This is a genomic window from Saccharopolyspora aridisoli, from assembly GCF_004348445.1.
GTDB lineage: Bacteria > Actinomycetota > Actinomycetes > Mycobacteriales > Pseudonocardiaceae > Saccharopolyspora > Saccharopolyspora aridisoli.
In genome coordinates, this window is the sequence record NZ_SMKV01000020.1 from 56,720 (window position 1) to 110,670 (window position 53,951).

Consider the following 53,951-nt stretch of genomic DNA (forward strand, 5'->3'; position numbering starts at 1 on the left):
CGTGCGGCGATCGGTGTCCCGGACGCCGCCGACCTGCCGGCCACCGGTGGTCACGGCTACCTCAAGCACCCCAACGGCATGGACCGCTTCCGCGCGGCCTACGTCTCCGGCCACCTGCACCAGACCAGCGGTCGTCGCCCGACGATGCTGGGCGGGGCCTCGCCGGTGACCGGCGAGAAGATGCCGCGCTACTTCATCCCGGACTTCATCGAGAAGCCACCGGAACCGGAGACGTCGGACGAGCCGGAGGTCAAGGAAGAGGCTCAGGAGCCGGAGTACACCGACTTCCAGATCATCGTCGACAAGTTCAAGAAGCTGGCCGCGCCACCGGCGCACCAGGTCTGGCTGCCGCCGCTGGACGCTCCGGCCACTCTGGACACCCTGCTGCCGCCGCTGCAGTCCACCGACGACCGCGGCTACACCGCCGCCGGGTACTCGGGCAGCTCCCGGTTGCAGATCCCGATCGGCATCATCGACGTTCCGTACCACCAGCGTCAGGACGCGATGACACTCGACCTGTCGGGTCAGGGTGGTCATGGTGCTGTGGTCGGTGGTGTGGGTTCGGGCAAGTCGAACACGATCCGGACGATCATCGCTTCGGCGGCGTTGACGCACACGCCGCAGGAGATGCAGTTCTACTGCGTTGATCTGGGTGGTGGTTCGCTGACCACGCTGCGGGGTTTGCCGCACGTGGGTGGTTACGGTTCGCGTCGTGACCCGGACACGGTTCGCCGGTCGATCGCCGAGCTCAAGGCTGTGCTGGCCGAGCGTGAGGGCCGGTTCCAGCAGCACGGCGTCGAGGGGATGAACGACTACCGCAACCGCAAGCGTCGCGGTGAGTTCGACGACGACCCCTACGGTGATCTGTTCTTGGTGATCGACGGGTGGCGGGCGTTCCGCGAGGAGTTCGAGGCCCTCGAGCAGGACGTGCTGAACCTGGCTTCCAACGGTCTGGCCTTCGGTGTGCACGTGTTCATCACGGCCACCCGGTGGGCGGAGATCCGGCCGGCGATGAAGGACCTGATCCAGACGCGCATCGAGCTGCGACTGGGTGATCCGAGCGAGTCGGAGATCGACCGCAAGGCGGCGGTGAAGGTCCCGCAGGGCCGTCCGGGACGCGGTATGCACGAGTCGAAGCTGCACTTCCTGACGGCGTTGCCTCGGGTGGACAGCGAGAAGATCGGCGACCGGATCGCGGTCGAGGCGCAGGCAGCCGAGGACGAGCGGCGTCCGGCCCGGATGGGCTGGGAGCTCTACAACGACGACGTCTCCGAGGGCGTGGCCGACCTGGTCAACCGGGTCAAGAGCTCCTGGAAGGGCCGTCCGGCCCCGCAGGTGCGCCTGCTGCCGGAACTGCTGCCCTACCAGCAGCTGCCGCGTCCGGAGCAGCAGCCGAACCCGAAGCTGGTGCCGATCGGCATCAACGAGGACGGCCTGCACCCGGTGTACCTGGACTTCCGCGCCGAGCCGAACTTCTACGCCTTCGGCGAGCGGGAATCGGGCAAGACCGCGCTGCTCAAGACGATCGTGCGGGGCATCACCGAGCGCTACACGCCCAAGGAAGCACTGATCCTGCTGGTCGACTACCGGCGCTCGATGCTGGGCTTCCTCAACTCCCACCTGCTGGAGTACTCGGTCGGCGCCGATCAGCTCAAGTCCAACGTCAAGGACGTCTGCGCCTCGCTGAAGAAGCGACTGCCCGGACCCGACGTCACGCAGGAACAGCTGCGCGACCGCTCCTGGTGGAAGGGCCCGGAACTGTTCGTCATCGTCGACGACTACGAACTGGTCGCACCGCAGGGCAACAACCCGCTGGCCCCGCTGGCGGAGTTCATCCCGCAGGCCGCCGACGTGGGACTGCACGTCATCCTGGCCCGCAACTCCGGCGGTGCGGGACGCGCGTTGTACGAACCGCTGATCGGCAAGATGCGCGAAACGTCGGCCCCCGGCCTGGCGATGAGCGCGAACAAGGACGACGGTCAGCTGGTCGCCAACATCAAGTCCCGCCAGCTGCCCCCGGGCCGAGGCACCCTCGTCAGCCGCACCCTCCGCGGCGGCCCGCAGATGATCCAAACAGCCATGATCACCGAACAACAGCAGTGATCTGACGCTGAAGGAGCCTCCCCTCGAACCCGGTTCGAGGGGAGGCTTTTTTGGTGCGCGGCTACCTGCTGCGCGGCTACCTGGTGGGCGGGTTCCCGGCGAGGTGCTTCCAGCAGTCCATGCAGGTGGGTTCGAGTATCCAGGCGATCTCGTTGAGGTCGTGGAGCGTCGCGGCCTCGACTTCGGCTCCGCAGTAGGCGGTCGCGGTCTCCTCGGGGGCGAGCTTGGTCGCGGCGACCGGGAAGGCGTGCCGCTTCCCGGGAACGGGCCGCCACACGTAGGTCAGGTATGCAGGCATCGGGACTCCCCAGTGAGTTGGTGTCGTTAAAGGCTCTCGCGATTTCTGCAAGCCTTGCAAGGTCCACGATTGGGGGTATCGAAAGTGCTGATGAACGTCCGTAAAGTGCTTGTGTGTCGAATTCCCCGCGCGCCCGTGCGCTAGCCAAGGAACTCCGGGCTGCTCGCAACGAGGTTGGTCTCTCGATGCGGCTCGTCGGAAAGCAGCTCGGCTGGTCCGAGGCGAAGGTCAGTCGCGTCGAGAACGCCAAGCAGGGCATCGCGGAGTCCGACGTCTCAGCGATCCTCGCCGTCCTGCGCGTCACCGGCACGGACCGTGATCGACTGCTCAAGATGGCCCGCGAAATCGACCAGCCCGTGTGGTGGGAACTCGGTCGCGAGTTGCCGGAACAGCTGACTGCTCTCATCGACGCCGAGCAGCGTGCGGTTCGGATCACCAATGCCTCGTTGAACACGATCCCGGGTCTGTTCCAAACCCGGGCGTACACGCGGGAAATCATGGTTGCGGGCAGCGTCCCCGACGACGAGATCGATGACCACGTCTCGATTCGTCAGGTCAGGCAGGGCGTTCTGAGCAAGCAAGATCCGGCTGAGCTGTGTTCGTTCGTCGATGAAACTGCACTGCTACGCCCTGTCGGCGGCGCTCGTGTGATGGCTGAGCAGCTCCGGAAGCTCGTTTCAGCAGCTGACGCGCCCAACATCACGCTGCGCGTCCTTCCGCTTGAGGTTGGCGCGCACGCTGGCTTGAGCGGGACCTTCGTGGTCATGGAATTCGTAAGAGCTCGCCCGATCGTCTTCTTGGAAGGTCGAAGCTCTGGTGCTTTCATCGACGAGCCTGAAGATGTGAGCTTGTTCGACGAGGCTGTGAAAAGCCTTGACGTGCAGGCTGCGGATCCGGCTTCCTCGGTGGAGATCGTGAGCACGTACCTGAAGAAGTACGAGGGTGAGGCGGCATGAAGAGCGAGTTAGCCGACTGGCACAAGTCCTCCTACAGCGGAGCGCAGGCGGACTGCGTTGAGGTTGGGAGAGCTCCGGAGGTCGTCGGAGTCAGGGATTCCAAGAACCGCGAAGGCGATGTACTGGTGTTCCCCCAGGAGCGATGGGCCGATTTCGTGGACGGGCTACGCCGATTCGGCTGAGGGTTTGGGCTGTTCGGCTGGCATGTGAGCTACCTCCCTCGAATCCGCCCCCATGCCAGACTGCCCCCTTGTACCCTCTGCGTTCGTGATCGCTCGGTTGAGTGACGTTCATGATCACGAACGTGGAGGGGGCTCTCGATGACCACCGGGATGGAAGGCTTAGCCGCCGGCGCCTCAGCGCTCGAAGGCCAGTCGGCCGGCCTGCGAGCAGCCGTCGACAACGGCCAACTCGTCATGGACCCGGAGAGGGCCGAAGCGGTCGCCAAGGTCTACGACGAGAAGGCCGACGACCTTCGGCAACAGCGATCCCGCGCCGAGCGGCTTTTCCTCAGCGAGTCGTTTGGTGATTGCTTCATCGGGCGCCAGCTTGAGCAAAAGTTCTCAGACAAGCTTCGTGCGCCGGACACTGGTCTCCAAGCGATTCTGTTCAAGATGGAGCAGACCCTGCGCGACATGGCGCAGGCATACCGGGATTCGTCTCGCGAAATGCAGAACACCGACGAAGAACACTCCCGGCGCGTAGGACGCGTCTGATCTGATGGTGGGTATGCGAAAAACACGAATTGGTGCCGTGCTGCTTGCAGGGTTCGCGGTGACTGTTGGTGGCTGCGGCTCCGCTGGCGGAGGCGCGCAGCAAGGGGCACCAGAGTCAGCGCCGAACGTGCTGGCATCGGTGGACCCGTGCCAGGTGTTCGGGGAACAGGACCTGCGGGCTTTGGGCGTGAGCGCGCCTGGTGAGCCCCTAGACCAGGGCATTGGTGAGAAGGCGTGCGAGTTCAGCGGCGACGCTCTTGATCTGTCCGTCGTGAAGGGTGAGCAGAGCTCCTTGGCTTATTGGGAAAGTCGTCGTTCGAACATGGCTGTCTTCGAGACGAACAAGGTCGGGCAGCGCGACGGCGCAAAGATGGTCTCGACTGCATCGGTCGGGAACGGGGTATGCAGCCAGGCCGTCTTTGTTGGGCAGGGTTCTGTGTCCATCCAGGTGACAACATCTTCGGCGAGCTACCAGAACGACGACGCCACCTGTGCCAAGGCGATGGAGATCGCGCAGGTCGTCGAGCCGAAGCTGCCGAAGTAGGAACTGTCGAGGGGGAACGACATGGGGAACGGGTTCACCGACTTCGTCGGCGGCGTCGCCTCGTCTGCTGGTGATGCGTTCGTCGGCGCTGTCGGTGGTGAGACCTCCGCGCAGGAGGAAGCTCGGCTGGCACGCGAAGCTGCGGCCAAGGACGGGCGCCATGACCTCAAGGCGCTCACCCAGCAGCAGCAGAACCTCCAGCTCGATGGACACGACCCCGCGTCGATCACCCAGCAGGACAACTGGGAGAACTGGGACCAGGCCCGGCTCGCCAACCAGCTCAAGCCGTCGCTGAATCCCGAGGAGATCGCGAAATTCGGTCGGGCGTGGGAGAAGATCGGCGCCGACATCGCCGAGATCTTCGGTAACTTGGATCAGAGGGCTCGCGCCGCAGCTGGTGACGGGATGCGCGGTCAGGCGGCCGAGGCCGGGTTCAACGCGTCGAAGCCGCTGCAGGAGTGGGGTCGTGCCTTCGGTGACTCGGTGCGCGGAACGGGCCTGAAGATCCAAGAAGCCGGGGTCGCAGCCGAGCAGACCAAAGCATCCCTGCAGCCGCCCGCCGGGTACGACACGACCCGCGGGATGATCGCGACAGCGATGGGGCCGATGGGCGGTCTCATGGACGGCGCCGCGCAGATGCGCGAGCAGCGAGAAGCCGATCAGCAGGCGCGGCAGGTCGCGGAGAACGTCTACGGCAAGGGCTACCAGGCCGTCGACACGAGCACTCCGACGTTCCCGCCGCCGGTGAACCCGCTGGCTCCTCCGCCGCCACCGCCTGGTTCCGGTGACCCCGGCGGTGCGGATCCCGGCGGGTCCGGTTCGGGTTCGGGGTCCGGTGGCGGCGGCTATTCCGGCTCGTCGCTCGGCGGTGGTTCTGCCGGGGGCTCCTCGGGTGGTTCGTCGCCTGCTCAGAGCAGTTCGCAGTGGGCTTCGCCGTCGCCGACGGGTCCTGGTGCCGGTGGCGGCACGCCGCCCGGGATGAGTCCCGGTCCGGGCGGGCCGTCTGCCGGGTTCGTCGGCGGGATGCCGCCGGGAGCCGGTGCGGGCGCGGGCGCGGGCGGTCGTGGTGCCGGCGGCATGGGCGGTGCTCGCCGTGCGGGCGCAGGCATGGGTGCCGGAGGCAAGGTCGGTGGCGGCATGGGCGCTGGTGGCCGAGCCGGGATGGGCGGTCTCGGCGCGGGTGCCGGTGCGGGCGCTGCGGGTGCGGGTGCCGCTGGTCGTGGTGCCGCGGGCGCCCCCGGAGCCGGTGCCGGTGCGGGTCAGCGCGGCGAAGGTTCCGAGGACAACGAGCACGAGCGTCCCTCGTGGCTCGAAGAGCAAGAAGACATCTGGATGGACGACATGCCGAAGACCGCGCCTCCCGTTTTCGGCGAGTGACGAGCGGTTCGGCGTAGCTGGGGGAGGAAGCTTGTCCGAGCGTTGGCTGCTGCCACCGCTGTGGTTCGACCTGTGCTGGGAGATCGGCGGGTTCGACGAGTACCCGTTCCCGATCTCCGTCCGCTCGCACGGTGAGACGCTCGAAGAGCGTGCCGTGCTGCGTCAGCGCAGCCTTCCCGAGCTGCAGAAAGCCGGTCTGCTCGGGCAGAACGGCCTGACCCAGCGCTTCGCCGAAGTCCTCGGGCAGCTGGCGAAACCGGGCTTGTGGATCGAAGGGCTCTGGATGCCCGACGACACCGCCGAATCCCCGTTCAGGTTGCTGTCGGTGGCCACCGAGCAGGGCGCGCTGCTGCTCGTCCAGCAGTCCGGAGACACCGAGAAATACGGCGGTGACCTGCGGATCTCGGTGCTGCCGCGAACCTCGGTGGGCGCCGCCGCGGTGCAGGGCATGCCGCCCGCGCCCGTCGGCACACGTCCCCGCCTGGCGGTCCCGTCGGCCGACCTGGCTGCTCAGAAGCCGTCGGACGACTTCGAGGGCATCGACCACATGCAGTCCGCGGGTCCGCGCAAAGCACCGGCCGCCGAAACCCTCCTAGCCTTCGTCGAAGCCGAGCACCACCGCGACGGCCAGTTCACGGCCAACCTCCGCGACCGCCTGGGCCGAACGCACCGCTCCGCGGTCCTCAAGTGGTTCGACGCCCCGGAACCGGACGGCCGCTACGGCCTCACCCAACAGCATCGCCCAGGCGTGGGTCCGGAGATCGTCCTAGCAGGCCTGGGCCCCGCAGAACTGACCGCAGCCCTCGAGAACCGGGTAGCAGAAGTCCGCACCCGAGCCAAGAACTGATCCACCCCCACCCCACCCAGGACAGCGGTTCCCATGAGATCCCGGATTTCAGTGGAACTCAGGTACCGGATCTCAGTGGAAATCGGGCATCGGGTTTCAGTGGAAATCGGGGTCCTGATTTCCACTGAACCCGAGACTCCACCCACTCAGGTGGGCTTGGGTGGTGTGTCGGGGACGTTGGGAACACCCGGTGTTGGTGGTGGGCGGTCGTTGGTGGCGGGAGCTGAGTCGGTCCGCATCAGGTCGGGTCTGCATTCGCAGGTGTGGTGGGTCGTCTCTCACCGGGGCGATCACCCAAAGTCGTCGGCGGGTCGCGTGTGGATGTTGGTGCGGGGTGGCGGGTGGCTCTAGGGTGCTCCCCCGGGGGACGGTGCCGCCGGTACGGCGGGCCGGATGACGACGTCGCCGCCGACGAGCGCTTCGGCGACGGTGAATGGAGTTCTGGGTGTCCCTGCACGTCTCGATCGACTTCGGCACATCGAGCACATGCACGGTGGTCTCGGTCGGCGGTGCCGAGCCACAGGTGGTCGTCATCGACGGGCAGCCGTTGGTGCCCTCCGCGGTGTTCGCGGCAGCCGACGGCACGCTGTTCGTAGGTCATGAGGCCGAACGCCAGGCCGCGGTCGACCCCGCTCGCTTCGAACCGCACCCCAAACGTCGCATCGACGAGGGTGAGCTGCTGCTCGGCAGCGCCGTGCTCAAGGTCGGCGACGTCATCAGGGCCGTCCTGCACCGCGCGGTCGGCGAGGCCCGCCGCGTCGCGGGCGGGATCGCCGTCGACCTCCTCGTCCTGACCCACCCCGCAGACTGGGGTTCCGTGCGCGCCGCTGAGCTCCGGCAGGCCGCTGCCGGCCTGGGCAAGGAGATCGTCCTGGTGCCCGAACCGGTCGCCGCAGCCGTCTTCCACTCGGCTGGCAACGGCCTGCCCGACGGAGGTGCGCTGGCGGTCCTCGACCTCGGCGGCGGCACCATCGACGCCTCCGTGGTGCGCAAGCAGGGCGCGTCCTTCCAGGTCCTGGCCACCAAGGGCGAACCGAACTTCGGCGGCGCGGACATCGACCAGCTGCTGCTGGAACACGTCGGCGAGCTCGTCGGCACTGCTGATCCGGACGCGTGGCGCAAGCTCGTCGAGGGCCGCGAGATGCCTGACCGGCGACGTCGTCGCGTGCTGCGGCAGGACGTGCGCGGCGCGAAGGAGACGCTGTCCCGCCACGCCTACACCGACGTCCCCATGCCGCCGCCGTTCGCCGACGCCCACGTCACCCGGGCCGACCTCGAGAAGCTCATCGCGGCCCCGCTGGCGAAGGCCGCGGAGCTGGTGCTGGCGACACTGCGCGACGGGCAGGTCCCGCGCGGGCAGCTCGCCGGGGTTTTCCTCGTCGGCGGTTCCAGCCGGATCCCGATGGTGGCGCGACTGATCCACGAGCGCACCGGCGTCGTCCCGGCGACCCTCGACCAGCCCGAAACCGTGGTCGCCCGAGGCGCTTTGCGCGCGGTCCGGCTCGACCCCGGGCGCAGCGGCGGTCTGGCTCCCACCGGAGCGTGGGCGGGCGGCACGACCGTCCGCGACTACCCGCTGCCGGGGCACCAGCCCACCAGGGGTGAGGCGCCGAGCCGCCCCAGACCGGCGGTCATGACCGGCGACGAACCGACCCGCCCGGTGACCAGACCAGCGAAGCTCAAGCGCAAGCGGAAGGCCCCGTGGCTGGTCGGCGTCGGCGTCGGCGCCGGGGCCGTGGCGCTGGTCGCGGCGGCCGGAGCGGCCGCGCTGCTGCTCACCGGCAACCGGCCGCAGGCCGATCCGCTCGTGCCCGCGCAGCAGATGGCCGCCTACGACTACCACTTCTCCTACCCCGGCGACTGGCGTCCGCTGGGCGGCGATGCGACGAAGTTCCAGACGCTTCTCGCGCCCGGCGACGGACCGCAGGGATCGCTGGTCGCCGTCGAGGAGGGGCGGCTGACCTTCGACACCGACGGCGACCGCAACCGGGCGGTGCAGCTGTTGCGCGGCGAGTACGAGGAGAGCGTTGCGGCGGGCGAGAAGTTCTCGCTGTTCACGCCGTCCACCAGCTTCGCCGGCCGGGACGTCGTGTACTACCGGGAAACGCTGCCGGAGGCGACCGTCGAGTGGTACACGCTGTACAAAGGTCAATTCAAAGTGAGCGTGGGATGCAAGTACGGACCGCAGGGGAAGGACGACGTCGTTCGCGCTTGCGAACAGGTCGTGGGTTCACTCGGGATCGGCTGATGCATTCGCGAACGGGCTTCGTTCGGCCGAACCACGTTTGAGGTTTTCGCAACCGCAAAACCGGTGTTGACCGGCGGGTTCCAGTTTTCGCGTTCACAACAGCAACGGCTTGCCGAGAAATCCAGGACAACGGGGAACCGGACATGGCAATGTCTGCGTCGCAGGTTCATCAGAGCTTGATACCGAGTTTGAAGGGGGTCATCCAGAGATGGCTGGAATTGGTGCGGACACCGAGGCGATCCAGCAGGCGTCGGTTGACATCGACGAGGCGCGCAACGCGGTCGAGCAGGCGCTGCAGCAGCTGCAGGGCCAGCTCGAGGGCCCGGTGCAGAACTGGAAGGGTGCCGCCGCCGACGTCTTCCGCAAGCTGATGGAGCAGTACGAGCAGAGCGGCAAGACGATCATCCAGAAGCTGGACGAGCTGGGGCAGAACGTGCAGTCCTCGGGTCAGGACTACGCGCAGGTCCAGGAGGAGCAGGCGCAGGAGATCTCCAAGATCACCAGCATGCTCGACGGCTGATTTCGCTTCCGCATTCTTCGCAGATTCCACATTTGATGATCTAGACGCATTCGAGGGGACAGGTAATGAGCGAGATCAACGTCAACTTCGCGGAGCTGCAGCAGGCTTCCGACGACCTGCAGGCCGCTGCCCAGAAGATCCAGGGTGAGCTGGACGACCTGGAGGGCAAGATCCAGAAGCTCGTCTCCACCTGGGAGGGCGAGGCCGTGGCCGCTTACCAGGAGGCTCAGGCGTCCTGGGACGCGGAGGCCGCCAAGATGCAGGAGACCGCTGCCAAGATGGGCATGGCCGTGGGTGCGGCCAACGAGTCCTTCCAGGCCGGCGAGAAGAAGAACGCCGGCCGTTTCGGTGGCTGAGCTCACCTCGCACTGATTCCCGCGTTGATGGCTCCGGTGCTTTCGCCGGGGCCATCAACGCGTCCGGCGGTGGATCTCCGTTTGCGGAGGTCCGGTCGGCTTTGCCGGGGCCCCCGCCGGGCACCAGCGGGCATTGGCTATGCTGGTTTCGGCAATCTGCCAGGTCAGAACCTCGAATTAGCAACCGAGGACCCGTTTTGACCGGGCCAGAAGCCACCAAGTACCCTCATTCTTTGTTGTGCGGTGCGCGGCTGCAGTTCGCGCCAGCGGAACGGACTCGCGAAAGCGTGTCACGGTCCCGGCGGCGGTACTGGCGGACGTGCCGGTTCCACGAGAAGACCTCGTGCGAACTGTCCGACGTGATCGAGACGGGCTCCGCACTGAGATTCCGACGCGAACGACGACGAGGTAGACCCGTGCGCACGTACAGCCCGAAGCCCGGCGAGGTGACCCGCGCCTGGCATGTGATCGACGCCGAGGATGTGGTGCTCGGCCGGTTGGCAACTCAGGCCGCGACGCTGCTGCGCGGCAAGCACAAGCCCACCTACGCGCCGCACGTCGACACCGGTGACTTCGTCGTCATCATCAACGCCGAGAAGGTGGCCCTCACCGGTAACAAGCGCGAGCAGGCGTTCCACTACCGGCACTCCGGGTACCCGGGTGGTCTGCGCAAGCAGTCCTTCGGCCAGGTGCTCGACTCGCACCCCGAGCGGCTGCTGGAGAAGGCGATCAAGGGCATGCTCCCGAAGAACAAGCTCGGCCGGGCCATGGGCAAGAAGCTCAAGGTCTACGCCGGTCCGGAGCACCCGCACCAGGCCCAGAACCCGCAGGCGTTCGAGATTAAGGCGAAGGTCGAGAAGTGACTGACGAACTGCAGCAGGAAGAGGCAGTGACCGCTGCCGCGGAGGAGACGGTCGAGGCCGTCGCCGCTGACGAGACCCCGGCCCCCGCTCCCGTTCCGGTTCCGACCGGTGGCGCGGTTCAGACCGTTGGTCGCCGCAAGGAAGCCGTGGTCCGCGTCCGGCTGGTGCCGGGCAACGGCGGCTTCAAGCTCAACGGCAAGACCCTCGAGGACTACTTCCCGAACAAGGTCCACCAGCAGCTCATCAAGGAGCCGCTGGTCACCGTCGAGCGCCTCGAGAACTTCGACGTGCTCGCGACCCTGAGCGGTGGCGGCCCGTCGGGCCAGGCCGGTGCGCTGCGCATGGCGATCGCCCGCGCGCTGACCGCCTTCGACTCGGAGGACCGCCCGGCGCTGAAGAAGGCCGGCATGCTCACCCGTGACTCGCGGGAGAAGGAGCGCAAGAAGTACGGCCTCAAGAAGGCGCGCAAGGCGCCGCAGTACAGCAAGCGCTGACGCGTACCCCAGCATCACCTGCGGGAGCAGGTTCACCCCACTCGGGCGAACCTGCTCCCGCAGTCGTTTCCGGGCCTTGGGTGGTCGTGCTCGGAAGTGACCGGGCTGAAGCGACTTCGATCATGGTGGTTCGGGGCCGCGAAACCACCCGCGCACGGGGGACGCTGTGGAGTGCCGGATGACCGGTTGTGCGACGCTAGACCAACCGGTCGCAGACACGAGGAGGACTTGCTGCTGATGGCTCGGTTGTTCGGCACCGACGGTGTGCGCGGTTTGGCCAACGGCGATCTCACGCCGGAACTGGCGATGTCTGTGAGCTCGGCCGCCGCGCGCGTGCTCTACGACCGGGACGACTCGCGGCGCCGGGTGGCGCTGGTCGGTCGTGACCCGCGGGCCAGCGGCGAGATGCTCGAAGCAGCCGTCGTGGCGGGTCTGACCTCGGCGGGCGCCGACGTCCTGCGCATCGGCGTCCTGCCGACCCCGGCGGTGGCCTACCTGGTCAAGGAGCTGGGCGCCGATCTCGGCGTGATGATCTCAGCCTCGCACAACCCGATGCCCGACAACGGCATCAAGTTGTTCAGCGCGGGCGGCAACAAGCTCCCGGACGCGATCGAAGACGAGATCGAAGCCCGCCTCCACGAGCGCGTCGAGCGCCCCACGGGCGTGCACGTCGGGCGTGTCCGCGACGTCCCGGACGCCCTGCGCCGCTACACCGACCACCTGCTGATCGCCGCTCCGTCCCGGCTCGACGGCATCAAGATGGTCGTCGACTGCGCCAACGGCGCCGCCTCCGAAGCGGCACCCGACGCTTACCGCCGCGCCGGTGCGGAGGTCGTGGCCATCAACGCCGAGCCCGACGGCCTCAACATCAATGACGGCGTCGGGTCCACCCACCTCGACGTGCTGCAGGCCGCGGTGCTCGAGCACGGCGCCGACCTGGGCATCGCCCACGACGGTGACGCCGACCGCTGCCTCGCCGTGGACGCCGCGGGCGACGTCGTCGACGGCGACCAGATCATGGCGATCCTCGCGGTCGCGATGTGCGAATCCGGCGAGCTGGCGGACAACACGCTGGTCGCGACGGTCATGAGCAACCTCGGGCTGCACCTGGCGATGCGCGAGCAGGGCGTGTCCCTGCGCACCACGGCCGTCGGCGACCGCTACGTGCTGGAGGAACTGCGCTCGGGCGGTTACTCGCTGGGCGGCGAGCAGTCCGGTCACGTCGTGCTGCCCGGCCACGCCACCACCGGTGACGGCCTGCTGACGGCGTTGCGCCTGATGGGCCGCGTCTCGGCGACCGGCACCCCGCTGGCCACGCTGGGGAAGGTCATGCGCCGGCTGCCGCAGGTCCTGGTGAACGTCCGCGTCGCCGACAAGGCGGCGGTCGTGGTCGCCCCCGAGGTGACCGCCGCGGTCGCCGACGCGGAGGTCGAGCTGGGCGAGACCGGGCGGGTCCTGCTCCGCCAATCAGGCACCGAACAGCTGGTCCGGGTCATGGTCGAGGCGTCCAGCGAGCAGAACGCGCAGGACATCGCGGACAGACTGGCAAAGATCGTTTCCGCTATTCGGTGATCTTTGTGATTTGAGTCTCCACAGGGCCTCGATCTGTGAGACCCTGCTCACATGGGTGCCATCGTCGTCGCCATAGTTGTCGGTCTCATCGCCGTCGGACTCGTTGTCGGGATCCTCGCGCTGGGTGCGCTGATGCTCGGAGCTCTCAAGGCTGTCAACGCAGCCCACGAGAGCCGTTCCTGGTACGTCAACCGACGCCATCACAAGGTGTGAGAATCCGATGCGCCTCCTCGGCGACCTCTGGACGGTCCTGATCGTCCCGCTCGTATGCATGCTCCTGGGCGCGCTGGTCTTCGCGGTCATCCTCGCCCAGAGCTGGGGCCTGCCGACGCTGTTGCACTGAGTGCCGTCGCGTCCGCCGCTCCCGTTCGGTAGGTTCGCGGTGCGATCACGGCTGGACGGAGGCGGAGTGCGATGAATCTGACGATGACGCTGGTTGGGCTCCTCCTCGGTGTCGGGCTGGGCTTCCTCGTCGGATTCCTGGTGTTCCACGACAAGGGGCGGACCGGTCACGGCCGGCATCCGCAGTTCGCCCAGCCCCCGCAGTGGCAGGCCACTCCGCCGCAGCAGCAGTGGCAGCAGGCGACGCCACAGCAGTTCCCCCCTTAGCAGGCGACGCCACAGCAGTTCCCCTTTCAGCAGGCGACGCCACAGCAGTTCCCCCCTCAGCAGGGCTTCGGCCAGCCGCCCCATCCGCCCCAGTGACCTGCGCGGTCGTCAGCGTCGTCGCCACCGGAGGAACGCCTTGGTCTCAGCTGTCATCTTCCTACCCGTCGGATTCGGGATCGGGTTCCTCATCGCATTCCTGATCTTCCGCACACGGCCAGGACAGCAGGGCTACCCGCAGCAGCCGCAGCCCTGGGGCCAGCAGCAGTGGCCGCAACAATCGCAGCAGTGGGGGCAGACGCCGCAGCAGCAGTACCCGCCGCAACAGGGCTACGGGCAGTACCCGCAGCAGTGATGTGCGGGGAAGGCACCCGCTGATCCGCAGCCGGTGGGCGATGGTGGCCTGCTGCTGATCGTGGCGCGATCGCGCTCGTGACGTGCTGGTCAAGGGGAATCCCGAGCAGTCACCGCCGTCCAACGGCCACCCACAGCAATATCGGGCCCGCGGCCTCCGCAGCAGTGGGGCCCAGATGCCCACATGCCGCAACGGCAGTGGGGACAGGCGCCGCCGCAGCAGCAGCCTCCCCAGCAGCAGTACCCAACGCAACAGGGCTACGGCCAGCCGCACCAGTGACCCCTTCGCGGATGCAAGTACCTCCTCCGTTTCAGCCTCTCAGCCGCGCAATCCTGCGAAGATGAGGAACCAGGCAGTCTTGGTTCACGTCGGAACCTGTGCTTGAGCGCCGCATGAGCGACGGAGGGTTCCTTTGACGGAGGGGGAAGGGTGACCGGGTTCGGGGCAAACGCCGGTGAGTTCTCATCGGCAGGTGGAAGCATTCGCGCTGCGGCGGATCCTGTCCGCGATCAGCACAGCAAGAACATCGCCGACATGGGGATGGGGCAGGCCGACTTCGGCAAGGCCCATGGCGAGAACTTCCAGCCCTACGACCAGGCGATGAAGAAGATCTCCAAGTGCGTCGCGAGTCTCGCCGACGGCATGGACGACTTCGCCGGGAAGCTGGAGAAGACCGGCTCCGGCTACACCTGGTCCGACGCCGACGCGGCTAGCACCGTCGGAAAATCCGGGGGTAACTGATGTCGGACGAGAGCCCGAAGTGGGAAGACGTCAAGAAGCTACTCGACGACCCCAACGTCTCTGACGATAAGAAGCGTGAGCTGACACTCGCCTACGCCCAGAACTCCGACGAGATCTGGGGCAACGGCATCAATGATGAAGTTGAGCCCTACCTCGACAAGTACGACGACGGCATGTGGCGCGTCGGAGGGGAGGGTTTCCTCGAAAACCCCGTCGACAACCTCAATGAGTCTTACAAAGACGCCAAGGGCGAGTCTGACAAGGCCGCGAAGGCGGAACAGCAGCACGACCAGGCCGTCAAGGACGGCAAGGGCAAGCTCGACGACGTCCAGCGCAAGTCCGAGAACGGCGAGAACGGCGGGGCCGGCGCCAGATCAGGCGACGAGCTGCTCGACGCGGGCAAGCCGGGGCTGAGGTTCTTCGAGCGGTGGGTGCCGCTCTACGAGAAGATCGAGAACGACTACGGCGACAAGAGCAAGGTTCCGAAGCTCGACAAGCTCAATGAGCACTACGACGAGCAGCGGCAGCTCAACTTCGACAAGTTCGCCAAGAACATCGAAGACCTCAAGAGCGCCGAGAAGGGCATGCGCGAGTCCGTGCAGACCATGTCCGACAAGCTCGGAGGCTTGTGGAAGGGCTGGACCGGTGGCGCGTCGGACGCCTCGCAGGACTTCTTCTCGTCGAAGTTCACTCCGACAGCGCAGGAACGTGTGATCCAGACGGTCAGCGACGCCGCTTCGACCACGCAGGACACCGTGAAGGCCGTGTCGAAGATGATTCGCGAGAAGGCCAACGCCGCGCTGGAGCTCGACAAGTTCTCCGAGCGCATCGGTGAGAAGGCGGAGCAGGACTGGGACACCACCATCACGGTGGCGAACGACACCGAGGACGACACCACGCTGCGCAAGGCCTGTCAGATCTGGGGAATCCCGATCGAGGAAGAGTGCGGTGACTTGTCCGACGCAGCTCGGGACAAGATCAAGCAGGAGTGTCACAAGGTCGTCCGCCACACCTTCGCGAAGCAGGTCGAGGACACCTGCGCGGGCTTCGTGAAGATGTGCGAGGACACCAAGAAGAACATCAACGACGCGTGGAAGAAGCTCAACGACGAGTTGGGCAAGGCCGAGGAGAACCCCTTCCAGAACCCGGGGCCGGCCGACAAGGGCGGCGACCAGGAACCCGGTGGCCAGCAGCAGCCCGGAGGCCAGCAAGGCGCTGGTGGCGCCGGCAGTGGCGGCGGGGCCGGTGCGGGAGCCGGCGGTGGTGCCGGAGCCGGCGGCGGTGCGATGCCTCCCACTCCGGAGATGCCCAAGCCTCCGGAAATGCCGGAGATGCCGCAGGTTCCGGGCATGCCGGGCCACGGCGGACCGGGCGGGCCCGAGGGAGAGAAGGTGACGCTCGGCGAGGGTCAGAACGCCGTGACCGTCCAGGAGCCGGGCGCGGACGGCAAGACCCAGGTCCAGCTGACCGGGCCGGACGGCCAGCCCAAGACCTACGCGGTCGACTTCGGGCAAGGCCAGCCAGGTCAGATGCCCGGCCAGCCAGGAGCGGCGCCCGGCGGTGCGCAGGCGATGCCCGCTCCCGCGCCGGGGGCACCCGCTCCGGGTGGCCCGCAGCCGATCCCTGTCCAGGCGGGACCGGACGGACGCGCCGTCATCCACGAGGGCGACCGCACCATCACCCTGGAACAGGGACCCGGGGGTGAGATGAAGGTCAGCGTCGACAACGGCGGTGGTCAGCCCCCGCTGAACCAGACGATCGACTTCGGTGACGAGCCGCAGCCGCCGAACCTCGGTGCGCCAGGTTCTCCGGCAGGCGGCGGGATCATCGGTGGTCCGTACCCGGCCGAGCCGCCGCAGCCCGGAGTACCGCCGGTGGAGCCGGGTGTTCTCCCGGCTGAGCCCGTCGCTCCGGCCGCTGCCGTGCCACCCCCCGCGCCCGATCTCGCGGCGCCCGGTGCGGTAGGTGGTTTCACGACGATGCCTGCGCCGGACACCAGCGGTCTTGGCACGATGCCCGCGGCGGACACCAGCGGTTTCACCACCATGCCTGCGGCGGACACGACCGCTGAGCCGGTTCCGGGCTCCCCGGCCGCGACCACCGCGCAGGCCGCGGGCGTCGCTTCGTCGGCGCCTTCCGACGATGGCGTGCACAACTCCTTCGGGAGCATGGCGGGCAACCTCTTCGGTGATGCCTCGGACGCGGCGTCTCCCGCGAACTCGGGTTCCAGCGGTCTTTCCTCGCTGGCCGGCGGCGATCCAGCCGGAGGTGCGGCACACGGCGCGGGTTCGACAGGTCTTTCCTCGCTCGGCGGTGATCCAGGTGCGGGTGGTCAGTCAGCTGGCTCGCAGAGCGGTCAGGGCGGTTCCTCCGCGATGGGCGGCGGAATGATGGGCGGCATGATGGGTGGTGGTCAGGGTGGCCAGCAGGGCGGCGACCAGGAGCGCACCAATGCCAGCCCGTGGCGGACCGAGGGCCAGCTCTTCGACGACGGGGTGGATGCGTCGAACGTGCGCTTCCGCTCGGTGCTGGGTGAGGACCGGGATAAGTGAGCCTGGTGGATACCGGTGAAGGAGTGCAACGGTGACCGCGATCAGTGAGAACGCCAAGGCGTTCCGCAACGCGATGGAGGGTCTGGCACGGGAGAACTCGGCGAGCGTCCGCGCCGTCGAGCAGAACTGGGCCGACTCCGCGAAGGCCGCCGACAAGTCCGCGCAGGAGACCACGGAGAAGGGCCAGAAGCTCGTGGAGCGCATCCGCGAGCGGGCCGAGAACCTCCGTCGCGCGGACGAGAAGTCGGGCGTGCAGGAGATCTCGGTGGGCGAAGAGCCGGCGACCGTCGACGCGGATCCGGAAGTGGAGCGGTTCTCGCAGGAGCTCTACGCAACTCAGAAGAGCAAGGTGGAGGAGGCCGCCGCGACGACCGCGCAGTCGGCGGAAGTCGCGGTGCAGCAGGAGAATTCCGGGTCGCAGCAAGGCAACTACGGCCAACCGGCACCGCAGGCTCCTGCGCCGGAGAGCAGGTGGAACGTGCAGGCAGGCCGTTTTGGCCGCCGGAACGAGCAGCAGCCGGCCCCGCCACCTGCCGCGCCGAAACCGCCTGCTCCGCCCAAGCCCGCCCCGCGACGGCAGCCCGCGTTCGACGACGACGATGACTACGAGAACCGGAGCTGGTTGCGCTGAGCGCGTTTTCGGGCCGTGATTCGCTGGATCACGGCCCGAGGTGTCACTGCTGCGGATAGCCGCCCGGCGGTTGTTGCGGATATCCGGGCACCTGTGGGTACCCGGGCTGCGGGTAGCCCTGTTGCGGATAACCCTGCTGGTGCGGGTAGTTCTGCTGGAACTGCGCGGGTGCGGCCATGGCCGTCGCTCCGGGCCTGGGCTTGAACGAGTTGCGCACCGCCGGCACGAAGGCGAGACCGGTGACGATCGCGCCGGGCAGGAAGGTCGCCCAACCGGCGAACGGCGTGAGCGCTTCGAGGACCGAGTCTCCGTGTTCCGGATCCATGGTCATGAACAGGAAGACGATACTCCGCACCAGGTTCGCCAGCAGCAGGATGGTGCCGCCGAGCAGGACGAACGACGAGATCCAGAGCCGAAGGATCAGCAGAACACCACCGGCAATCAACGCCAGACCACCGGTCGCGCACAGCAGGATGTTGAGCAGGTTGTCGATGCCGTCGAAGAAGATGTAGATGCCGGCGATGATCGCGATGGCAGCGGCGATGATGCCGATGATGCGTCCGGCGTTGGCGCTCTGCGGCTGTTGTGGATAGCCCTGCTGCGGCGGGTAGGGCTGCTGTGGATAACCCTGTGGATACCCGACCTGCGGTTGCGGATGGGCAGGTTGCTGGGGGTATGCCTGCTGCTGCGGATAGCCCTGCTGGGCGAATCCAGGCTGCTGGGGCTGGCCGTACGGGGGCTGCGGGGGCGTCATGGTGCCCGATTGTCGCGCACCTTCTGACCGCTGTGGGCGAGATCCGCACCGAGAGCTCGCCGCGGCGAAAGGGTTCCGGCCAGCTCTAGGCGGCGAGTTTTCCGTGGGTGTTGACCTGGTCGATGGTGGCGCCCTTGATGTTCTCGTTGAGCAGGAGGTCGCCTCGGCGGTCGTTGGCGAGGGCGCGGAGGAAGAACGCCGTGAGCAGGCCCTTGGCGATGCGCTGGGTGTGGTACTCCGGCTTGCCGTGCAGCAGGAGCTGGGTCCAGTGCACACCTTCGGTGAAACCCAGGTGGGTGGCCTTCTTGATGGTGCGCATCTGCACCGGTCCGCCCCAGGCGCGCGAGATCGGTTCGGCGTTGGCCACCGGGGGCGTCAGCAGGTCGTCTCCCGCGGCGAGGTGCAGGGCGGGGGCCTTGACCTTCGCGGCCGCCTCGAGCGCCGACGGGAGGGTTTCGGCCGCGGCCAGCGTCGCCACGGCCTTGATGCGCGGGTCTTCGGCCGCGGCCAGGACCGCGCAGCCGCCGCCCATGGCGTGACCGGCGGCGCCGAGCTTGTTCGGGTCGACGCTGATCTGACCGTCGCCGAGCCGGACTCCGGCGGCGATGTCCAGCGCCGTGCGCATGTCCTCGGCGTAGAGCCGGTGGGAGGCCAGCGGGCCGCGTTGGGTCGCCGGGGAGGCCACGACGATCCCCCAGCTGGCCAGGTGCCTCATCAGGGCCAGGTAGCGGCGCGGCGGTTGCAGCAAGCCGTGCCCGAACACGACCGCGGGCAGGCTCGTCCCCGTGCGCGGGGTGCAGACGATGCCGGGCAGACCGACCAGCGCCAGGTCGCCGTGCATGACGTCGTGCGGGCCACGACGGGACAGCTCGACGAACGCGTGCTTCGCGGAGGGCAGCTTCTTGGCTTTGCGCGCCATGGTCGACAACGGTAGCGGATCTACGCCGCCGCGCGCGTTGAGAGCTCGTGCCGTGATCCAATCGCTCCGCGGTGCCCGGAGGGTGGAGCTCCCGCGGCTCCGCGACCCGCCGGAGCGATGTGGGTCACCAGGGCTCCACCATGTTCCGTTCGGCCGGAATGACTACCCTGACTCGCGTGTGCGGCATCGTGGGTTACGTAGGACATCGCCAGGCGCTGGAAGTCGTGCTGGGCGGACTTCGGCGACTTGAGTACCGGGGTTACGACTCAGCAGGCGTGGCGCTGCTCGACGGTGAGGGCGGCCTCGCGGTGGAGCGGGCAGCCGGAGCGCTGTCGAACCTGGAGAAGAAGCTCGCCGAGAGCGACGGCTCCCAGTTCGAGGGCAACGGCGGCATGGGACACACCCGGTGGGCGACCCACGGTGCGCCTACCGACCGCAACGCCCACCCGCACCAGGACTCGGCCGGCCGCGTCGCAGTGGTGCACAACGGCATCATCGAGAACTTCGCGCAGCTGCGGGCCGAGCTGGAGGCCGACGGCGTCGAGATGGCCAGCGAGACCGACACCGAGACCGCCGCGCACCTGGTGTCCGCCGCCTACGCGGTTGGACCGACCGCCGGTGACCTCACCGGCAGCGTCTGCGCCGTGGCGCGACGCCTCGAAGGCGCGTTCACGCTGGTCGTGACGCACGCCGACGAGCCGGGCACGATCGTCGCCGCCCGCCGTTCCTCCCCGCTGGTGGTGGGCGTCGGCGAGGGCGAGCACTTCGTGGCCTCCGACGTGGCGGCGTTCATCGAGCACACCCGCGACGCGGTGGAGCTCGGCCAGGACCAGGTCGTCACCATCACCCGCGACGGCTACCGGGTCAGCGACTTCGACAACACCGACGTCGAGGCCAAGCCGTTCCGCGTGGACTGGGACCTCTCGGCCGCCGAGAAGGGCGGCCACGACTACTTCATGCTCAAGGAGATCGAGGAGCAGCCGGAGGCGCTCGCCGACACCTTGCGCGGTCACTTCGCGGGCGGCCAGATCGTCCTCGACGAGCAGCGGCTCACCGAGCAGGACCTGCGCGACATCACCAAGGTGTTCATCGTCGCCTGCGGCACGGCCTACCACTCGGGTCTGCTGGCCAAGTACGCCATCGAGCACTGGTGCCGCATCCCGGTCGAGGTCGAGCTGGCCAGCGAGTTCCGCTACCGCGACCCGGTCCTGGGCCGCGACACCCTGGTGGTGGCGATCTCGCAGTCCGGTGAGACCGCCGACACCCTGGAGGCCGTGCGGCACGCGCGGACCCAGCGGGCGCGGGTGCTGGCCATCTGCAACACCAACGGCGCGCAGATCCCTCGCGAGTCCGACGCGGTCCTCTACACCCACGCGGGCCCGGAGATCGGCGTGGCCGCCACCAAGACGTTCCTCGCGCAGATCGCGGCGAACTACCTGGTCGGGCTGGCCCTGGCGCAGGCTCGCGGCACCAAGTACTCCGACGAGGTGGCGCGCGAGTTCGACGAGCTCGCCGCGATGTCCGAGGCCGTGCGCGAGACGCTGTCCACCGTTGTCCAGGTCCGCAAGCTCGGCCAGGAGCTGGCGGACTCGAAGGCGGTGCTGTTCCTCGGCCGTCACGTGGGCTACCCGGTGGCGCTGGAGGGCGCGCTCAAGCTCAAGGAACTCGCCTACATGCACGCCGAGGGCTTCGCGGCCGGCGAGCTCAAGCACGGCCCGATCGCGCTGATCGAGGACAAGCTCCCGGTCGTGATCGTGATGCCCTCACCGACCGGCCGGGCGCTGCTGCACTCCAAGATGGTGTCCAACATCCGCGAGATCCAGGCGCGTGGCGCCCGCACGATCGTCATCGCGGAGGAGGGCGACGAGGAGATCAAGCCCTTCGCCGACGAGCTCATCACCACCCCGGCCGTGCCGACGCTGCTGCAGCCGCTGGTGTCCACGATCCCGCTCCAGGTCCTGGCGGCGGAGATCGCCCGGGCTCGCGGTTACGACGTCGACAAGCCGCGCAACCTCGCCAAGTCCGTCACCGTCGAATGACACCATCCGGGAACGGTTGACGTTCGGCGAGAGGGCTCGTGATGCAGGGTGTGTGGACTCCTGACCAGATCCGGAGTGCCGAGCAGCGGTTGTTCGCGCGGACACCCGAGCCCGCCGTGATGCGCCGGGCCGCCTACGCGGTCGCGGGGCAGTGCGCCCGGATGCTGGCCGACCAGACCGGTGGCGTTGCCGGCCGGCGGGTCGCGTTGCTGGTCGGGGCCGGGAACAACGGCGGCGACGCCCTGTGGGCGGGCGCGTTCCTGCGGCGGCGCGGGGTCGGGGTGACGGCCGTGCTGCTGGCGCCGGACAAGACCCACGAGGCCGGGCTCGCAGGGCTTCGCCGCGCGGGAGGCCGGGCGGTCGCCGCCGAGGGCGCGAACGCCGACACCTCCGGGATCGGGGCCGAGGCCGCCGACGCGCTGGAACGGGCGGACTTGGTCATCGACGGGATCGTGGGCCTCTCGGCGCGCGGCCCGTTGCGCCCCACCGCCGCCGAGCTGGTGCGACGGGTGCTGGTGCCGATCGTGTCCGTGGACCTGCCCAGCGGCGTCGATCCGGTGAGCGGAGCCGTGGAAGGGCCTGCGGTGCCGGCGGATCTGACAGTGACGTTCGGCGGGCTCAAGCCCTGCCACGTGCTCGGGACCGGGGCGGTGCGCTCCGGCGAGGTCACCGTCGTCGGCATCGGCATCACCGAGGAACTGCCCGAACCGGAGATCGCGCTGCTCGACGCCGCTGAGGTCGGTGAGGAGTGGCCGATCCCGGGCCCGGCGGACGACAAGTACAGCACCGGAGTCGTCGGCATCGCCGCCGGTTCGGCGACCTACCCGGGCGCCGCGGTGCTCGCGACCGGCGCCGCGGTGCAGGCCACCGCTGGGATGGTGCGCTACGCCGGTCCCGCCGCCGACGAGGTGCGCAACCGCTGGCCGGAGGTCGTGGCCACCGGTTCGGTCGGGGACGCCGGCCGGGTGCAGGCCTGGGCGGTCGGACCGGGCATTGGGCTCGGCGCGAGCGGTCGTGAGGTGCTGCGGTTCGTCCTGGAGTCCGGGCGCCCGGTGTGCGCCGACGCCGACTCGATCACGATCCTGGCCGACGACGAGACCGCTTGGGATTCCCGTGATCCCGATGCTCCGCTGGTGCTGACCCCGCACGCCGGTGAGTTCGCGCGGCTGGCCGGCGAAGGCCCGGGCGTCGACCGGGTCTCCGCTGCCCGCGAGGTCGCCGCCCGCTACGACGCGTTCCTGCTGCTCAAGGGCAACACGACGGTCATCGCCGCACCCGATGGGCGGGTCGTGGTCAACGACGCTCGCCAGGCGTGGCCCGCCACGGCGGGTTCCGGGGATGTTCTCACCGGGCTGATCGGGGCCTTGCTCGCCGCAGGCGTCGAGCCGTTGCGGGCCTGCGGTCATGCCGCCCACGTTCACTCGTTGGCGGCTGAACTCGCCGCGCACGGCGCCATCGGCGGTGGACCCCGCTCCGAGGCCGGAGCGCCCATCGGCGCCTCCGCGCTGCTGGCCGCGGTTCCCCACGCCATCCGCGCGGTTCGGGACGCCGCGCTGCCTTCCTGACACCTCGTCGATCACCTGATGGTGGGAAGTCGCGCGGGTGTCCGGTCGCCTGCGTCTCGTTAGCGCGTTGAGCTGCGCAAAGGCGACGTGGGGCGAAGGGTGGGATGCCGGATGTGAGACCATGGACCAGCCATGAGTGACCAGCACGCGTACCGCGCCGACCTGCGGATCGACGTCGACGCGATCCGCCACAACGTTCGGGTGCTGGCGGGTCGTGCCGAAGCTTCCGGTGCTCGGACGATGGTGATCGTGAAGTCCGACGGCTACGGCCACGGGGCGCTCACCGTCAGCAGGGCGGCTCTGCAGGCAGGGGCAGACCGGCTCGGCGTCGCCGCGATCGGGGAAGCGCTCCAGCTGCGCGCGGGCGGGATCACCGCGCCGGTGCTGTGCTGGTTGTTCACCGAGGCCGACGACTTCGGTCCCGCCATCGCCGCCGACATCGAGCTGTCCGCGTCGTCGCAGGCCACGCTGGCCCGCATCGTCGCAGCGGCCGCCGCGCAGGACCGCGTCGCGCGAGTCCACCTCAAGATCGACACGGGTCTGGCGCGCAGCGGGTGCCCAGCCGAGCTGTGGCCCGCGCTGGTCGAGGCCGCCGCGAAGGCCGAGGCCGACGGGCACGTCCACGTCGAGGCCGTGTGGTCGCACCTGGCCTGCGCCGACGAGCCCGGCCACCCGTCCATCGACATGCAGGCCGAGCGGTTCCACCGCGCCTACGAGCAGGCGCGGGCCGCCGGGCTCGACCCGATCCGGCACCTGGCCAACTCCGCCGCCGTGCTCACCCGGCCGGACCTGCACTTCGAGCTGGTCCGCCCGGGCATCGCCGCCTACGGCCTCGACCCTGTTCCGCAGGCCGGTGACCACGACCTGCGCCCGGCCATGACCTTCCGCTCCTCGGTGTCCCTGACCAAGCGCGTTCCCGCGGGCGAGAGCGTTTCCTACGGGCACTCGTGGACGGCCGATGCGCCCACCAACCTGGCACTGGTCCCGGTCGGCTACGCCGACGGCGTGCCGCGCAGCCTGTCCGGCCGCATGCAGGTGTGGCTGGCGGGAAGGCGGCGGCCGGTGCGCGGCCGGGTGTGCATGGACCAGCTGGTGGTGGACTGCGGCGACGACGAGGTCTCCGAAGGGGACGAGGTCATCGTCTTCGGCCCGGGCGATCGGGGAGAACCGACCGCCGCCGAGTGGGCTGACGAGCTCGGCACGATCCACTACGAGATCGTCACCGGCATGTACCGGCCGCGGGTGACCAGAACGGTCGTGGACTCCGGACTGGAGGCGCCATGACCGAGGTGGGCCTCTTCGCGCAGATCGGCGTCCGGGAAGTGGGGCGCAGCGCACAGAGCGCTGGGCAACCGGGGCTGCGTTCTGTAACGATCTTCACGTTCTTCCGCCGCCGGAGCCGAGTGGAGGCGACGTGAAACCGGTGTGGCAGGCATTGGCCTGGACGAGCGGGGTGATCGGGGCAGCGGTCACCGGCGCCGCCGTGGGTGTGGCCGCGCACAGCACCCGTGCCGCGGTGCAGCGCAAGGGTGAGGACGCCTTCGTGGAAGAACCCCTCGGCAGGCTCCGCCCCGACCGGCACTCCACCGTCGCCGCCGACGACGGCGTCCCGCTGTCGGTGCAGGAGATCGGCCCCGCGGCAGGCGGCGATCCCGCGCTGACCGTGGTGTTCGTGCACGGCTTCGCGCTGGACTCCCGCTGCTGGCACTTCCAGCGCCGCGACCTGCCCGAGCTGCTCGGGCCCAAGGTGCGGTTGGTGCTGTTCGACCACCGCAGCCACGGCCGTTCCGGCCACTCCAGCAAGACGAACAGCACCATCGACCAGCTCGGCCGCGACCTCGACGCCGTCCTGCGCGCCGCCGCCCCGCGCGGCCCGATCGCGCTGGTCGGCCACTCGATGGGCGGCATGACGATCATGGCGCTGGCCGAGCAGAACCCCCGGTTGTTCGCCGACCGGGTCCGCGCGGTGGCGCTCGTCGGTACCTCCGCCGGTCAGCTCGGCGAAGCCGGACTGCCGCGCACCTGGCTCTCACGCGCCAACCCCGTCCCGCGCGGACTCGCGCTGCTGTCCGGGCTCAACCCGGGCCTGGTCGAGCGCACCCGCAGGATGGGCGACCGGTTGGCGTGGAGCATCATCCGCGCGCTGTCGTTCGGGGACCGCAAGGTGTCCCCGGCGGTGGTTGACCTGATGGCCGAGATGATCGGCGCCACCACGGTGGAGGTCGTCACCGACTTCCTCGAGACGATCAGCCTGCACGACCGCAAGAAAGCCCTCGCAGCGCTCAACACCTGCGAGGTGCTGGTGCTCAGCGGCGATCTCGACAAGCTCACGCCGTTCACCCCGCACGCCGAGGTGCTCGCCGGCGAGCTGCCGAACGCGACGCTGGTGAAGGTCGAAGGCGCCGGGCATCCGGTGATGCTCGAACGCCCCGAGCTGGTCACCGATCAGATCGTGGCGATGCTGCGGCGCGCCACCGGGAAGAAGTTCAAGAAGGGGACCGGGAGTTGAGCGCCGCGCTGAAGACCGTGGAACTGCCGCAGGAATCCGACACCCTGGAGTTCGGCCGCCGTCTCGGCGCCGCGCTGCGGGCGGGCGACCTGCTGCTCCTCGACGGGCCGCTGGGCGCCGGCAAGACCGTGCTGACCCGCGGCGTCGCGGCAGGCATGGGGGTGACCGGCAGGATCACCTCGCCGACGTTCGTCATCGCCCGCGTGCACCGGCCCGACGGCGACGGGCCCGCGCTGGTGCACGTCGACGCCTACCGGCTGGGAGGGCTCGACGAGATCGACGACCTCGACCTGGACACCGACCTCACCGACGCCGCCGTGGTCGTCGAGTGGGGCGAAGGCCTGGCCGACCAGCTCTCCGACACCCACTTGATGGTGCGGCTGCGGCGTCGCGAGGACGACGTGCGCGAACTCACCCTGGAGCCGCACGGCGAGGGCTGGGCGGAGCGGCTGGGCGAGCTCACCGGGTGACGGAATTGCTGGCCGGGTTCCCCGGTCTGCTCGCGCTCGCGATCGCCGCTGCCGTGCTGTTCGCCGAATCCGGTTTGCTGATCGGTGTTCTCCTGCCCGGGTCGGGGACGGTGCTGGCGCTGGGCTGGCTCGCCGGGCAGGGCGCGCTGCCCGTCTGGGCGGCAGCGCTGACCGCGTCGCTGGCCACCATCGCCGGCTGCCAGCACGGCTTCCTCCGCGGTGCCCACCGCGGTGCGCTGAACCGGCGCCTGGTCGACCGGGTCGGCGAGCAGCGCATGGAGCGCATCGAGACCGCGATGGGCGGACGCGCCAAACCCACCACCGCGATCTCCCAGTGCTTCGCGGTGGTCCGGACCCTCGTCCCACGGCTGGCGGCCCGCTCCGGCATGCCTCACCTGCACTTCAGTGCTTGCAACGTCCCGATGGGCGCGCTCTGGGGCATCGGTCTCACCCTCCTCGGCGCTTGGTCCGGTGAGGCGTACACCCGCGTCCGCACCGCTGTGGGACTCCTCGGCCTTCCCCTCGTAGCCCTCGCCGCGGTGGTCCTCGGCCTGGTCTGGTGGTTCCGTCGTCGCCGCGACTTCAGTGGAAATCGGGGGACGGATTCGGAATCAGGGTCCGACTTCCACTGAAATCCGAAACACCCCTCGACGAGGTGATTTCGCGTCGGCAAGTGCGGGAGGAGGACCTCGGTCAGGCTGTGGCGCTGAGTTCCGTGGAGAGGTCCTTGGCGAGGCGTTGCATGAGCGGGATGACCTCGTCGGTGGTGATCCGGGTCATGCGGCCTTCGGGGCCTGAGATGGAGATGCCCGCGCCCGCCGGGGCGCCCGGGACCGCCACCGCGTAGCAGCGGACGCCGACCTCCTGCTCGCCGTCGTCGATCGCGTAGCCCTGCTTGCGGATGCGGTCGAGCTCCTCGTGCATCGTCTCGACTTCGGTGATGGTGCGCTCGGTCTGCGGGTTCATCGCCGTGCGGGACAGCAGCTGGGTGACCTCGTCGCTGGGCATCGTGGCCATGACCGCCTTGCCCACGGCCGTGGCGTGGGCGTCGACCCGGCGTCCGACCTCGGTGAACATCCGCATCGAGTGCGGCGAGGGGACCTGGGCGACGTAGACGATCTGCGCGCCGTCGAGCACGGCCATGTTCGCGGACTCGCCGGTGGCCTCGGTCAGCTCCGCGAGGTACGGGCGCGCCCATGAGCCCAGCGCGCGGCTGGCGGTCTCGCCGAACCGGATCAGCCGCGGTCCCAGCGCGTACCGCCGCGAGGGCTGCTGCCGGGCATAACCGCTGTTCACCAAGGTCCTGATGATGCGGTGGATGGTCGGCAAGGGCAGTCCGGACCGCTCCGCGAGTTCGGACAGCGCGACCTCACCGCCAGCATCGGCCATCAGTTCCAGGAGCTCGAAGGTGCGCTCGACCGACTGCACCCCGCCGCCCTGGTTCGCCCGCCGTGGGCCAGTGGTCATCGCAGAACTCCCTCTCCCGGATCCAGTCGAAGTCTAGTTCGTGGTGCGTGCGCCAGCTCATGTTGCTTTCGACGCTATGTGGAAACTAACATCCACGATGCAGAATTTCATTGAGGATGTTCTTCGCTTGTGACGAACCTGCTCGCGAGTGCGCGCCGGCTCGTCACGCGGCAAGGTGAGCCATCAGCCACCGTCTGAAATCCGGCAGCAGAAAGAGGTGGACGATTCATGTCCGAAACGGCAGGGGTGAAGGTCCTCGGCGGCGCCGTCGAGCGCGGCGATGAGATCCTCACCGCCGAGGCGCTGCAGTTCGTGGCGGGCCTGCAGCGCGCTTTCGGCGCGCGGCGCGATGAGCTGCTCGAACGCCGCAAGCAGCGTCGCGCGGAGGCCGCTGAGAAGGGCCGCCTGGACTTCCTCGAGGAGACCAAGCACATCCGCGAGGGCGACTGGCAGGTCGCCGCGCCGCCGGCCGACATCGCCGACCGCCGCGTGGAGATCACCGGCCCGACCGACCGCAAGATGGCCATCAACGCGCTGAACTCGGGCGCGAAGATCTGGCTGGCCGACCTCGAGGACGCCAACACCCCGCACTGGGAGAACGTCGTCTCCGGTCAGGTCAACCTCCACGACCTCGTCCGCAAGCAGATCGAGCTGCACATCCCGGGCGGCAAGTCCTACACGCTGCGCGACGACGTCACCCACGCTGTGCCGCTGGTGCGCCCGCGCGGCTGGCACTTCGACGAGAAGCACATCGAGGTCGACGGCAAGCCGGTCGTGGCCGCGCTGGTCGACTTCGGCCTGCACTTCTTCCACAACGCCCGTGAGCTCATCAACCGCGGCAGCGGCCCGTACTTCTACCTGCCGAAGATGGAGAGCCACCTCGAAGCGCGGCTGTGGAACGACGTGTTCACCCACGCGCAGCAGGAGCTGGGCATCCCGCACGGCTCGGTGCGGGCCACGGTGCTGATCGAGACCTACCCGGCGGCGTTCGAGATGGAGGAGATCCTCTACGAGCTGCGCGACCACTCCGCGGGGCTCAACGCCGGTCGCTGGGACTACCTGTTCAGCGTCATCAAGACCTTCCGCGACTCCGACAAGTACATCCTGCCGGACCGCAACGCGGTGACCATGACCGCGCCGTTCATGCGCGCCTACACCGAGCTGCTGGTGAGCACCTGCCACAAGCGCGGTGCCTTCGCCATCGGCGGAATGGCCGCGTTCATCCCGACCAAGGACGACTCCAACGCGGCGGCGATGGACAAGGTCCACGCCGACAAGAAGCGCGAGGCGGGCGACGGTTTCGACGGTTCGTGGGTCGCGCACCCGGGCCTGGTGCCGATCTGCTTCGAGGAGTTCGACGCGGTCCTCGGCGACAAGCCGAACCAGATCGAGCGCAAGCGCGAGGACGTCAGCGTCACCGCCGACCAGCTGCTCGCCGTCTCGGAGACTCCCGGTGACAAGACCATCCAGGGTCTGCGCGGCGCGGTGGACGTCGGCGTGCGCTACATCGTGTCCTGGCTCGGCGGCAACGGCGCGGCGGCGATCCACAACCTGATGGAGGACGCCGCGACCGCCGAGATCTCGCGTTCGCAGATCTGGCAGTGGCTGCACAACAACGTGCAGCTGGCCGACGGCCAGACGGTGACCCTGGAACTGGTCCGGGAGGTCCTGGCCGACACGGAGAAAGCGCTGCGCGGGGAATCCGGTTTCCCGACCGAGAACCTCTCCCGCGCGGTTGAGCTGTTCGAGCAGGTGGCGGTGGCCGACGACTTCGTCGACTTCCTGACGCTGCCCGCCTACGAGCAGATCGACTGATCCGTCATCGCGGGGGTGCCGGAGAACTCCGGCACCCCCGCTTTGGTCTATTGGGAGGGTGGAAGTGGCTGAAACCTCGTTGGACTCCGCTGAAGTCGCTCGGCGACTCGCGCGCTTATCCGCTGTGGACGATCACGTGGCTCGGACCTACCCCGGCGCCAGATCCGACCTGCAACCGGTGCACACCTGCTACGTTCCTGCGGACCGGGTGGACGCGACCGTGCTGCGGTCCTGGTCCGACCAGGCGCTGGCGGCGCTCGACGAGCACGCTGCCACTCCGTCCCGGCTGGCCGAGGTCCTGGGCCTGACCCAGGAGATCGCCGAAGCCGTGCACCCCAGGGTGCGGGCGAAGCTGGCCGGTTCTCCCGTGCAGGACTTGCGGATCGACTTCGAGGACGGCTACCGGGCCGACGCCGAGGACGCCGACGCCGTGCGCACCGCCGGTGTCGTGGCCGACTGGCTGCGGGACGGGGTGGCCCCGGCTAACTTCGGACTGCGGGTGAAGTCCTACGACACGCACGAGCTGCGCGAACGCTCGGTGCGCACGCTCGACGTCTTCCTCACCGCGCTGCTGGCCCGGACCGGCGGAGTTCCGGACGGCTTCGTGCTGACCTTCCCGAAGGTCGTCGACGTCGCGCAGGTCGAGGTGTTCGTGGAGGTCCTGGGCCTGCTGGAGCAGCGGTTCGGGCTCGGTGAGGGCGCGCTGCGCTTCGAGGTCCAGGTGGAGACCACGCAGTCCATCGTGGACTCCGAGGGCCGGTTCGCGCTGCCGCGCTTCCTGCGCGCCGGGGCAGGCCGGGTCACCGGGCTGCACTTCGGCACCTACGACTACACGGCGTCCTGCGGTCTCACCGCCGCCCACCAGCACCTCGCGCACCGCGCCTGCGACTACGCGCGGCACGCCATGCAGGTGGCCGCAGCGGGCACGGGGGTGTTCCTCTCCGACGGCTCCACCAACGTGCTGCCGGTGGACGACCAGGTCATCAAGGGCTGGCAGACCCATTACGAGCTGGTGCGGCGCTCGCTGGCGCACGGCTTCTACCAGAGCTGGGACCTGCACCCCGCACAGCTGGTGACCCGCTACGCGGCGGTCTTCGCGGCCTTCCGCGACTCGGCACCCGCCGAAGCGGCGCGGCTGGCGGCCTACACCGGCACCGGTTCCGCCGAGGTCCTCGACGAACCGGCCACGGCCCGCGCGCTGGCGGCCTCCTTCGTCCGGGCGCTCGACAACGGCGCCACCGATGCCGACGAGGTCACGGGCCTCACCGGTCTCGCGGAAGCCGACCTCCGAGCCCTCGGCCGCCTCTGACCCGCGCTCTCGGCGTGGCGCTGCGCGTCGCGCCGAGAGCCTCGCGGTGGACGGGGGCAGCTCTGGTCCGCGAACCGCCCGCGGTCGAAGTCCTCATCGGCCGGTCAGTTCGGACCAGAACTGCCCGACTCGCGGAGCGATCTGCCCCACCGAACGCCCCGGGCGTTGTTGACTGCGTCGACGACTTCGTGAACTACTTCGCCGATCTCCGCGTCGAACCGTGAGAACGCCGGGACCGCGAGCTCGCGGAGTCCTCGGAGGAGCGTCGGAAAGCCCTGGCCGACGCCCGCGCGGCCCTGTCGCCGACACCACGCCAGGGGACCTTCCGAGGAAGGAACCGCTGTGACCAGCACTCTGCTTTCCGGCTCCGCGACGCACGTCGGCGGACGGGACAACAACCAGGACTCCATGCTCGTCGCCGAAGGGCTGTTCGCCGTCGCTGACGGCATCGGGGGATTCGTCAACGGCGACGTCGCCAGCAGGCTCGCCCTCGACACGCTGGAGAGCGCCTACGCCGCCGACCGCACGGTCGCCGGACTGCTCGGCGCGGCCCGCGAGGCGAACGAGGCCGTGTGGCTGAGGTCCAACGCCGACGGAACGTCGATGGGCACCACCTTGGTGGCCGTGGCCATGACCACCGACGCGGGTGCTGTCGCGGTCAACGTCGGCGACTCCCGGCTGTACCGGTTGCGCGGCGGGGAGCTCGCGCAGCTCACCGACGACCACACGGTGCTGGCCGAGCTGCTGCGCAGCCGCGAGGTCAGCGACGACGACGCGCGCAACCACCCCCACCGGCACGTGCTGACCCGAGCCGTCGGCGTCGGACCCGAGGTCGAGATCGACCACGCCGAGCTGTCCACCGATGCCGAAGACCGCCTGCTGCTGTGCACCGACGGCCTGTTCAACGCCCTGGAGAACGACGAGATCCGGGAGCTGCTGGGCGCCGACGCCGACCCGCAGCGCATCTGCGACCTGCTGGTGGGAGCCGCTCTCGACGCTGACGCCGACGACAACGTCACCGCCCTGGTCCTCGACGTCCACTAGGGGCACGTCGAAGTGGCGAGCGGCTCAGGCCTCCTGCACGCACCGCCGAGCAAGAAGACCGCGATGCGGGCGGGGGGTTGCTCCGGCGGGTTCGGTGTGTGGGGATGGGGTTGTGGAAATTCGGGGTGCGGTGCTGCAGGAGTGCGGTCGTTCGGGGCCGTGGGAGATGACGAGACCGCTCGCGGTGACCGAGGTCGAGCTCGATGAGCCCGGTCCGGGCGAACTGCTGGTGCGGATGGAGGCCGCCGGGGTCTGCCACTCCGATCTGTCCGTTGTGGACGGGAACAGGGTGCGGCCGGTCCCGATGCTGCTGGGGCACGAGGCGTGCGGCCGCGTCGAGCGCGTCGGCCCCGGTGTGACCGGCGTTCGAGCCGGTCAGCGGGTCGTTCTGTTCTTCGTGCCGCGCTGCGAGGAGTGCGATGCGTGCCAAGCGGGCGGCAAGAGGCTGTGCACCCCCGGGTGGGCCGCCAACGGCGCCGGAACCCTGCTGTCCGGTGAGCGCCGTCTGAGCTGGGACGGACGCGAAGTGCACCACCACTGCGGGGTTTCCGGCTTCGCAACGCACGCCGTGGTCGACCGCCACTCGCTGGTCCCGGTGCCTGACGACGTGCCGCCGGACATCGGTGCGCTGCTCGGCTGCGCCGTGCTCACCGGCGGTGGGGCGGTGAAGAACGCCGCCGCGCTGCAACCCGGCGAGGACGTGACGGTCGTCGGCATCGGCGGTGTCGGCGTGGCCGCGGTGCTGGTCGCCAAGGCCCTCGGCGCAGGCAGCATCACCGTCGTCGACCCCCTCCAGAGCAAGCGCGAACGCGGCCTGGAGCTGGGTGCGACCACGGCGCTCTCGCCGGACGAGGCCGTCGACAGCGGGAGTCGCAGCTCCGTGGTGATCGACGCCAGCGGCAACGCCCGAGCGTTCGAGACCGCCGTGCAGGTGACCGCACCCGCCGGGCGAACGGTGTCGGTCGGCCTGCCCTCGCCCGACGCGCGGGCCAGCATCTCGCCGCTCGCACTGGTCAGCGAAACCCGCACGATCATCGGCTCGTTCCTGGGAACTGGCCTGCCGCAGCGGGACATCCCGGAGTACGCCGAGCTCTGGCGCGCCGGGAAGCTCCCCGTCGACGAGCTGGTCTCCGGCACCGTCGGCCTCGACGGCATCAACCGCGCCATGGACGAGCTGGCCTCCGGCCGGGCCATGCGCCAGATCATCCGCTTCTGATCCAGCGGCCTTCGGGCGAACCGTCCTCCACCGATCCCGCGGTCGCGGCAGACTGTGCTCGAACGTCGTGGAAGGGACCGGGGATGGAACAGGACGCGCTCGACGCGCTCAAGGACCAGCTGGGCGATCACCAGATCTTCGGTGAGCCCGTCAGCCAGGGCGACACCACGCTCGTCCCCGTCGGGGAGGTGCAGCTCGGCGGGGGCTGGGGCGGACGCAGTGACGAGACCGGAGGCGGCGGTGGAGTGCGAGCGCGGGCGATCGGCGCGTTCTCCCTCGTCGCCGACGGGACGGTCGCCTGGCATCCGGCGGTGAACGTCAACCGGATCGTTCGGGGCGGCCAGCTCGCGCTGGCGACAGCGGTGGTGGCCTGCGCGATCGCCTTCCGCCGTCGCCGCTGAGGCTTCTGAGACGCGGCGGAGCCGCTCTTCCAGGTGTGGGACAGCTCGCACCGCCGCTCAGGTTCTGCGACTGGCACCGCGCGAAGCAAAGCAATTCCTGAACGACCTTCCTAGGCGCCGACCGAGCGGGGGTCCATGCCTGACCAGGCGACCAGCTTCGCGGAGACGTCGGCGATGCTCGGCCGGGACTTGGGATCCGGAGTCAAGCACTCGTCCACGGTGCGCGAGAGCGCGGCGGGCAGCCGCCGGTGGGTGCGCAGCGGTGCGGCCCGTTCGTCGCGCTGCGGGTAGTGGCGGCTGCCGCCTTCGGTGCGCTCGCGGTGCGAGGCGGACGCCCACGGCGTGGTTCCCGACAGCGCCTCGTACAGCGTCACCCCGAGGCCCCAGACGTCGGCGGCGGGCGACATGCGCTCGCCCCTGGCCTGTTCCGGCGAGAGGTAGTCGAACGTGCCCGCAGAGCTCTTCTCACCGATCCGGCACACCAGGCTCAGGTCCAGGAGCACCGCGCGGCCACCGATCTCGACCACGTTGGACGGTTTCACGTCCAGGTGCACCCAGCCGTGCCCGTGAAGGTAGTGCAGCGCCGAGCACAGCTGGATGCCGAGCACCGCGGCGTCGAGCGGGCGGAGCCTGCCGAGCTCGGCGATCAGGTAGCTCAGGGTGTGCCCGGGCAGCGTTTCTGTGATCACCGCCGGACGCTCGGGTTCGGCGGTGCGCACGATCTCGTAGCCGCGCAGCATGTGCGGGTGGGTGAGCTGGGTCAGCAGCACGCCCTCGTTGCGGAGCCAGGCGATCGCGCGTTCGTCGGCGGCGCGCTCGGGTCTGATCGTCTTGGCGATGCAGCGGCAGGACCGCTGCTCGCTCCACACGTCGTAGACGTCGAGTCGGCTACCGCGCCGCAGGTGGTCGACGATCCGGTAGCCGGAGGCGAGGGTGTCGCCGGGCGCCAGAGGCGCTCCGGGCGGTCCCCAGCTCTGCTCCAGTTCGCCGTAGTAGTAGGAGGAGGTCAACGAATCGGTCAACACCGCTGCGGTCAGCTGTGACTGCGGTGCCGGCGGCGGTGGTCGTCGCTGCTGTCGCGGCGGCGGCGGTGGTCGCTGCTGTCGTGCCGGCGGCGGCGGTGGTCGCTGCTGCTGTCGCGGCGGCGGCGGTGGTCGCTGCTGTCGCGGTGTCGGCGGTGGTGGTCGCTGCTGCCGCGCGAATGGTGTTGCTTCGCCGGGGACACCATCTGGAACAGCTTGGAAAGGTCCACTGCGCACTCCCGAAAGGCCGGTGATCATTCGGGCGACACGGGGGGCCGCCCATCAGACCATTGTTCCGTAGATCGAGTGGCCGATGCGACCGGTTTCGGATGAAAAGAGCATCACGCAGTGGATGAAGAACCGCGGCTGGTAATGGCGAATGCCATCACCAGCCGCGGTCGAGGGAACTCCAGCCCAGCCCGGACCTCAGCCCTGGGACGCGACGGCGGCCGCGGCGTCGACGACGCCGTAGCCGTACACCGGGTTGTACACCCCGCGCAGGCCGGCGATCGGGGTGCGCGCGGTGGAGATCAGCGCGTCCTCGATACCGGCGGCGTCACGTCCTTGCGCGCCCAGCAGCGCGGCGACCCCGGCGACCTGCGGGGCGGCCATCGACGTCCCGGCGAGGGAGTCGTAGTCGGCCTGCCCGCACTCCGGCTTGCCCATCCCGCGCGGAACGCTGGACCACACGTCGGCGTCGCAGTCCTCCAGCGACGAACCGCCCGGGGCGGAAACCGCCCGCATGTTGAGCTTGACGCCGAGGTTGGAGTAGAACGCGTGCATCTCCTTCGAGTCGGTCGCCGCGACGCACAGCGCGCCCGCCTCCCAGGACGGGGTGTCGCACAGCGGCGCGGTCTCGTTGCCCGCCGATGCCACCACGACGACACCCTTCTCACGGGCGTAGGCGATGGCGTCCTTGGTGGCCGACTGCAGGCCCAACAGGGTCAGGACCTGGGTGCCGGGCTGGGCGCCCAGGCTCAGGTTGATGACGTTCGCGCCGTGATCGGCGGCGTAGCGAACACCCGCCCCGATCTCCTCGAACGTGCCCGAGCCGTTCTCCAGCGCCTTGATCGGCATGATCTCGGCGTTCGGCGCGACGCCGGCGATGCCGACGCCGTTGCCCGCGGCGGCGGCCGCGATCCCGGCGACGTGCGTGCCGTGGACGTCGGATTCTTGGCCGACGCCGTCGGGACCGGTCCAGTCACCGTTGCCGCACGGCCCCGGTGCTCCGCCGCAGGCGAAGGTGGCGCCGGGGACCAGCCTCCCGCTGAACTCGGGATGTCCGAGGTCAACGCCGGTGTCCACGACGGCGATGGTCTGCCCGGCACCCGTGCTGCTGGCCCAGGCTTCTGGCGCGTGCAGTTGCTGCAAGCCCCACTGCTTCTCTATGAGCGGGTCACCGGCGGCTGCACCGGCGCTCGCTTGCGTTGCCACCAGCGATAAGCCGACCAGGCTCGCGGTGACCAGGGTCCGCATGCGCATTGCGACTCCCATTGGGTTGGCTCGGCATTTGGCGGATCAACGAGCCGGTCGGCGAATAGTTTCACTCGCAACTGTGATTGGACCGTTCACGGGGGCAAGTTGCTTCGGCTGGAGCAATGCGGAGGCGATCTGTCCGATTAGGTGATCCTCATGAGGAGCGGTCGCTTTCCCGCACTCACGGCATGCGCGGTTCGCGCCGCTTGCCGAACAGCAGGTTCAGCAGCAGAGCCGCGATGCAACCGGTGCTGATCCCGGAGTCGAGAACGGTGCGCATCGCCTCGGGGAAGTGGTCGTAGAACGAGGGCGTCACGACCGGGATCAGCCCGATGCCGAGCGCTCCGGCCACGATCAGCGCGTTGTGCGGGTCGCCGAGCCCGGCCGTGCTCAGGGTGCGGATGCCGCTGGTGGCCACCGACCCGAACAGCACCAGCGCGGCGCCGCCGAGCACCGGCTGCGGCACCAGTGAGACCACGGCGCCGGCCACCGGGAACAGGCCCAGCAGCACCAGCACGCCGCCGCCGGTGGCGACCACGAACCGGCTGCGCACGCCGGTCAGCGCGACCAGGCCGATGTTCTGCGCGAACGCGCTGCAGGTGAATCCGCCGAAGATCGCCGAGATGGCGCTGCCCGCGCCGTCGGCCCGGAGGCCGGCGGCGATGGTCTTCTCGTCGGCGGGACGGTCGACGATCTCGCCGAGCGCGATCATGTCGGCGGTGCTCTCCATCATCGCCACCAGCATCACGATGCAGATGGACAGCGTGGCGGTGAGGCTGAACGTCGGCGTTCCGAGCTCGAAGGGCACCGGGAGGTTGAACAGCGGTGCCGACTCGAAGGTCGAGGTGTCGACCAGGCCCATCGGCCAGGCGACGAGACTGCCCGCGAGCAGGCCGATGAGCAGCGCGATCCGGTTCAGGAAACCGGTGAGGAAGCGGTTGAGCAGCAGCACCAGCACGAAGGTGACCGCGCCGAGCAGGATCTTCTGCGGTGCCGCGTAGTCGGGGGCTTCGCTGTCCTGCCCGGCGATCCACTTGATCGCCACGGGCATCAATGACAGCCCGATCAGGGTGATCACGGTGCCGTTGACCACCGGCGGGAAGAACCGCACCAGCCGGGAGAAGTACGGCGCGGCGAGGAAGGCCAGCACTCCGGCGATGAGCACCGAGCCGTAGACCACCGACAGCGGGTTCTGCGATCCGCTCTGCTGGGCGACGATGGCGAGGATCGGCGCCACGGACCCGAACGTCACACCGTTGACGAACGGCATCCGGGCGCCGATCTTCCACACCCCCAGCGCCTGCAGGGCGGTGGCCAGGCCTGCGGTGAACAGGCTCGCGCCGATCAGCAACGTCATCTGCAGCGGTGGCAGCCCGATGGCCTCGCCGACGATCAGCGGTGGTGCCACGACTCCGGCGTACATCGCCGCGACGTGCTGGATGCCGAAGGCGATCATCCGGGTGGTCGGTAGCACCTCGTCGCACGGGTGCGTGGTGCTGTCGGTTGTGGCCATGTTCTTCGCTCCCAAACCCGCAGGGCTACATCGTCACGTCACTATCGGCACGAGTTGTTCTTTCCCGGTTTTCGTTGTGTTGCAACGCTATTGCGGTCCACGATGGACTTCTGGGCAGGACGGACCGGGCGTACCGCCAGGAACGCCTTCACCTTCAGGGGATTTCGTCGGACTCGCGTTGAACGAGCGGCGTGGCCGCGAGTCGTGAGCACGGTGCTCGTGGCCCGCACCGCCGTGCAGGACGAGTCCGTCAGCGGAGAGTTCTCAGAACTCCGCGGTGCTGTACCAGGCCATCGGCGCGTCATCGACGTCGTCGCGGCGGACGACGCCCTCGATGAGGCCGTAGGGGCGGTCGGCGGCGAAGAAGACCTCGTTGTCGTTCTCCAGCCCGAACGGGGACAGGTCGACGAGGAAGTGGTGCTTGTTCGGCAGCGAGAGCCGGACCTCGGCCAGCTCCGGGTGCGCTTCCAGCGCGGCCTTGCCCATCTCGTAGAGGCTCTGCTGCAGGGCGAGGCTGTGCGTGGTGGCGAATGCTTCCAGCATCGTGGCACGCACGGACTCGAAGCTCTTGGTCCAGTCCACGTCGGTGTGCAGGTAGCGCCAGCGGGCGGTGACCGCGGTGGCCAGGATCCGGTCGGTGGTCTCGGGCAGCGTCGTGTACCGGTCCTTCGGGTAGCCCCAGAACTCCGAGCCGGTCGACTTGAGCACCACCAGGTCCTTCAAGCCCGAGACCACGTGCGCCTGGTCGCCGTCGATGGTGACCGCGGTCGTGCGCTTCTCGTCGCTCGCCCGGGAGAACGAGTGGTCGTGACCGGTGCCCTCGACGGGGATCCGCTGCCAGCCGTACTCGTCGATGAGGATTCGCGCGCCGTTGATGCCCTCGGCGGAGGACACGAAGTGCCTGCCCAGACGCAGCGCGAAGTCCTCGATCTCACCGATCTGCTGCTGCTTGGCGAAGGCGTAGACGGTGTTCTTCTGCGTGTCGGTCGGCAGCACCCTCGCGTTGTCGCCGGACAGGTGCACCTCGTCGAGGTCGCCGCGCAGCGAGGTGCTGACGTTGAGGTCCTTGATGGAGTGGCGCGGCGTCGAGCGGTCCACGGTGACGATGCGGACCTCGGCCTTGCCGTACTGGTTCGGGCCCATGGAGATGCCCATGATTCAGCTCCCTCGGTAGGTTGAGTAGGCGAACGGGCTCAGCAGCAGGGGGACGTGGTGGTGCTGCTCGGGGTCGGTGATCCGGAAGGTGATGGACACCTCCGGGTAGAACGTGGCGGTGCTCCGCTGGTCGAAGTACGCGCCGGTGTCGAAGGTCAGCCGGTAGTCGCCCGCGTCGAGGCGGTCTGGGCCGAGGTCGCGGCAGCGGCCGTCGGCGTCGGTCCGGCCGGTCGCCGACTGGGTTCCGCCCGGCAGGGGCTTCCCGTCGGCGGTCTCCAGTCGGACGGCGACGCCTGCGGCGGGCTCGCCCTGGGCGGCGTCGAGGACGTGGGTGGTCACAGCGCTCATGGTTCGATCACTTTCGCCAGCCGCAGTGCGGCGATCTTGCGGAGTTCGGAGTCGACGATGCGCAGCTCGTCGTCGGGCTTGTTGTCGAGCCGGGAGCGGAGGATTTTCAGGAGCTCCTCGCCGCTGCGACCGCTGGCGCACACCAGGTAGACGTGCCCGAAGCGGCGTTCGTACTCCAGGTTGGCGGCCCGGAGCTCCTCGGCGAGGTCCTCGCCGACCCCGGCCTGCTCGCGGCGGGAGAACTCGGCGCCGCGGCCGGTATCGGCGGGTCGTTCACCGATGCGGGGGTGAGCGGCCAGGGCTCGGAAGATCTCGGTGTCGGTGAGGTCCGGGGCGGCGTTCGCGGCGCTCCGCTGCACGGCCTCGGCGTCGGCGAAGGGGCGCGCATCGGCGATGTCGGCCGCCCATCGGGTGATGTCCAGGCAGTTCAGCAGCCTGTCGATGAGTTCGGCCCGAGGTGATTCGTTGAGCCGTCGCACACCGGTGGTGGTAGCCATGCGCTTCTCCGCTGAAGTGGTTCACATGCCGGCTCGATCGTGCCGAGAGAGCTCGGTGACCGCAGGTCCGGTCCGGTGCGCAAAAAGCTACGACCACCCCGACGGGGTGTCAACAGTTTGTTGAAAAGGCCAGGTCGGCAGGGTCCTGGAAGGGTGGCAGGCAGGCGTGGGTCAGTTCCGCGCCTGGTCGCGGTTGAGGTAGTTGTACACCGTGAAGCGGCTGACGCCGAGGGCCTTGGCGACGGTCTCGACCGACTTGCGCATGCTGAACGCGCCGCGCTCCTCGAGCAGCCGGACGGCCTTCTGCTTCTCCGGGCGGGGCAGGTCGGGCAGCCTCGCGCCGAGCTCGGTCTCCACCTCGCGTATGAGGCGGTCCAGGGCGCTGGTGAGCTCCTGGCCCGGCACGCGCACGGCGACCGCCGGAGAACCTTCCCAGTTCAGCACGATGTCGCCCGGTTCCCGCTGGTCCACGGGCACGGCAGTGGCCCCGATGTGTTCCAGCAGCGGGGCGATCGCGTTGGCCAGCGGATGCATCGTGACCAGCCTAGACCCGGTCGTCCTCAGCGGTGACCTGCAGGGTGATCCGGTTCGCCCCCGCCGCCAGCGCTTCGTCCAGCACCTCCGCCAGCGCGGGCAGCAGCTGCTCGCGGTCGCCGCTGATCGCCGTGCCCAGTGGGCCGAAGTCCGGATCCAGACCCGCCGCCAGCAGGCAGTCCCGCGCCGCCAGCGCGTGCGCCGGTGGCTCGCCCTCGCCCTCGAACGGTTCCGTGGTGAACTCTGCGCGCAGCATCATCGGACCGACCTCCCTGACCGAGACGGTAGCGTCCGCGTGCAACCACGACCCAGACGGGAAGCCGATGAAGACCGACCGATTCGACGTCAATCTGTCGATCCTGTTCACCGAGCTGGATCTGTTGGAACGACCGGCCGCGGCCAAGGCGGCGGGGTTCGACCGCGTCGAGTTCTGGTGGCCGTTCGAGGCCGCCGTGCCCGCCGAAGCCGACGTGGAGAAGTTCATCCGGGCCATCGACGACGCCGGTGTGTCGCTGGTAGGACTGAACTTCTACGGCGGCGACCTGGCCGCGGGTGAGCGAGGAGTGCTGTCCGATCCGGACCGGGCCGGGCAGTTCGCGGCCAACATCGACGTGCTCTGCGAGATCGGCGAGCGCCTCGGTTGCCGCGCGTTCAACGCGCTCTACGGCAACCGCATCGACGGCGTGGACCCGCGCGCCCAGGACGAGGCCGCCACCGAGAGCCTGGTGCGCGCCGCCCGCGGCGTCGCCCGGATCGGCGGTACCGTTCTCATCGAGCCGGTCAGCGGGATCCCGAACTACCCGCTGCGGACCGCCGCCGACGGGCTCGCCGTCGTCGACCGGGTGCGCGAGGCCGGTGAGGTGGACGACGTCCACCTGCTGCTCGACCTGTACCACCTGGTCACCAACGGTGACGACCCGAACTCGGTGCTCGACCAACGCCCGGGAGCGATCGGGCACGTGCAGATCGCCGACTCGCCGGGACGCGGGGAACCCGGCACCGGATCGATCGACTTCACGCACTACTTCAGCCGGCTCGACGAGGTCGGCTACACCGGCCACATCGGACTCGAATACGAACCCAGCGGCGCCAGCGCCGAATCCTTCGGCTGGATGGCGAGCTGAACCAAGGAGGCGTCACGTTGCCCGGTCCCGTCCTCATCGCACCGGACAAGTTCAAAGGCACTCTCACGGCACCGGAAGTGGCCGAGGCGGTCGCCGCCGGGCTGCGCCAGGCGCGGCCCGACGTGGAGCTGCGGCTCGCCCCCGTCGCCGACGGCGGTGACGGCACCGTGGACGCCGCGCTGGCCGCCGGGTACGCCCGGATGACCGTGCCGGTCAGCGGCCCCACCGGGTACCCGGTGGACACCGAGATCGCCTACGACGGGGAGACCGCCGTCGTCGAACTCGCCTCCGCCTCCGGCCTCGCGTTGCTCGACCCCGATGACCTGGACGCACTCGGCGCCTCCAGCGACGGGACCGGCGAGGCGCTGCTGGCGGCGCTGAGCACCGGCGCCCAGCGGATCGTGCTCGGTGTCGGCGGCAGCGCCTGCACCGACGGCGGTGCCGGGCTGCTCACCGTCCTCGGCGCGAGAATCCTGGACACGAGCGGAAATCCGGTCGCACCCGGTGGCGGACCGCTGGCCAACGTCGGTGAGATCGACCTGTCCGGGCTGGATCCCAGGATCGGTGAGGTCGAACTGGTCCTCGCCTCCGATGTGAACAATCCGCTCACCGGACCGAACGGCGCCGCCCACGTCTACGGCCCGCAGAAGGGCGCGAACCCCGAGCAGGTGGAGCTCCTCGACGTCGCTCTGGCCCGGTACGCGCGGGCCATGCGGGCCGCAGGTGGACGGGACGTCGCCGAGCAGCCCGGCGCGGGCGCGGCGGGCGGAGTCGGTTTCGCCGCTCTGGCGGCGCTTGGCGCGACGATGCGGCCCGGCGTGGACGTCGTCCTCGACCTCGTCGACTTCCACAGCCAGCTCGACGGCGCGGGTCTGGTCATCACCGGCGAAGGCGCGCTGGACGAGCAGACCCTGCACGGCAAGGCCCCGGCCGGGGTCGCGGATCGCGCCATCGGAGCGGGGATCCCGGTCATCGCCATCGCGGGCCGCTGCGACCTCACCCAGGAGCGGCTGGCGGCGGCGGGCATCGACGCGGCCTACGCCCTCCTCGACGTCGAACCCGACCCGCAGCGCTGCATGGCCGACCCGGCCCCCATCCTGACCGACCTCGCCGCGACGTTGGCCGAGAACCACCTCTGAGCCGCCGGATCGAGAACGGCCCCTCCCGGTGAACCCGGGAGGGGCCGTTCTCGATGCGCTGGTGCTACTCCGACTCGGACCTTCGCGGGATCAGGGCGACCACCGCGATCAGCAGCACGACGATCACCGCGCCACCACCGATGCTCAACCAGAGCACGTAGCTGCCGCTGCCGGACTCACCCGGCGGAGCCGGGGCGACGTTGAGGTAGAAGCCGCCCTCGGTGGCGTGGCCGTCGTCGAAGACCGTCTGGTACTTCACCGTGTGCAGACCGGGTTTCAGCGCTTCGATGCGGACGGTCACGTGGTTGCCGTCGACGTCCGCCTCACCCGAGACGTGATCGGCTCCCGAGGGGTCCTTCACCTCGATCCGAGGCGGCTTCGACTCGTCCAGGGCTCCTGCGAAGTCCATCTCGATGCGGTCCACCCCGGCCTGGGCGGTTTCACCTGGGCCGGGGGAAGCGGAGTTGAGCCCGCTGTGCGCGAACGCGGTGCCCGCGCCCAGCAGGACCAGCAGCGCGCTCACGACCGCACCGACGGTGGTTCTCAGAGGTTGGCGCATGCGATTCGGTTGTCGGTGAACTCGGCCGGGTGGACCACGAGCGACTTGGCGGCCTCGGCCGGCTTGTCGTTCTCGGCGGTCATGAAGCCGCGACCGGTGGCGTCAGCGGTGAACGCCAGGTGGATCTCGTTGGGCGGCATCTCCGACCCGGCGGGGTCGAACTTGAAGTGCTCACCGCCGGCTTCCTCCGCGCACGGCTTGGCGTGCACGTGGGCCATGTACTTGCCGTTCGGCGCCAGACCGGTCATCTCCAGCGTGACCGTCGTGCCGCCCGGGTGGATCGCCAGCCACGCGGTGCCCGCGGCCTGGTCGGTGCCCGGCGCACGAGTGGGCAGCAGCGTGAACGCGTTGGTGCGCAGCTGGGCGCCTTGGACGTCCTTGGCAGGCGTGGCGTTGGCGTCGCCCATGTTCATCTGCATGCCGCCACCGGCGTGATCACCGCCGCCGTGCTGCATGTGCGTGCTGTGGTCCTCCGACGAACCACCGCCGCACGCGGAGAGGACCGCGCAGGCGACGACCAGCCCGGCGGCGAAAGACTTGCGAAGTGTCATGCCCTCATCAACTTCTCTTGTTACCTGTGCTCGTTCTGCTCAGCGGTGCGGGTGGCGGGGCCCGGTGAGCCTCCTGGACCAGGTGCGCCACTCCTGATGTGCGCCGATGCACGGCGTCGCAGCGTACTCGCCAGGAGACGTGCCAGAACCCGCGGCGGTGCGAGCTGATCAGGTGGTTCGAACGGCTCGCGGATGCGCCGCTTGCTCGCACATCGAGGCGGACCTCGGTTCGATCCTTCGCGAGAGCTGTGTGGCCGGGCGGAGGGTGCCCGCCCGGCCACACAGCTCACATGTTCTCGGCGGCCTGCTTGATGGCCTGGCGGATCCGGCCGTAGGTGCCGCAGCGGCAGACGTTCTCGATCTTGTCGATGTCGGCGTCGGTCGGTTCGCTGTTCTCGTTGATCAGCGCGACCGCCTGCATGATCTGGCCGGGCTGGCAGAAGCCGCACTGCGCGACGTCCCGGTCCAACCACGCCTGCTGCACCGGGTGCAGCTCGTCGTCGTCGGCCAGCCCCTCGATCGTGGTGATCTCGGTGCCGTCGGCGTCCTCGGCCTTGACCATGCAGGTCTGGACGGCCTCGTCGTCCTGCAGGCAGGTGCAGGCGCGGCAGACGCCCACACCGCAGCCGTACTTGGGACCGGTGATGCGCAGCTCGTCGCGCAGCACCCACAGCAGGGGCATCTCCGCGGGGACGTCGACCTCGACGTCCTTGCCGTTGACGGTGAACTCGTACTTGGGCATGTCGCTCGGGGACTCCTTAGCGGGAGATCTCTTCAGACCGGGATCAGTAGTTGACCGGGAAGCTGCGCGGCTTGGTGCCGGTCGCTCGGGCGTAGGCGGTGGCGATCGCGCCCGCGCACACCGGAACGCCCAGCTCGCCCACACCGCCCGGCTCGTCGGTGGTGGCCGGCATGACGTGGATCTGCAGATCGGTGGGGGTGTGACGCTGACGCGCCCACAGGAAGTCCCCGTAGCTGCCCTCGCGCACCGCACCGTTGTCGATGTGGATGCCCGCCTGCAGCACCGTGGAGATCGCGTCGGTCAGGCCGCCCATCATCTGAGCTTCGATGCCGCGCGGGTTCAGCGGGATGCCCGCGTCGACGGCGATCACGGCCTTGGTGACCCGCGGTTTCTTCGGGTCGGTGGCGTTGATCTCGACCAGGCAAGCCGCGACCGACTTGAACTCCTCGTGCATCGAGATGCCCTGCGCGTGGCCCTGGGGCATCGAGCGGCCCCACTTGCCGTCCTTCATGACCTTCCGCAGCACGTCCTTGGCGCGGTCGCTCTTGGCGTTGTCCAGCCGGAAGTTCGCCGCATCGGAACCGGCCTTCTCCGCGATCTGGTCGATGACCAGGTCCTCCGCGGTGCGGAAGGTCGCCGAGTGCACCGACCGCCAGCTGCCGGTGTGCACGCCTTCCAGCGCGTAGTCGTTCAGCGAGATGGTGGTCGCGCCGAACTCGTAGGGCACCGACTGGGTCAGGTTGAAGTACAGCTGAGCGGCCGGGAGCTTGCCGATCCCGGACTGCACGGCGGTCGAGGTGATCAGGTCACCGATCCCGTGGTTGAAGTCGGTCGAGACGCTGGCCATCTTGTGCGCCCAGGACCGCACCTTGCCGCTGCGGAAGGAAGCCTTGACGCGGTGGTGCGAGGCGGGACGCATCCGGCCGTGGCGGGTGTCGTCGTTGCGGGTCCACATCAGCTTGACCGGCTTGCCGATGGCCTTGGAGACCTCGGCGGCCTCGACCGCTGCGTCGTGGAACAGGTGCCGGCCGAAGGAACCGCCGGCGCGGGTGACGTGCACCTTGACGTCGAGAACGCCGACGGCCGCGGCGACGTCCTTCTGCACGATCTGCGGGGACTGAGCGGGGACCCAGATCTCGGCGCTGCCGTCCTTGACGTCGGCGATCGCGTAGTTGACCTCCATCGGCGCGTGGCTGACGAAGGCGAAGTCGAAGCTCTCGTCGATCTCGTCGCCGTCGCTGTCGGAGATCCCGTCGTCGAGGCTGCCGGTCATCCCGGCCAGCTTCTCCTGGATGTCCGCCGACGACATGTCGGCGATGGGGCCCGGCTTCCAGGTGACGTCGAGCTTCTTGGCCAACTCCATGGCCTGCCAGGTGTACTCGGCGCACACCGCGACACCGGTGGAGATCCGCGCGGTGCCCTTGTAGCCGGCGACGTTGCGGATGGCGGAATCGTCGTAGGACTCGACCTCACCGTCCAGCGTCGGCGGGCGGACGACGACGGCCACCACGGAACCCGGGATCTTCAGGTCGGAGACGTAGTGGGCCTTGCCGGTGACGATGGCACTGGCGTCGGAGCGGGTGTGCCCCTTGCCGAGGACCTTGAACTCGTCCGGGTTCTTCGGCGTGGCGGGCACCGAGGGAACGGCCACCTTGGCGGCGTCCTTGGCCAGCTCGGCGAAGGTGGCCTTGCGGCCGCCCGGGCCGACGATGCCGGTGCCCTGGGCCGTGAGGCCGTTGGCGGACACGCTCCACTTCTTGGCGGCGGCGGTGATCAGCCGGGAACGCGCGGTGGCGGCCATCTGGCGCAGCGGCTTCCAGAACGTGCGCACCGACGACGAAGCCGCGGTGAACTGGTTGAACAGCAGCTCGGGGCGAGCGTCGGAGAGCTCGACCACGACGTCCTGGGTGCGGGCGCCGAGCTCCTCGGCCAGCATCATCACCACTGCGGTGTTGAGGCCCTGCCCGGATTCGAGGCGCGGGAGTTCGAAGCGGACCTTGTTGTCCGCGGTGAACTCCAGCTTCATCAGCGCCATGGTCGGCGCGGTGGCGATCTCCATGAGGTCGCCGAAGTCCATGAGCCCGGAGACCGGGGGAAGCGGCAGCTGACCGGCGACCTGGCCGGGTGCGGCGGCTGCTTCGCCTTCCATCACGAACTTCCCGGCGACGGTCAGCATCGGGGCCGCCGCGACGTAGGAGAGGAAGCGTCGGCGTCGCATGCCGGGCGCCGGAGCGGCTTCCTCGTGAGCGGTGGCGGGGTGAACCATCCAAACTCCTCTCGCGCGCCAGCACTCAAAAGGCCGACCGGGACCACTCACCGAGCGGAAAAGATGTGCCGACGTACTCAAACAGGCCAAGGCAGGACTTGTCCGACTTCAGGTCCGTCGCTAACCCCGCACGATGCGGAGGGGTGCGCACCGCGTCATCGAAAATTCATTTCCGGTCGCCAGGAGTAGTCGAATTGCGACATTTGGCCGCGCGCGTCACTTCCAGTGACCAGAAGCTATTCGAAGATGACTTTCCGGGGTTGTGTTGACTTCCTCTGCGGTCGGGGGAATGGTGCTTGAAAAGTCGGTGTGGCAGGTTTTCACCTGCCAACGTCGCGAGAGCCTACCTGACGGTAAAGTAGGGTCTGAATCGCCCTTTTGGCGGCGTTTGAATTAGGCTGAACAGAGCAATCTTGCGTAGGTCCGTACCACATCTGACCGGGTGGCCAACCAGTCGGAACCGGTTCAGGGCAGGCGGTCTCGGCGTTGGAGTTCTGAAGCAGTTCACCGTGCGATGTGATGAGTGGCAATGCAATTCAGCATTGCCGAGCGCGTCTGCTAATCTTCCCGCGCATACTGCCCGACCAGCGTGTATAACAATTGTGTCGATAGGGTCCAATGGCGCGTTGACCACGCATGACTGCGGTCCTAGGCTGCGTCGTCATCTGATGCGCCGGTGGGACCGTGGAATTTTCGGCGCACCCGCAGGCCCGTCCGTTTCGGGTACGCAGGGTCGGCGTGGGTTCTTCTTGCTGCGGCCAACCAACGGAGAAGGTTTGAGACGAGGTCCATGTCAACGCTGAAAAGCTCCTTCGCCTCCGGCACGATCAAGGCGCGCCTGATGGCCATCGCACTCGTCCCGAGTGTCGCGGCCCTGCTCGTCGGCGTGGGCTTGTCCGGATACTTGATCTTCCAGGGCCTGAGCGTGCAGAACTACGTCGGCAGACTCGCCGACGCCAAGGACCCCTCGGCCAGGTTCGTCGCCAACCTGCAGGACGAGCGCCAGCTGACCCTCGTCTACCTCAGCAATCGCAACGAGCGCCGCAACCTCGACGAGGTGCGTCAGAAGTTCGACGCCTCGCTGGCTGAGATGGACGGGGTCGCGGAGGAGTTCGCCGACTCCGTGCCCAGCGAAGCGCGGAGCAACTTCGACGAGTTCCGCTCGCAGCTCAACACCGTCAAAGAGGTGCGCAAGCAGGTCGACGGCGGACCGGCCGAACTGGACGCGGTCTACAAGTTCTACAACGGCCTGTTCGACGCTTACAACATGAGCCTGCGGACTTACGTCCGGTACGCGCCGGACGCCCAGGTCTCCTACGAGAGCTCGGTGTCCGCCGACCTCATGGACGCGGCCGACGCAATGGCCCGAGGCCACGCGCTCGCCCTGGGCCGCACCTCGGTCGGCATGACGCCGGCGCAGTACCACGAGTACGCGCACCAGATCGGCGCCTTCCACGACAACCTGAACTCGCTGTCGCCGCGAATGACGCCGGTCGAGGAGCAGACCTACAAGGACCTCCAGAAGGGCTCGGCCTGGACCCGCGTCGACGCGGTGCAGGACGCCATGGAGGTCGCCGGTGCCCAGGCCGCGGCCGGTCAGGTCATCAAGGTCCCGGTAAGCACCACCGACTGGATCAGCTCCACGCACGACTTGGCGCGCGAGCTCAACGCCTTGTCGACCTCGCACTACCAGTACGCGCTGGTGCTCGGTGGCACCGTCGCCGGCGAGACGCTGCTGACCTCGGCGATCACCGGCGCGATCATCGTGCTCATCGTCCTGATCGTCTTCCTGATCGCCCTGCGGCTGGCGAACCTGCTGGTGCGGCGGCTCAACAAGCTCCGCAGCGAGACCCTGGCGCTGGCCGAGCGGGAGATGCCGTCGGTCGTGGCGCGGCTGCGCAACGGGAAGCAGGTCGACGTCGAGCGCGAGGTCTCCTGGCTGCGCTTCGGCGAGGACGAGATCGGTGAGGTCGCCAACGCCTTCAACGAGGCGCAGCGCACCGCGATCCGCGCGACGGTCGCCGAAGCCGAGACCCGGCAGGGTGTCCGCTCGGTGTTCCTCAACATCGCCCACCGCAGCCAGGTCATGGTCCACCGCCAGCTGCAGGTGCTGGACAAGGCCGAGCGCAAGTTGGAGGACCCGGACCAGCTGGAGCTGCTGTTCCAGCTCGACCACCTGGCCACCCAGTCCCGCCGCAACGCCGAGAACCTGATCATCCTCGGTGGTCAGCGCCCCGGCCGGCAGTGGCGCAACCCGGTCCTGCTGCACGACGTCGTGCAGGGCGCGGTCGCCGAGACCGAGCTCTACGCCCGCGTCGAGATCCAGCAGCTGCCGGAGATCTCGGTGCAGGGCCGCGCGGTCGCCGACCTCGTCCACCTGCTCGCCGAGCTGGTGGACAACGCGACCTCGTTCTCGCCGCCGGAATCGCACGTCGAAGTGCGCGGCAACGTGGTCGGCAAGGGCATCATCGTCGAGATCGAGGACCAGGGCATCGGCCTGGACGCCAAGAAGCTCGACGAGCTCAACCAGCTGCTGGCGAGCCCGCCCGACTTCTCGGTGATGGCGCTGTCCGAAGAGGCCCGGATGGGTTTGTTCGTGGTCGCGCAGCTGGCGGGCAGGCACGGCATCAAGGTCACCCTCCGCGACTCCGCCTACGGCGGGATCCGGGCCGTGGCGCTGGTCCCGAACCACATCGTCGCCGAGCGCGGTCCGCAGACAGAGCGTCAGGAACGCGTCGAGCAGAGCGGTTCGCAGCCCGCGGTCCCGGCCGCGGAACCGGAGAGCAGGCCGAAGATCCCGCGCAAGCGCTGGATGGAGGGTCGGCTCGACCCGGACGTCATGCCGGACCCGATCGGACCGGACAGCCCGATCACCCCGCACAACCCGGTCGGCCACGAGGCGGCCACGCAGCGCTGGACCCACCCGGGTGCCAACGGATCCGGGCCGTCCACCGGTGAGATCGGTGCGCCGCATCAGAACCCGGCCGAGCACCCTCGCGCCGCCGCGCTGCCGCGCCAGCCGGAGCCGCCGCGCCAGCCCGGTCCCCGGGTCGACGAGCAGCAGCGTCCGGCGATGGGACGGCGGGTCGCGCCGGAGGCTCCGGCGAACATGCCGGGGCTGTCGTCGAACATGCCCAACGCGTCTGGTGAAATCCTCCCGACGGAGGTCGTTGCGAACGGAACCAACGGCTCTGGTCCGCCGAAGAGCGGCACCACGGCCGGGGTTTCGGTGAACACGTCGGTTTCCAGCTCGGCCGAGAAGCCGCCGCTCCCGCAGCGCCGGCGCGGTCAGAAGGCCAATCTCGCGGCGCCGCTCCGCGCCCAGATCGACCAGAGCCAGAAGCCCGAAGCTGCGCCGCAGCAGCCCGCTCCCAGCAGCGGTCCGCCGCGGACGCCGGACAGGTTCCGCAACAGCATGAACGCCTTCCAGACAGGCACCAAGCGAGCGCGCACCAACAACGTGACCAACGATGGTGCGCAGCCAGGAGGAAACGAGGCATGACGCTGAAGGCTTATAGCAAGGAAGTTGACTGGCTGCTCAACGATCTCGTGCAGCGGCTGGCCGGCGCGGACAAGGCCGCGTTGCTGTCCTCCGACGGTCTGCTGCTGGGCAAGACGCCGAAGCTCGGCCAAGCCGACGCGGAGCACCTGGCGGCGGTCGCCTCCGGTTTCCAGAGCCTGTCGAAGGGGGCGGCGCTGCAGTTCGACGGCGGTGAGGTCTACCAGACCGTCGTGGAGATGGCGAACTGCTTCCTGATGGTCACCGCGGCCAGCGAGGGCGCCTGCCTCGCGCTGATCGCCGCCGCGGACGCCGACCTCGGCATGATCGCCTTCGAGGCGAACCGCATGGTGACCAGGGTGGGCAACTACCTGAGCTCCGCGCCCCGTGCCGCCGGTTCTCCCCTTGATGTGTGAGCGCCATGTCAGGTGGCCGAGGATGGTTCGACGAGGATGCGGGACCGGTGGTGCGTCCGTACGCCCTGACCAAGGGGCGTACGCGGGCCACGAGCTACGAGCTCGACCTGATCACGCTCGTCGTGGCGCGCCAACCGCTGCCGCCGAACGCGCGTGCGCTTTCGCCGAACTACCAGCGGGTCCTGGCGGGTTGCGGGTATCCGGTCTCGGTCGCCGAGGTCGCCGCACGAGCGGACTTGCCGCTGGGCGTGGTGAAGATTCTGATCAGTGACTTGATCGAGCGGGACTACGTGGTCTTCGGACCGGATTCGTCTCCGACGACCGGCCCGAGCCTCGACATGATGCAGAAGGTGCTGGATGGGATCCGCAAACTCTGAACAAGCCAGCCTCAACGCGGTCGCCGCGAAGATCCTCATCGCGGGCGGGTTCGGTGTCGGCAAGACGACCCTGGTGGGGTCGGTCAGCGAGATCGTCCCGCTGCGGACCGAGGAGACGCTGACCGAGGCGAGCGCCGGGGTCGACGACCTGACGGGCGTGGAGCGCAAGACCACCACCACGGTGGCCTTCGACTTCGGCCGCATCACCATCAGTTCCGACCTGATCCTGTACCTGTTCGGGACCCCGGGCCAGGAGCGCTTCTGGTTCATGTGGAACGAACTGGCCAACGGGGCGCTCGGGGCGATCGTGCTGGCCGACACACGGCGACTGGACACCTGCTTCGCGGCGATCGACTACTTCGAGGGCCGCGGGCTGCCGTTCATCATCGGTGTGAACTGCTTCAACGGCACCCAGGTCTACGACCCGGAAGAGGTCCGGCGTGCGCTGGACATCGACGAGAACGTGCCGATCATGCTGTGCGACGCGAGGCAGCGGGACTCCAACAAGCAGCTGCTGACGACCCTGATGGAGCACGTCATGGCCGTCACCCGGGCCAAGCAGCAACACGCGATGCGCTGATCCGTCCCCACGCGTGCGGCCCCCGGTACGAGCCGGGGGCCGCCGCGCTTGGCGGGGTGTGGTCCCGGGACCGCGAGCACCGGTGCCAGCTGACCCGATGGACGTCCGTGACCAGCGCTGACGTACGCTGGATAGCTGTGCTCGTCATTGCGCTGGACACCTCGACGCCTGCGGTCACGGCGGGGCTGGTCGACCTCGACGAAGGCCGCCCGCGGGTTCTCGCCGAGCGCGTCACGATCAACCCGCGCGCGCACGGCGAACTGCTGATGCCACAACTGGTCGACGTCCTGGAGGAAGCCGGTCGCGGCTTCGGCGACGTCCACGCGATCGTCGCCGGGATCGGACCGGGGCCCTTCACCGGCCTGCGGACCGGCCTGGCCACCGCCGCCGCGCTCGGCCAGGCGTGCGACCTCCCGGTTCACCCGGTGTGCAGCCTGGACGCCATCGCCGCTGCCGCTGGGGTGACCGGCCCGCTGCTGGTCGCCACCGACGCGCGCCGCAAGGAGACCTACTGGGCCGCCTACGACGGCGCGACCCGCGTCGACGGCCCGCACGTCGCGCGGCCCACCGACGTCCCCACCAGCGGATGCGCGGTCGCGGCGGGGGAGCTGGCGGAGGCCGTCGGCCTCGACGCCGTCGAGCCGCGGTTCCCCACCCCCGCTGGGCTGGTGGCCGCCGCCGCGCTCGACGCCGACCCCGAGCCGCTGGTGCCGCTGTACCTGCGGCGACCGGACGCCGAGGAACCCGGGAAGCGGAAGTCGGTGCTCACCCGGTGAGCGAGTCGGTCACCGAGGTCAAGGTCCTCAAGCTCCGGCGGGCCGACCTGCGCCGCTGCGCCCACCTGGAGCAGGTGCTGTTCGGCGGTGACGACCCGTGGTCGCAGTCGGCGTTCTCCTCCGAGCTGGACCAGGGCCACTACTACCTCGGCGCCTACCTCGACGAGCGGCTGATCGGGTACGCGGGCTTGGCGGTCAACGGCCGCCCGCCGCACGCGGAGGCCGAGGTGCACACCATCGGCGTCGACCCCGCGCACCAGGGACGTGGCGTCGGCAAGGCCCTGCTGCGCGCGCTCCTGACACGCGCCGACGAGCACCGGGCGACGACGTTCCTGGAGGTGCGCACCGACAACGAGCCGGCGATCGCGATGTACCGCGACCACGGCTTCGAGATCGTCGGCCTGCGCCCGCGGTACTACCAACCCTCGGGGGCCGACGCCCACACCATGCGACGCGAAGCCGTGGAGGCGTCATGAGCGACACTGCTCCTCCCAGCGCTCGTGCGAGCCGACCGGGCGCGGGTGCCCCGCAGGACACTGGAGGCGTCATGAGCGAGCGGATCGTCCTGGGTATCGAGAGCTCCTGCGATGAGACGGGAGTCGGTCTCGTCCGGCTCTCCGCCGACGGCCGCGTGGAGCTGCTGGCCGACGCGGTCGCGTCCAGTGTGGACGAGCACGCGCGGTTCGGGGGCGTGGTTCCGGAGATCGCCAGCCGTGCGCACCTGGCCGCCATGGCGCCGACGATGCGCCGCGCGCTGGACGAATCGGGGCTTTCGCTGTCCGATGTGGACGCGATCGCCGTCACGGCCGGTCCCGGTCTGGCCGGGGCGCTGATGGTCGGCGTCGCCTCCGCCAAGGCGTACGCGACCGCGCTCGACGTGCCGCTCTTCGGCGTGAACCACCTGGGCGGGCACGTCGCCGTGGACACCTTGGAGCACGGTCCGCTGCCGGAACGCTGCCTGGCCCTGCTGGTCTCCGGCGGGCACAGCCAGTTGCTGCTGGTGGAGGGTGTCGGGGAGAAGATCACCGAGGTCGGCACGACCATCGACGACGCCGCGGGCGAGGCGTACGACAAGGTCGCCCGCATCCTCGACCTGCCCTACCCGGGCGGTCCGCCGATCGACCAGCAGGCCAAGCTCGGCGACGCGAAGGCCATCGCGTTCCCGCGCGGGCTCACCGGCCCGCGCGACGCCAAGTACGACTTCTCCTTCTCCGGTCTGAAGACCGCGGTCGCCCGCTGGGTGGAGACCGAGCAGCGCGCGGGCCGGGACATCCCGATCCCGGACGTGTGCGCCTCGTTCCAGGAGGCCGTCGCCGACGTGCTCACCGCCAAGGCGGTCCGCGCGGCGCGCGACCACGACATCGACACCCTGGTGATCTCCGGTGGGGTTGCGGCGAATTCGCGGCTGTCGGAGCTGGCGCGCGAGCGCTGCGCGGCGGCCGGGATCACGCTGCGCGTGCCGCGTCCCCGGCTGTGCACCGACAACGGCGCGATGATCGCGGCGTTGGGCGCGCACGTGCTGCACTCCGGCGCCAAGCAGTCGCCGCTGGACATGCCGGCGAACCCGGGTCTGCCGGTGCACACGATCGTCGTGCGGTAGAGGTCAGCGGGGCAGCCAGAACGCCTTGACGGTCGCGAGGAACTCGCGGCGGGTCGCGCGCGCGTTGACCCGCCGCAACCCGTCGGCAGCCGCGTCGTGACCGACGCCGTGGGCGTCGATCCCGAAGCGCCGCGCCAGCGCGATCGAGCGCCGCAGGTGGAAGCGGGTGGTCACCACGATCAGCGAATCGTGCTCCCGGGCCGCCGTCCGGCACGAGGAGTAGGTGTCCACACCGGACTCGTCGAGCACCACGGCCTCGTCCGGGACCCCGCGCGCCCGCAGGTAGCGCCGCATCACCACCGGCTCGCTGTGCCCCCGCGACTCCGGTGACCCGCTGACGACGATCCGCCCGACCTTCCCCGCCCGGAGCAGCTCGAACGCCACGTCCAACCGCCCCTGCAAGATCCGACTGGGCACTCCGTCCCACCGAACCCCGGCCCCCAGCACCAGGGCGACCTCCGTCGCGGGCACGTCCTCGACCCCGCGAACC

59 protein-coding genes (1 of these 59 cut by a window edge) are annotated in these 53,951 nt (G+C 69.2%); 41 read left to right on the forward strand and 18 right to left on the reverse strand.

The features are described from left to right. Window positions 1-2,103, forward strand: partial view of a type VII secretion protein EccCa gene (gene eccCa, locus E1161_RS17100; RefSeq protein ID WP_132624434.1) — the 3' portion only. Its footprint begins 1,983 nt before the window's first position; the window shows 2,103 of its 4,086 coding nt (coding positions 1,984-4,086); the start codon falls outside the window, past its left edge; its stop codon occupies window positions 2,101-2,103. A 76-nt stretch (window positions 2,104-2,179) separates the two neighbouring features. Here eccCa and E1161_RS17105 read toward each other — a convergent pair whose 3' ends face one another. Then, window positions 2,180-2,401 carry a zinc finger protein gene (locus tag E1161_RS17105; protein WP_132624436.1) on the reverse strand — a complete coding sequence of 74 codons (222 nt, stop codon included), beginning with the start codon at window positions 2,399-2,401 and terminating at the stop codon, window positions 2,180-2,182. Between the two features lie 113 nt (window positions 2,402-2,514). On the opposite strand from E1161_RS17105, the gene E1161_RS17110 reads away from it, so the two are divergent. From E1161_RS17110 to E1161_RS17190, 19 genes are all read left to right on the forward strand, one after another. Next, window positions 2,515-3,357, forward strand: coding sequence for a helix-turn-helix domain-containing protein (locus tag E1161_RS17110; RefSeq protein WP_132624438.1), 843 nt, complete (start codon window positions 2,515-2,517; stop codon window positions 3,355-3,357). Beyond that, on the forward strand, window positions 3,354-3,539 hold the full coding sequence (locus tag E1161_RS17115) for a DUF397 domain-containing protein (RefSeq protein WP_132624440.1): 186 nt from the start codon (window positions 3,354-3,356) through the stop codon (window positions 3,537-3,539). Before E1161_RS17110 ends, E1161_RS17115 begins: the two co-directional genes overlap by 4 nt. A gap of 138 nt (window positions 3,540-3,677) precedes the next feature. Beyond that, the gene (locus E1161_RS17120; RefSeq protein WP_235875095.1) at window positions 3,678-4,073 is read left to right on the forward strand and encodes a hypothetical protein; all 396 of its coding nucleotides are present in this window, start codon (window positions 3,678-3,680) and stop codon (window positions 4,071-4,073) included. 13 nt (window positions 4,074-4,086) lie between these two features. Then, window positions 4,087-4,617: a DUF3558 family protein gene (locus E1161_RS17125; protein ID WP_165939831.1), complete on the forward strand. Its 531-nt coding sequence runs from the start codon at window positions 4,087-4,089 to the stop codon at window positions 4,615-4,617. Between the two features lie 21 nt (window positions 4,618-4,638). Continuing rightward, window positions 4,639-5,994, forward strand: a complete 1,356-nt coding sequence (locus tag E1161_RS17130) for a hypothetical protein (RefSeq protein WP_207920279.1) — start codon at window positions 4,639-4,641, stop codon at window positions 5,992-5,994. A gap of 31 nt (window positions 5,995-6,025) precedes the next feature. Further along, entirely contained in the window at window positions 6,026-6,841 is an 816-nt protein-coding gene (locus tag E1161_RS17135) for an ESX secretion-associated protein EspG (RefSeq protein ID WP_132624444.1), read from the forward strand. A 433-nt stretch (window positions 6,842-7,274) separates the two neighbouring features. Next, on the forward strand, window positions 7,275-9,089 hold the full coding sequence (locus E1161_RS17140; protein WP_132624446.1) for a type VII secretion-associated protein: 1,815 nt from the start codon (window positions 7,275-7,277) through the stop codon (window positions 9,087-9,089). Window positions 9,090-9,297: 208 nt separating this feature from the next. After that, entirely contained in the window at window positions 9,298-9,609 is a 312-nt protein-coding gene (locus tag E1161_RS17145; protein WP_132624448.1) for a WXG100 family type VII secretion target, read from the forward strand. Between the two features lie 65 nt (window positions 9,610-9,674). After that, on the forward strand, window positions 9,675-9,965 hold the full coding sequence (locus tag E1161_RS17150; protein WP_132624450.1) for a WXG100 family type VII secretion target: 291 nt from the start codon (window positions 9,675-9,677) through the stop codon (window positions 9,963-9,965). A 416-nt stretch (window positions 9,966-10,381) separates the two neighbouring features. After that, complete coding sequence (rplM, locus tag E1161_RS17155; RefSeq protein ID WP_132624452.1) at window positions 10,382-10,828, forward strand: 50S ribosomal protein L13; 447 nt, start codon at window positions 10,382-10,384, stop codon at window positions 10,826-10,828. An 8-nt stretch (window positions 10,829-10,836) separates the two neighbouring features. After that, window positions 10,837-11,322: a 30S ribosomal protein S9 gene (gene rpsI, locus E1161_RS17160; protein WP_132624540.1), complete on the forward strand. Its 486-nt coding sequence runs from the start codon at window positions 10,837-10,839 to the stop codon at window positions 11,320-11,322. Between the two features lie 237 nt (window positions 11,323-11,559). Then, entirely contained in the window at window positions 11,560-12,894 is a 1,335-nt protein-coding gene (gene glmM, locus E1161_RS17165) for a phosphoglucosamine mutase (protein ID WP_132624454.1), read from the forward strand. 51 nt (window positions 12,895-12,945) lie between these two features. After that, on the forward strand, window positions 12,946-13,107 hold the full coding sequence (locus E1161_RS27240; RefSeq protein ID WP_165939833.1) for a hypothetical protein: 162 nt from the start codon (window positions 12,946-12,948) through the stop codon (window positions 13,105-13,107). 7 nt (window positions 13,108-13,114) lie between these two features. Next, on the forward strand, window positions 13,115-13,237 hold the full coding sequence (locus E1161_RS28410) for a hypothetical protein (protein ID WP_268951403.1): 123 nt from the start codon (window positions 13,115-13,117) through the stop codon (window positions 13,235-13,237). Between the two features lie 83 nt (window positions 13,238-13,320). Next, window positions 13,321-13,503, forward strand: a complete 183-nt coding sequence (locus tag E1161_RS27245; protein WP_165939834.1) for a hypothetical protein — start codon at window positions 13,321-13,323, stop codon at window positions 13,501-13,503. 136 nt (window positions 13,504-13,639) lie between these two features. Further along, entirely contained in the window at window positions 13,640-13,855 is a 216-nt protein-coding gene (locus E1161_RS27250; protein WP_165939835.1) for a hypothetical protein, read from the forward strand. Between the two features lie 429 nt (window positions 13,856-14,284). Then, a complete protein-coding gene (locus tag E1161_RS17180) occupies window positions 14,285-14,596 on the forward strand; it encodes a hypothetical protein (RefSeq protein ID WP_132624458.1) in 312 nt (103 codons plus the stop codon). After that, complete coding sequence (locus E1161_RS17185; RefSeq protein ID WP_132624460.1) at window positions 14,596-17,148, forward strand: hypothetical protein; 2,553 nt, start codon at window positions 14,596-14,598, stop codon at window positions 17,146-17,148. The genes E1161_RS17180 and E1161_RS17185 overlap by 1 nt, the downstream gene beginning before the upstream one ends. A gap of 31 nt (window positions 17,149-17,179) precedes the next feature. Further along, on the forward strand, window positions 17,180-17,779 hold the full coding sequence (locus tag E1161_RS17190) for a hypothetical protein (protein WP_132624462.1): 600 nt from the start codon (window positions 17,180-17,182) through the stop codon (window positions 17,777-17,779). Between the two features lie 43 nt (window positions 17,780-17,822). On the opposite strand, the gene E1161_RS27665 is transcribed toward E1161_RS17190, so the two are convergent. Beyond that, a complete protein-coding gene (locus E1161_RS27665; RefSeq protein ID WP_207920281.1) occupies window positions 17,823-18,533 on the reverse strand; it encodes a hypothetical protein in 711 nt (236 codons plus the stop codon). Between the two features lie 85 nt (window positions 18,534-18,618). Continuing rightward, on the reverse strand, window positions 18,619-19,452 hold the full coding sequence (locus E1161_RS17205) for a dienelactone hydrolase family protein (RefSeq protein ID WP_132624464.1): 834 nt from the start codon (window positions 19,450-19,452) through the stop codon (window positions 18,619-18,621). Between the two features lie 176 nt (window positions 19,453-19,628). On the opposite strand from E1161_RS17205, the gene glmS reads away from it, so the two are divergent. The 7 genes from glmS to E1161_RS17235 all read left to right on the forward strand — a co-directional run bounded on the left by glmS (window position 19,629) and on the right by E1161_RS17235 (window position 26,667). Further along, window positions 19,629-21,491: a glutamine--fructose-6-phosphate transaminase (isomerizing) gene (glmS, locus tag E1161_RS17210; protein WP_132624466.1), complete on the forward strand. Its 1,863-nt coding sequence runs from the start codon at window positions 19,629-19,631 to the stop codon at window positions 21,489-21,491. Window positions 21,492-21,532: 41 nt separating this feature from the next. After that, window positions 21,533-23,056, forward strand: a complete 1,524-nt coding sequence (locus E1161_RS17215; protein WP_132624542.1) for an NAD(P)H-hydrate dehydratase — start codon at window positions 21,533-21,535, stop codon at window positions 23,054-23,056. 132 nt (window positions 23,057-23,188) lie between these two features. Continuing rightward, complete coding sequence (gene alr, locus E1161_RS17220; protein WP_132624468.1) at window positions 23,189-24,340, forward strand: alanine racemase; 1,152 nt, start codon at window positions 23,189-23,191, stop codon at window positions 24,338-24,340. Beyond that, window positions 24,337-24,474 carry a hypothetical protein gene (locus E1161_RS27255; protein ID WP_165939836.1) on the forward strand — a complete coding sequence of 46 codons (138 nt, stop codon included), beginning with the start codon at window positions 24,337-24,339 and terminating at the stop codon, window positions 24,472-24,474. The genes alr and E1161_RS27255 overlap by 4 nt, the downstream gene beginning before the upstream one ends. Beyond that, window positions 24,471-25,565 carry an alpha/beta fold hydrolase gene (locus tag E1161_RS17225; RefSeq protein WP_132624470.1) on the forward strand — a complete coding sequence of 365 codons (1,095 nt, stop codon included), beginning with the start codon at window positions 24,471-24,473 and terminating at the stop codon, window positions 25,563-25,565. The genes E1161_RS27255 and E1161_RS17225 overlap by 4 nt, the downstream gene beginning before the upstream one ends. After that, window positions 25,562-26,035 (forward strand): tRNA (adenosine(37)-N6)-threonylcarbamoyltransferase complex ATPase subunit type 1 TsaE, encoded by a 474-nt coding sequence (gene tsaE / locus E1161_RS17230; protein ID WP_235875096.1) that lies wholly within the window; start codon window positions 25,562-25,564, stop codon window positions 26,033-26,035. The genes E1161_RS17225 and tsaE overlap by 4 nt, the downstream gene beginning before the upstream one ends. After that, window positions 26,032-26,667 (forward strand): DedA family protein, encoded by a 636-nt coding sequence (locus E1161_RS17235; protein ID WP_132624472.1) that lies wholly within the window; start codon window positions 26,032-26,034, stop codon window positions 26,665-26,667. The genes tsaE and E1161_RS17235 overlap by 4 nt, the downstream gene beginning before the upstream one ends. 61 nt (window positions 26,668-26,728) lie before the next feature. Here E1161_RS17235 and E1161_RS17240 read toward each other — a convergent pair whose 3' ends face one another. After that, window positions 26,729-27,502: an IclR family transcriptional regulator gene (locus E1161_RS17240; RefSeq protein ID WP_132624474.1), complete on the reverse strand. Its 774-nt coding sequence runs from the start codon at window positions 27,500-27,502 to the stop codon at window positions 26,729-26,731. 228 nt (window positions 27,503-27,730) lie between these two features. On the opposite strand from E1161_RS17240, the gene aceB reads away from it, so the two are divergent. The 5 genes from aceB to E1161_RS17265 all read left to right on the forward strand — a co-directional run bounded on the left by aceB (window position 27,731) and on the right by E1161_RS17265 (window position 33,287). Next, window positions 27,731-29,317: a malate synthase A gene (gene aceB, locus E1161_RS17245; protein ID WP_132624476.1), complete on the forward strand. Its 1,587-nt coding sequence runs from the start codon at window positions 27,731-27,733 to the stop codon at window positions 29,315-29,317. Between the two features lie 124 nt (window positions 29,318-29,441). Next, the gene (locus E1161_RS17250) at window positions 29,442-30,626 is read left to right on the forward strand and encodes a DUF6986 family protein (RefSeq protein ID WP_408011991.1); all 1,185 of its coding nucleotides are present in this window, start codon (window positions 29,442-29,444) and stop codon (window positions 30,624-30,626) included. 342 nt (window positions 30,627-30,968) lie between these two features. Beyond that, window positions 30,969-31,670: a PP2C family protein-serine/threonine phosphatase gene (locus tag E1161_RS17255; RefSeq protein ID WP_132624480.1), complete on the forward strand. Its 702-nt coding sequence runs from the start codon at window positions 30,969-30,971 to the stop codon at window positions 31,668-31,670. A 166-nt stretch (window positions 31,671-31,836) separates the two neighbouring features. Continuing rightward, a complete protein-coding gene (locus E1161_RS17260) occupies window positions 31,837-32,886 on the forward strand; it encodes an alcohol dehydrogenase catalytic domain-containing protein (protein ID WP_207920280.1) in 1,050 nt (349 codons plus the stop codon). Window positions 32,887-32,969: 83 nt separating this feature from the next. Beyond that, window positions 32,970-33,287 carry a hypothetical protein gene (locus E1161_RS17265; protein ID WP_132624484.1) on the forward strand — a complete coding sequence of 106 codons (318 nt, stop codon included), beginning with the start codon at window positions 32,970-32,972 and terminating at the stop codon, window positions 33,285-33,287. A 110-nt stretch (window positions 33,288-33,397) separates the two neighbouring features. On the opposite strand, the gene E1161_RS17270 is transcribed toward E1161_RS17265, so the two are convergent. The 9 genes from E1161_RS17270 to E1161_RS17305 form a co-directional block, all read right to left on the reverse strand. Continuing rightward, on the reverse strand, window positions 33,398-34,312 hold the full coding sequence (locus E1161_RS17270; protein ID WP_132624486.1) for a serine/threonine-protein kinase: 915 nt from the start codon (window positions 34,310-34,312) through the stop codon (window positions 33,398-33,400). A gap of 8 nt (window positions 34,313-34,320) precedes the next feature. Beyond that, the gene (locus E1161_RS27260) at window positions 34,321-34,539 is read right to left on the reverse strand and encodes a hypothetical protein (protein WP_165939837.1); all 219 of its coding nucleotides are present in this window, start codon (window positions 34,537-34,539) and stop codon (window positions 34,321-34,323) included. A gap of 196 nt (window positions 34,540-34,735) precedes the next feature. Beyond that, window positions 34,736-35,791 (reverse strand): S8 family serine peptidase, encoded by a 1,056-nt coding sequence (locus E1161_RS17275; protein WP_132624488.1) that lies wholly within the window; start codon window positions 35,789-35,791, stop codon window positions 34,736-34,738. Window positions 35,792-35,966: 175 nt separating this feature from the next. After that, on the reverse strand, window positions 35,967-37,298 hold the full coding sequence (locus E1161_RS17280) for a nucleobase:cation symporter-2 family protein (RefSeq protein ID WP_165939838.1): 1,332 nt from the start codon (window positions 37,296-37,298) through the stop codon (window positions 35,967-35,969). A 264-nt stretch (window positions 37,299-37,562) separates the two neighbouring features. Next, entirely contained in the window at window positions 37,563-38,453 is an 891-nt protein-coding gene (pucL, locus tag E1161_RS17285; protein ID WP_132624490.1) for a factor-independent urate hydroxylase, read from the reverse strand. A gap of 3 nt (window positions 38,454-38,456) precedes the next feature. Continuing rightward, window positions 38,457-38,801 (reverse strand): hydroxyisourate hydrolase, encoded by a 345-nt coding sequence (gene uraH, locus E1161_RS17290; RefSeq protein ID WP_132624492.1) that lies wholly within the window; start codon window positions 38,799-38,801, stop codon window positions 38,457-38,459. Beyond that, window positions 38,798-39,298, reverse strand: a complete 501-nt coding sequence (gene uraD / locus E1161_RS17295) for a 2-oxo-4-hydroxy-4-carboxy-5-ureidoimidazoline decarboxylase (RefSeq protein ID WP_132624494.1) — start codon at window positions 39,296-39,298, stop codon at window positions 38,798-38,800. Before uraD ends, uraH begins: the two co-directional genes overlap by 4 nt. Window positions 39,299-39,469: 171 nt before the next feature. After that, window positions 39,470-39,832: a helix-turn-helix domain-containing protein gene (locus E1161_RS17300; protein WP_132624496.1), complete on the reverse strand. Its 363-nt coding sequence runs from the start codon at window positions 39,830-39,832 to the stop codon at window positions 39,470-39,472. A gap of 10 nt (window positions 39,833-39,842) precedes the next feature. Next, window positions 39,843-40,091 carry a thiamine-binding protein gene (locus E1161_RS17305; RefSeq protein ID WP_132624498.1) on the reverse strand — a complete coding sequence of 83 codons (249 nt, stop codon included), beginning with the start codon at window positions 40,089-40,091 and terminating at the stop codon, window positions 39,843-39,845. Between the two features lie 64 nt (window positions 40,092-40,155). Between E1161_RS17305 and E1161_RS17310 the strand changes: the two genes are divergently transcribed. Next, window positions 40,156-40,956: a hydroxypyruvate isomerase family protein gene (locus E1161_RS17310; protein ID WP_132624500.1), complete on the forward strand. Its 801-nt coding sequence runs from the start codon at window positions 40,156-40,158 to the stop codon at window positions 40,954-40,956. A 17-nt stretch (window positions 40,957-40,973) separates the two neighbouring features. After that, a complete protein-coding gene (locus E1161_RS17315) occupies window positions 40,974-42,095 on the forward strand; it encodes a glycerate kinase (protein ID WP_132624502.1) in 1,122 nt (373 codons plus the stop codon). A 64-nt stretch (window positions 42,096-42,159) separates the two neighbouring features. On the opposite strand, the gene E1161_RS17320 is transcribed toward E1161_RS17315, so the two are convergent. The 4 genes from E1161_RS17320 to E1161_RS17335 all read right to left on the reverse strand — a co-directional run bounded on the left by E1161_RS17320 (window position 42,160) and on the right by E1161_RS17335 (window position 46,213). Next, window positions 42,160-42,618, reverse strand: a complete 459-nt coding sequence (locus E1161_RS17320) for a copper resistance CopC family protein (protein WP_165939839.1) — start codon at window positions 42,616-42,618, stop codon at window positions 42,160-42,162. A gap of 20 nt (window positions 42,619-42,638) precedes the next feature. Next, window positions 42,639-43,205, reverse strand: a complete 567-nt coding sequence (locus E1161_RS17325; protein ID WP_132624506.1) for a superoxide dismutase family protein — start codon at window positions 43,203-43,205, stop codon at window positions 42,639-42,641. Window positions 43,206-43,491: 286 nt separating this feature from the next. After that, window positions 43,492-43,947: a (2Fe-2S)-binding protein gene (locus E1161_RS17330; RefSeq protein WP_132624508.1), complete on the reverse strand. Its 456-nt coding sequence runs from the start codon at window positions 43,945-43,947 to the stop codon at window positions 43,492-43,494. A 43-nt stretch (window positions 43,948-43,990) separates the two neighbouring features. Next, on the reverse strand, window positions 43,991-46,213 hold the full coding sequence (locus E1161_RS17335; RefSeq protein WP_132624510.1) for a xanthine dehydrogenase family protein molybdopterin-binding subunit: 2,223 nt from the start codon (window positions 46,211-46,213) through the stop codon (window positions 43,991-43,993). A 790-nt stretch (window positions 46,214-47,003) separates the two neighbouring features. Between E1161_RS17335 and E1161_RS17340 the strand changes: the two genes are divergently transcribed. The 7 genes from E1161_RS17340 (at window position 47,004) to tsaD (ending at window position 53,461) form a co-directional block, all read left to right on the forward strand. After that, window positions 47,004-49,715 carry a nitrate- and nitrite sensing domain-containing protein gene (locus E1161_RS17340; protein ID WP_132624512.1) on the forward strand — a complete coding sequence of 904 codons (2,712 nt, stop codon included), beginning with the start codon at window positions 47,004-47,006 and terminating at the stop codon, window positions 49,713-49,715. Further along, window positions 49,712-50,128 carry a roadblock/LC7 domain-containing protein gene (locus tag E1161_RS17345; RefSeq protein WP_132624514.1) on the forward strand — a complete coding sequence of 139 codons (417 nt, stop codon included), beginning with the start codon at window positions 49,712-49,714 and terminating at the stop codon, window positions 50,126-50,128. The genes E1161_RS17340 and E1161_RS17345 overlap by 4 nt, the downstream gene beginning before the upstream one ends. 5 nt (window positions 50,129-50,133) lie before the next feature. Further along, window positions 50,134-50,505, forward strand: coding sequence for a DUF742 domain-containing protein (locus tag E1161_RS17350; RefSeq protein ID WP_132624548.1), 372 nt, complete (start codon window positions 50,134-50,136; stop codon window positions 50,503-50,505). Beyond that, window positions 50,486-51,085 carry a GTP-binding protein gene (locus E1161_RS17355; RefSeq protein WP_132624516.1) on the forward strand — a complete coding sequence of 200 codons (600 nt, stop codon included), beginning with the start codon at window positions 50,486-50,488 and terminating at the stop codon, window positions 51,083-51,085. Before E1161_RS17350 ends, E1161_RS17355 begins: the two co-directional genes overlap by 20 nt. A gap of 137 nt (window positions 51,086-51,222) precedes the next feature. Further along, complete coding sequence (gene tsaB / locus E1161_RS17360; RefSeq protein ID WP_132624518.1) at window positions 51,223-51,861, forward strand: tRNA (adenosine(37)-N6)-threonylcarbamoyltransferase complex dimerization subunit type 1 TsaB; 639 nt, start codon at window positions 51,223-51,225, stop codon at window positions 51,859-51,861. Next, a complete protein-coding gene (rimI, locus tag E1161_RS17365) occupies window positions 51,858-52,337 on the forward strand; it encodes a ribosomal protein S18-alanine N-acetyltransferase (protein WP_132624520.1) in 480 nt (159 codons plus the stop codon). The genes tsaB and rimI overlap by 4 nt, the downstream gene beginning before the upstream one ends. Before the next feature lie 71 nt (window positions 52,338-52,408). Next, complete coding sequence (gene tsaD / locus E1161_RS17370) at window positions 52,409-53,461, forward strand: tRNA (adenosine(37)-N6)-threonylcarbamoyltransferase complex transferase subunit TsaD (RefSeq protein ID WP_132624522.1); 1,053 nt, start codon at window positions 52,409-52,411, stop codon at window positions 53,459-53,461. A 3-nt stretch (window positions 53,462-53,464) separates the two neighbouring features. On the opposite strand, the gene E1161_RS17375 is transcribed toward tsaD, so the two are convergent. Next, the coding region (locus E1161_RS17375) for a SanA/YdcF family protein (RefSeq protein WP_132624524.1) at window positions 53,465-53,951 on the reverse strand (487 nt) is incomplete at its 5' end.

Bases quoted from the DNA above. Each gene is read 5' to 3' on its own strand.
- E1161_RS17340 (WP_132624512.1), top strand. From the start codon at position 47,004: ATGTCAACGCTGAAAAGCTCCTTCGCCTCCGGCACGATCAAGGCGCGC.
- uraD (WP_132624494.1), bottom strand. From the start codon at position 39,298: ATGGCTACCACCACCGGTGTGCGACGGCTCAACGAATCACCTCGGGCC.
- E1161_RS17325 (WP_132624506.1), bottom strand. From the start codon at position 43,205: ATGACACTTCGCAAGTCTTTCGCCGCCGGGCTGGTCGTCGCCTGCGCG.
- E1161_RS17305 (WP_132624498.1), bottom strand. From the start codon at position 40,091: ATGATGCTGCGCGCAGAGTTCACCACGGAACCGTTCGAGGGCGAGGGC.
- E1161_RS17300 (WP_132624496.1), bottom strand. From the start codon at position 39,832: ATGCATCCGCTGGCCAACGCGATCGCCCCGCTGCTGGAACACATCGGG.
- E1161_RS17145 (WP_132624448.1), top strand. From the start codon at position 9,298: ATGGCTGGAATTGGTGCGGACACCGAGGCGATCCAGCAGGCGTCGGTT.
- E1161_RS17275 (WP_132624488.1), bottom strand. From the start codon at position 35,791: ATGCGCATGCGGACCCTGGTCACCGCGAGCCTGGTCGGCTTATCGCTG.
- E1161_RS27665 (WP_207920281.1), bottom strand. From the start codon at position 18,533: ATGACGCCCCCGCAGCCCCCGTACGGCCAGCCCCAGCAGCCTGGATTC.
- E1161_RS17205 (WP_132624464.1), bottom strand. From the start codon at position 19,452: ATGGCGCGCAAAGCCAAGAAGCTGCCCTCCGCGAAGCACGCGTTCGTC.
- E1161_RS17265 (WP_132624484.1), top strand. From the start codon at position 32,970: ATGGAACAGGACGCGCTCGACGCGCTCAAGGACCAGCTGGGCGATCAC.
- E1161_RS17185 (WP_132624460.1), top strand. From the start codon at position 14,596: ATGTCGGACGAGAGCCCGAAGTGGGAAGACGTCAAGAAGCTACTCGAC.
- E1161_RS17310 (WP_132624500.1), top strand. From the start codon at position 40,156: ATGAAGACCGACCGATTCGACGTCAATCTGTCGATCCTGTTCACCGAG.
- E1161_RS17115 (WP_132624440.1), top strand. From the start codon at position 3,354: ATGAAGAGCGAGTTAGCCGACTGGCACAAGTCCTCCTACAGCGGAGCG.
- E1161_RS17260 (WP_207920280.1), top strand. From the start codon at position 31,837: ATGACGAGACCGCTCGCGGTGACCGAGGTCGAGCTCGATGAGCCCGGT.
- E1161_RS17240 (WP_132624474.1), bottom strand. From the start codon at position 27,502: ATGACCACTGGCCCACGGCGGGCGAACCAGGGCGGCGGGGTGCAGTCG.
- E1161_RS17150 (WP_132624450.1), top strand. From the start codon at position 9,675: ATGAGCGAGATCAACGTCAACTTCGCGGAGCTGCAGCAGGCTTCCGAC.
- E1161_RS17280 (WP_165939838.1), bottom strand. From the start codon at position 37,298: ATGGCCACAACCGACAGCACCACGCACCCGTGCGACGAGGTGCTACCG.
- glmM (WP_132624454.1), top strand. From the start codon at position 11,560: ATGGCTCGGTTGTTCGGCACCGACGGTGTGCGCGGTTTGGCCAACGGC.
- E1161_RS17355 (WP_132624516.1), top strand. From the start codon at position 50,486: ATGGGATCCGCAAACTCTGAACAAGCCAGCCTCAACGCGGTCGCCGCG.
- E1161_RS27240 (WP_165939833.1), top strand. From the start codon at position 12,946: ATGGGTGCCATCGTCGTCGCCATAGTTGTCGGTCTCATCGCCGTCGGA.
- E1161_RS17345 (WP_132624514.1), top strand. From the start codon at position 49,712: ATGACGCTGAAGGCTTATAGCAAGGAAGTTGACTGGCTGCTCAACGAT.
- E1161_RS17120 (WP_235875095.1), top strand. From the start codon at position 3,678: ATGACCACCGGGATGGAAGGCTTAGCCGCCGGCGCCTCAGCGCTCGAA.
- E1161_RS27245 (WP_165939834.1), top strand. From the start codon at position 13,321: ATGACGCTGGTTGGGCTCCTCCTCGGTGTCGGGCTGGGCTTCCTCGTC.
- E1161_RS17140 (WP_132624446.1), top strand. From the start codon at position 7,275: ATGGAGTTCTGGGTGTCCCTGCACGTCTCGATCGACTTCGGCACATCG.
- E1161_RS17215 (WP_132624542.1), top strand. From the start codon at position 21,533: ATGCAGGGTGTGTGGACTCCTGACCAGATCCGGAGTGCCGAGCAGCGG.
- E1161_RS17105 (WP_132624436.1), bottom strand. From the start codon at position 2,401: ATGCCTGCATACCTGACCTACGTGTGGCGGCCCGTTCCCGGGAAGCGG.
- E1161_RS27255 (WP_165939836.1), top strand. From the start codon at position 24,337: ATGACCGAGGTGGGCCTCTTCGCGCAGATCGGCGTCCGGGAAGTGGGG.
- E1161_RS17335 (WP_132624510.1), bottom strand. From the start codon at position 46,213: ATGGTTCACCCCGCCACCGCTCACGAGGAAGCCGCTCCGGCGCCCGGC.
- uraH (WP_132624492.1), bottom strand. From the start codon at position 38,801: ATGAGCGCTGTGACCACCCACGTCCTCGACGCCGCCCAGGGCGAGCCC.
- E1161_RS17330 (WP_132624508.1), bottom strand. From the start codon at position 43,947: ATGCCCAAGTACGAGTTCACCGTCAACGGCAAGGACGTCGAGGTCGAC.
- pucL (WP_132624490.1), bottom strand. From the start codon at position 38,453: ATGGGCATCTCCATGGGCCCGAACCAGTACGGCAAGGCCGAGGTCCGC.
- E1161_RS28410 (WP_268951403.1), top strand. From the start codon at position 13,115: ATGCGCCTCCTCGGCGACCTCTGGACGGTCCTGATCGTCCCGCTCGTA.
- E1161_RS17125 (WP_165939831.1), top strand. From the start codon at position 4,087: ATGCGAAAAACACGAATTGGTGCCGTGCTGCTTGCAGGGTTCGCGGTG.
- tsaD (WP_132624522.1), top strand. From the start codon at position 52,409: ATGAGCGAGCGGATCGTCCTGGGTATCGAGAGCTCCTGCGATGAGACG.
- alr (WP_132624468.1), top strand. From the start codon at position 23,189: ATGAGTGACCAGCACGCGTACCGCGCCGACCTGCGGATCGACGTCGAC.
- aceB (WP_132624476.1), top strand. From the start codon at position 27,731: ATGTCCGAAACGGCAGGGGTGAAGGTCCTCGGCGGCGCCGTCGAGCGC.
- E1161_RS17350 (WP_132624548.1), top strand. From the start codon at position 50,134: ATGTCAGGTGGCCGAGGATGGTTCGACGAGGATGCGGGACCGGTGGTG.
- E1161_RS17130 (WP_207920279.1), top strand. From the start codon at position 4,639: ATGGGGAACGGGTTCACCGACTTCGTCGGCGGCGTCGCCTCGTCTGCT.